The sequence below is a fragment of the Ruegeria sp. HKCCD7296 genome, assembly GCF_013110775.1.
Taxonomy (GTDB): Bacteria; Pseudomonadota; Alphaproteobacteria; order Rhodobacterales; family Rhodobacteraceae; genus Ruegeria.
Genome location: NZ_WVRF01000006.1, coordinates 57672 through 112152, shown reverse-complemented (window position 1 = coordinate 112152; position 54481 = coordinate 57672). Strand labels below are relative to the sequence as shown.

63 protein-coding genes and 1 pseudogene (2 of these 64 only partly in view) are annotated in these 54481 nt (G+C 58.0%); 30 read left to right on the top strand and 34 right to left on the bottom strand.

The annotated features are described in order from the left end of the window. From GS632_RS10565 to argH, 4 genes are all read right to left on the bottom strand, one after another. Positions 1-788 carry the 5' portion of a TIGR02302 family protein gene (locus GS632_RS10565; protein WP_171721828.1) on the bottom strand. 1705 nt of this gene lie to the left of the window's left edge, so the window shows 788 of its 2493 coding nt (coding positions 1-788); the start codon lies at positions 786-788; the stop codon falls past the left edge of the window. Positions 789-878: 90 nt separating this feature from the next. Then, positions 879-2144, bottom strand: a complete 1266-nt coding sequence (gene lysA, locus GS632_RS10560) for a diaminopimelate decarboxylase (RefSeq protein ID WP_171721780.1) — start codon at positions 2142-2144, stop codon at positions 879-881. Positions 2145-2448: 304 nt separating this feature from the next. Next, on the bottom strand, positions 2449-2646 hold the full coding sequence (locus GS632_RS10555; RefSeq protein ID WP_171093711.1) for an argininosuccinate lyase: 198 nt from the start codon (positions 2644-2646) through the stop codon (positions 2449-2451). Beyond that, on the bottom strand, positions 2646-4034 hold the full coding sequence (argH, locus tag GS632_RS10550) for an argininosuccinate lyase (RefSeq protein WP_171721781.1): 1389 nt from the start codon (positions 4032-4034) through the stop codon (positions 2646-2648). The genes GS632_RS10555 and argH overlap by 1 nt, the downstream gene beginning before the upstream one ends. A 21-nt stretch (positions 4035-4055) precedes the next feature. Between argH and GS632_RS10545 the strand changes: the two genes are divergently transcribed. The 10 genes and pseudogenes from GS632_RS10545 to GS632_RS10500 all read left to right on the top strand — a co-directional run. Continuing rightward, a complete protein-coding gene (locus GS632_RS10545) occupies positions 4056-4622 on the top strand; it encodes a TlpA disulfide reductase family protein (RefSeq protein WP_171179099.1) in 567 nt (188 codons plus the stop codon). Between the two features lie 91 nt (positions 4623-4713). Continuing rightward, the gene (locus tag GS632_RS10540) at positions 4714-5043 is read left to right on the top strand and encodes a hypothetical protein (RefSeq protein WP_171179097.1); all 330 of its coding nucleotides are present in this window, start codon (positions 4714-4716) and stop codon (positions 5041-5043) included. A 59-nt stretch (positions 5044-5102) separates the two neighbouring features. After that, positions 5103-5489, top strand: a complete 387-nt coding sequence (locus GS632_RS10535; protein ID WP_171179095.1) for a hypothetical protein — start codon at positions 5103-5105, stop codon at positions 5487-5489. Next, positions 5486-6457, top strand: coding sequence for a sterol desaturase family protein (locus tag GS632_RS10530; RefSeq protein ID WP_171721782.1), 972 nt, complete (start codon positions 5486-5488; stop codon positions 6455-6457). Before GS632_RS10535 ends, GS632_RS10530 begins: the two co-directional genes overlap by 4 nt. A 91-nt stretch (positions 6458-6548) precedes the next feature. Then, entirely contained in the window at positions 6549-6737 is a 189-nt protein-coding gene (locus GS632_RS10525; RefSeq protein ID WP_171721783.1) for a hypothetical protein, read from the top strand. Positions 6738-6848: 111 nt separating this feature from the next. Beyond that, the gene (locus tag GS632_RS10520; RefSeq protein WP_171721784.1) at positions 6849-7682 is read left to right on the top strand and encodes an EAL domain-containing protein; all 834 of its coding nucleotides are present in this window, start codon (positions 6849-6851) and stop codon (positions 7680-7682) included. 190 nt (positions 7683-7872) lie between these two features. Further along, positions 7873-9048, top strand: a complete 1176-nt coding sequence (locus tag GS632_RS10515; RefSeq protein WP_171093726.1) for an acetyl-CoA C-acetyltransferase — start codon at positions 7873-7875, stop codon at positions 9046-9048. A gap of 187 nt (positions 9049-9235) precedes the next feature. Next, positions 9236-9958, top strand: coding sequence for an acetoacetyl-CoA reductase (gene phbB, locus GS632_RS10510; protein ID WP_171093728.1), 723 nt, complete (start codon positions 9236-9238; stop codon positions 9956-9958). A 298-nt stretch (positions 9959-10256) separates the two neighbouring features. Beyond that, on the top strand, positions 10257-11204 hold the full coding sequence (locus GS632_RS10505) for a transcriptional regulator GcvA (RefSeq protein WP_171721785.1): 948 nt from the start codon (positions 10257-10259) through the stop codon (positions 11202-11204). Between the two features lie 140 nt (positions 11205-11344). Next, positions 11345-11611, top strand: a pseudogene (locus GS632_RS10500) (hypothetical protein); the annotation flags it as partial. On the opposite strand, the gene GS632_RS10495 reads toward GS632_RS10500, so the two are convergent. From GS632_RS10495 to GS632_RS10485, 3 genes are all read right to left on the bottom strand, one after another. Next, positions 11554-11718 (bottom strand): YdcH family protein, encoded by a 165-nt coding sequence (locus GS632_RS10495; RefSeq protein ID WP_083445267.1) that lies wholly within the window; start codon positions 11716-11718, stop codon positions 11554-11556. The pseudogene GS632_RS10500 and the gene GS632_RS10495 sit on opposite strands and share 58 nt — an antisense overlap. A gap of 132 nt (positions 11719-11850) precedes the next feature. Beyond that, positions 11851-12615, bottom strand: coding sequence for a tRNA1(Val) (adenine(37)-N6)-methyltransferase (locus tag GS632_RS10490; RefSeq protein WP_171721786.1), 765 nt, complete (start codon positions 12613-12615; stop codon positions 11851-11853). Then, positions 12612-12827, bottom strand: coding sequence for a DUF2007 domain-containing protein (locus tag GS632_RS10485; RefSeq protein ID WP_050604033.1), 216 nt, complete (start codon positions 12825-12827; stop codon positions 12612-12614). The genes GS632_RS10490 and GS632_RS10485 overlap by 4 nt, the downstream gene beginning before the upstream one ends. Before the next feature lie 56 nt (positions 12828-12883). Between GS632_RS10485 and GS632_RS10480 the strand changes: the two genes are divergently transcribed. Beyond that, a complete protein-coding gene (locus tag GS632_RS10480; protein WP_171721787.1) occupies positions 12884-13882 on the top strand; it encodes a polyprenyl synthetase family protein in 999 nt (332 codons plus the stop codon). Here the strand turns inward: GS632_RS10480 and GS632_RS10475 are convergent. The 4 genes from GS632_RS10475 to soxR all read right to left on the bottom strand — a co-directional run bounded on the left by GS632_RS10475 (position 13875) and on the right by soxR (position 18744). Next, entirely contained in the window at positions 13875-14696 is an 822-nt protein-coding gene (locus GS632_RS10475) for a 4-(cytidine 5'-diphospho)-2-C-methyl-D-erythritol kinase (RefSeq protein ID WP_171721788.1), read from the bottom strand. The genes GS632_RS10480 and GS632_RS10475 overlap by 8 nt on opposite strands. Next, positions 14686-16398 (bottom strand): tetratricopeptide repeat protein, encoded by a 1713-nt coding sequence (locus tag GS632_RS10470; protein ID WP_371810005.1) that lies wholly within the window; start codon positions 16396-16398, stop codon positions 14686-14688. The genes GS632_RS10475 and GS632_RS10470 overlap by 11 nt, the downstream gene beginning before the upstream one ends. A gap of 104 nt (positions 16399-16502) precedes the next feature. After that, positions 16503-18152: an electron transfer flavoprotein-ubiquinone oxidoreductase gene (locus GS632_RS10465; protein WP_171234973.1), complete on the bottom strand. Its 1650-nt coding sequence runs from the start codon at positions 18150-18152 to the stop codon at positions 16503-16505. Positions 18153-18288: 136 nt separating this feature from the next. Beyond that, a complete protein-coding gene (soxR, locus tag GS632_RS10460; protein ID WP_171179080.1) occupies positions 18289-18744 on the bottom strand; it encodes a redox-sensitive transcriptional activator SoxR in 456 nt (151 codons plus the stop codon). An 82-nt stretch (positions 18745-18826) separates the two neighbouring features. On the opposite strand from soxR, the gene GS632_RS10455 reads away from it, so the two are divergent. From GS632_RS10455 to GS632_RS10445, 3 genes are all read left to right on the top strand, one after another. Next, positions 18827-19207 (top strand): VOC family protein, encoded by a 381-nt coding sequence (locus GS632_RS10455; protein ID WP_171179077.1) that lies wholly within the window; start codon positions 18827-18829, stop codon positions 19205-19207. A gap of 234 nt (positions 19208-19441) precedes the next feature. Then, positions 19442-19912, top strand: a complete 471-nt coding sequence (gene greA / locus GS632_RS10450) for a transcription elongation factor GreA (RefSeq protein WP_171179075.1) — start codon at positions 19442-19444, stop codon at positions 19910-19912. Positions 19913-19926: 14 nt separating this feature from the next. Then, complete coding sequence (locus GS632_RS10445; RefSeq protein ID WP_171179073.1) at positions 19927-20922, top strand: hypothetical protein; 996 nt, start codon at positions 19927-19929, stop codon at positions 20920-20922. On the opposite strand, the gene GS632_RS10440 is transcribed toward GS632_RS10445, so the two are convergent. The 5 genes from GS632_RS10440 to GS632_RS10420 are packed head-to-tail and all read right to left on the bottom strand — an operon-like array spanning position 20919 to position 25653. Then, complete coding sequence (locus GS632_RS10440) at positions 20919-21512, bottom strand: GNAT family N-acetyltransferase (RefSeq protein WP_253282890.1); 594 nt, start codon at positions 21510-21512, stop codon at positions 20919-20921. The genes GS632_RS10445 and GS632_RS10440 overlap by 4 nt on opposite strands. After that, complete coding sequence (gene glp, locus GS632_RS10435) at positions 21509-23554, bottom strand: gephyrin-like molybdotransferase Glp (RefSeq protein ID WP_171721830.1); 2046 nt, start codon at positions 23552-23554, stop codon at positions 21509-21511. Before glp ends, GS632_RS10440 begins: the two co-directional genes overlap by 4 nt. A gap of 20 nt (positions 23555-23574) precedes the next feature. Continuing rightward, complete coding sequence (gene mobB / locus GS632_RS10430) at positions 23575-24066, bottom strand: molybdopterin-guanine dinucleotide biosynthesis protein B (RefSeq protein WP_171179071.1); 492 nt, start codon at positions 24064-24066, stop codon at positions 23575-23577. Beyond that, on the bottom strand, positions 24063-24719 hold the full coding sequence (gene mobA / locus GS632_RS10425; protein WP_171721789.1) for a molybdenum cofactor guanylyltransferase MobA: 657 nt from the start codon (positions 24717-24719) through the stop codon (positions 24063-24065). The genes mobB and mobA overlap by 4 nt, the downstream gene beginning before the upstream one ends. Beyond that, a complete protein-coding gene (locus GS632_RS10420) occupies positions 24712-25653 on the bottom strand; it encodes a formate dehydrogenase accessory sulfurtransferase FdhD (protein WP_245223238.1) in 942 nt (313 codons plus the stop codon). The genes mobA and GS632_RS10420 overlap by 8 nt, the downstream gene beginning before the upstream one ends. Here GS632_RS10420 and GS632_RS10415 point away from each other — a divergent pair. Further along, positions 25652-26365: an AzlC family ABC transporter permease gene (locus tag GS632_RS10415; RefSeq protein WP_171179069.1), complete on the top strand. Its 714-nt coding sequence runs from the start codon at positions 25652-25654 to the stop codon at positions 26363-26365. The genes GS632_RS10420 and GS632_RS10415 overlap by 2 nt on opposite strands. Next, positions 26362-26694 carry an AzlD domain-containing protein gene (locus GS632_RS10410; protein WP_171179068.1) on the top strand — a complete coding sequence of 111 codons (333 nt, stop codon included), beginning with the start codon at positions 26362-26364 and terminating at the stop codon, positions 26692-26694. The genes GS632_RS10415 and GS632_RS10410 overlap by 4 nt, the downstream gene beginning before the upstream one ends. Here GS632_RS10410 and GS632_RS10405 read toward each other — a convergent pair. From GS632_RS10405 to GS632_RS10375, 7 genes are all read right to left on the bottom strand, one after another. Then, a complete protein-coding gene (locus tag GS632_RS10405) occupies positions 26683-27315 on the bottom strand; it encodes a hypothetical protein (RefSeq protein WP_171179067.1) in 633 nt (210 codons plus the stop codon). The two genes, GS632_RS10410 and GS632_RS10405, sit on opposite strands and share 12 nt — an antisense overlap. 17 nt (positions 27316-27332) lie before the next feature. Next, positions 27333-27467: an aa3-type cytochrome c oxidase subunit IV gene (locus GS632_RS10400; protein ID WP_050604020.1), complete on the bottom strand. Its 135-nt coding sequence runs from the start codon at positions 27465-27467 to the stop codon at positions 27333-27335. Between the two features lie 89 nt (positions 27468-27556). Next, the gene (locus GS632_RS10395) at positions 27557-28096 is read right to left on the bottom strand and encodes a hypothetical protein (RefSeq protein ID WP_171721790.1); all 540 of its coding nucleotides are present in this window, start codon (positions 28094-28096) and stop codon (positions 27557-27559) included. After that, positions 28083-29924, bottom strand: a complete 1842-nt coding sequence (locus GS632_RS10390; RefSeq protein ID WP_371810007.1) for a glycerophosphodiester phosphodiesterase family protein — start codon at positions 29922-29924, stop codon at positions 28083-28085. Before GS632_RS10390 ends, GS632_RS10395 begins: the two co-directional genes overlap by 14 nt. Positions 29925-29980: 56 nt before the next feature. Then, the gene (locus tag GS632_RS10385) at positions 29981-30433 is read right to left on the bottom strand and encodes a DUF6173 family protein (protein ID WP_171179064.1); all 453 of its coding nucleotides are present in this window, start codon (positions 30431-30433) and stop codon (positions 29981-29983) included. A 6-nt stretch (positions 30434-30439) separates the two neighbouring features. Beyond that, positions 30440-31486, bottom strand: a complete 1047-nt coding sequence (locus GS632_RS10380) for an MBL fold metallo-hydrolase (RefSeq protein ID WP_171721792.1) — start codon at positions 31484-31486, stop codon at positions 30440-30442. Next, positions 31486-33189: an acyl-CoA dehydrogenase gene (locus GS632_RS10375; protein WP_171721793.1), complete on the bottom strand. Its 1704-nt coding sequence runs from the start codon at positions 33187-33189 to the stop codon at positions 31486-31488. The genes GS632_RS10380 and GS632_RS10375 overlap by 1 nt, the downstream gene beginning before the upstream one ends. Positions 33190-33328: 139 nt before the next feature. Between GS632_RS10375 and GS632_RS10370 the strand changes: the two genes are divergently transcribed. Next, on the top strand, positions 33329-34279 hold the full coding sequence (locus GS632_RS10370) for an L-threonylcarbamoyladenylate synthase (protein ID WP_171721831.1): 951 nt from the start codon (positions 33329-33331) through the stop codon (positions 34277-34279). Here the strand turns inward: GS632_RS10370 and GS632_RS10365 are convergent, their stop codons facing one another. Continuing rightward, positions 34280-34834, bottom strand: coding sequence for a YqgE/AlgH family protein (locus GS632_RS10365; RefSeq protein ID WP_171721794.1), 555 nt, complete (start codon positions 34832-34834; stop codon positions 34280-34282). Between the two features lie 144 nt (positions 34835-34978). On the opposite strand from GS632_RS10365, the gene GS632_RS10360 reads away from it, so the two are divergent. Next, positions 34979-35791 (top strand): protein-disulfide reductase DsbD domain-containing protein, encoded by an 813-nt coding sequence (locus GS632_RS10360; protein WP_171179060.1) that lies wholly within the window; start codon positions 34979-34981, stop codon positions 35789-35791. A 4-nt stretch (positions 35792-35795) separates the two neighbouring features. Further along, a complete protein-coding gene (locus GS632_RS10355; protein ID WP_171179059.1) occupies positions 35796-36215 on the top strand; it encodes an NUDIX hydrolase in 420 nt (139 codons plus the stop codon). Here the strand turns inward: GS632_RS10355 and GS632_RS10350 are convergent. The 7 genes from GS632_RS10350 to GS632_RS10320 all read right to left on the bottom strand — a co-directional run bounded on the left by GS632_RS10350 (position 36212) and on the right by GS632_RS10320 (position 44284). Then, entirely contained in the window at positions 36212-39613 is a 3402-nt protein-coding gene (locus GS632_RS10350) for an efflux RND transporter permease subunit (RefSeq protein ID WP_171721795.1), read from the bottom strand. The two genes, GS632_RS10355 and GS632_RS10350, sit on opposite strands and share 4 nt — an antisense overlap. Before the next feature lie 5 nt (positions 39614-39618). Beyond that, complete coding sequence (locus GS632_RS10345; RefSeq protein WP_171721796.1) at positions 39619-41067, bottom strand: efflux RND transporter periplasmic adaptor subunit; 1449 nt, start codon at positions 41065-41067, stop codon at positions 39619-39621. A 106-nt stretch (positions 41068-41173) separates the two neighbouring features. After that, positions 41174-41716 carry a molybdenum cofactor biosynthesis protein B gene (gene moaB / locus GS632_RS10340; protein WP_171721797.1) on the bottom strand — a complete coding sequence of 181 codons (543 nt, stop codon included), beginning with the start codon at positions 41714-41716 and terminating at the stop codon, positions 41174-41176. Positions 41717-41722: 6 nt separating this feature from the next. After that, positions 41723-42343, bottom strand: coding sequence for a LysE family translocator (locus tag GS632_RS10335; protein WP_171179056.1), 621 nt, complete (start codon positions 42341-42343; stop codon positions 41723-41725). Further along, on the bottom strand, positions 42340-42939 hold the full coding sequence (locus tag GS632_RS10330) for a metallophosphoesterase (protein ID WP_171721798.1): 600 nt from the start codon (positions 42937-42939) through the stop codon (positions 42340-42342). The genes GS632_RS10335 and GS632_RS10330 overlap by 4 nt, the downstream gene beginning before the upstream one ends. Then, positions 42936-43703: a uracil-DNA glycosylase family protein gene (locus tag GS632_RS10325; RefSeq protein ID WP_171179054.1), complete on the bottom strand. Its 768-nt coding sequence runs from the start codon at positions 43701-43703 to the stop codon at positions 42936-42938. The genes GS632_RS10330 and GS632_RS10325 overlap by 4 nt, the downstream gene beginning before the upstream one ends. Before the next feature lie 17 nt (positions 43704-43720). Further along, positions 43721-44284: a hypothetical protein gene (locus tag GS632_RS10320; RefSeq protein WP_171721799.1), complete on the bottom strand. Its 564-nt coding sequence runs from the start codon at positions 44282-44284 to the stop codon at positions 43721-43723. Positions 44285-44460: 176 nt separating this feature from the next. On the opposite strand from GS632_RS10320, the gene GS632_RS10315 reads away from it, so the two are divergent. From GS632_RS10315 to GS632_RS10280, 8 genes are all read left to right on the top strand, one after another. Next, positions 44461-45396, top strand: a complete 936-nt coding sequence (locus GS632_RS10315) for an aspartate carbamoyltransferase catalytic subunit (protein WP_171179051.1) — start codon at positions 44461-44463, stop codon at positions 45394-45396. Then, on the top strand, positions 45393-45911 hold the full coding sequence (locus GS632_RS10310) for a hypothetical protein (protein WP_171721800.1): 519 nt from the start codon (positions 45393-45395) through the stop codon (positions 45909-45911). The genes GS632_RS10315 and GS632_RS10310 overlap by 4 nt, the downstream gene beginning before the upstream one ends. Then, positions 45896-46282, top strand: a complete 387-nt coding sequence (locus tag GS632_RS10305) for a hypothetical protein (RefSeq protein ID WP_171234993.1) — start codon at positions 45896-45898, stop codon at positions 46280-46282. The genes GS632_RS10310 and GS632_RS10305 overlap by 16 nt, the downstream gene beginning before the upstream one ends. Further along, positions 46279-47559 carry a dihydroorotase gene (gene pyrC / locus GS632_RS10300; RefSeq protein ID WP_171721801.1) on the top strand — a complete coding sequence of 427 codons (1281 nt, stop codon included), beginning with the start codon at positions 46279-46281 and terminating at the stop codon, positions 47557-47559. The genes GS632_RS10305 and pyrC overlap by 4 nt, the downstream gene beginning before the upstream one ends. Then, positions 47559-48164, top strand: coding sequence for a glycerol-3-phosphate 1-O-acyltransferase PlsY (gene plsY, locus GS632_RS10295; protein WP_171721802.1), 606 nt, complete (start codon positions 47559-47561; stop codon positions 48162-48164). The genes pyrC and plsY overlap by 1 nt, the downstream gene beginning before the upstream one ends. Further along, on the top strand, positions 48161-48436 hold the full coding sequence (locus tag GS632_RS10290) for a hypothetical protein (RefSeq protein ID WP_171179039.1): 276 nt from the start codon (positions 48161-48163) through the stop codon (positions 48434-48436). The genes plsY and GS632_RS10290 overlap by 4 nt, the downstream gene beginning before the upstream one ends. 175 nt (positions 48437-48611) lie before the next feature. After that, complete coding sequence (locus tag GS632_RS10285) at positions 48612-49088, top strand: YHS domain-containing (seleno)protein (protein WP_171179037.1); 477 nt, start codon at positions 48612-48614, stop codon at positions 49086-49088. Positions 49089-49362: 274 nt separating this feature from the next. After that, positions 49363-49902, top strand: a complete 540-nt coding sequence (locus GS632_RS10280) for an outer membrane protein (RefSeq protein WP_171179036.1) — start codon at positions 49363-49365, stop codon at positions 49900-49902. Between the two features lie 51 nt (positions 49903-49953). Here GS632_RS10280 and GS632_RS10275 read toward each other — a convergent pair whose 3' ends face one another. After that, the gene (locus tag GS632_RS10275; protein ID WP_171179034.1) at positions 49954-50937 is read right to left on the bottom strand and encodes a quinone oxidoreductase; all 984 of its coding nucleotides are present in this window, start codon (positions 50935-50937) and stop codon (positions 49954-49956) included. Positions 50938-51130: 193 nt separating this feature from the next. On the opposite strand from GS632_RS10275, the gene GS632_RS10270 reads away from it, so the two are divergent. Then, positions 51131-51988: a DUF2189 domain-containing protein gene (locus GS632_RS10270; protein WP_171179032.1), complete on the top strand. Its 858-nt coding sequence runs from the start codon at positions 51131-51133 to the stop codon at positions 51986-51988. Between the two features lie 30 nt (positions 51989-52018). On the opposite strand, the gene GS632_RS10265 is transcribed toward GS632_RS10270, so the two are convergent. Both GS632_RS10265 and GS632_RS10260 read right to left on the bottom strand, forming a co-directional pair. Next, on the bottom strand, positions 52019-53005 hold the full coding sequence (locus GS632_RS10265; protein WP_171179030.1) for an NAD(P)H-quinone oxidoreductase: 987 nt from the start codon (positions 53003-53005) through the stop codon (positions 52019-52021). A gap of 61 nt (positions 53006-53066) precedes the next feature. Further along, positions 53067-53759, bottom strand: coding sequence for a COQ9 family protein (locus GS632_RS10260; protein WP_171179028.1), 693 nt, complete (start codon positions 53757-53759; stop codon positions 53067-53069). A 111-nt stretch (positions 53760-53870) separates the two neighbouring features. Between GS632_RS10260 and rpsU the strand changes: the two genes are divergently transcribed. Together rpsU and GS632_RS10250 are read left to right on the top strand one after the other, a co-directional pair. After that, positions 53871-54077, top strand: a complete 207-nt coding sequence (rpsU, locus tag GS632_RS10255; protein ID WP_005614280.1) for a 30S ribosomal protein S21 — start codon at positions 53871-53873, stop codon at positions 54075-54077. 293 nt (positions 54078-54370) lie between these two features. Next, positions 54371-54481, top strand: the start of a protein-coding gene (locus tag GS632_RS10250; RefSeq protein ID WP_171721803.1) for a CAP domain-containing protein. Its footprint extends 846 nt past the window's final position; 111 of the gene's 957 nt are visible here — the first part of the coding sequence; its start codon is at positions 54371-54373; its stop codon lies beyond the right edge, outside the window.

The following is a 54481-nucleotide window of genomic DNA, read 5'->3' as shown; positions in this document are numbered from 1 at the left end:
GCATCGTCAATGACCTGTACGGCCCATTCGCGACCTGCAGGGCCATCGATACGCATCTGGCCAGAACGTTCAGCCACAAATTCCTGTTCGGGATTGGTTGCGGCCTGAGTGCCCACGACCGAGCTGTTTTCGGTCAGGCTATGTGCGCCGACCTCACCATACATCCTCAAAGTTATGCGGCTGCCTTTTGGAACTGACAACTGGCCGTCTGCTTGATCGGCCAAGTAAAGCGTCGGTAAACCCGTATATCTTGGGGGTTCAACCCATCCTTCCCATGTCGGGCCTTGCCCCGCATTTGCGCTTCCGGGCGCCATATCGGCCACCGACCCCACGCGCCACAAAGAGCCGAAGAGAACCGCCACCACAAAAGCCAACAGCGCTGCATAGCGCAGCGCGTAAGGATCACGCGACGCCAGCCGCAGGTCAGGTTTGGCTGGAGCAGCAGCAGCGGCGCGCTGAGCCATCCGGTCTTTGTGGGCCTGCCACAGTGCGACCGAATCCTGATCTGTGGACCCAATCGCCTGATCGTCCAAAAGGGCCTGGATCGGACGACCGGGCAGCGTCTCATCCAACCGCATGAGCGCATCCGCACGAGACGGTAGGCTAACTCTTTTCAGCCCCCAAACACCCGCCACAACAATCGAAATCAACGAAAGCGCGCCCGCGCCCCAAACGACCTCAACGGCGAATTGGTCTTGCAGACCCAGCATCAGCGCTGCAAGCAGGACCATCAGGATCGAGAACAGCGGCCAGAACGCACGCAATACCTGTTCAGCCACCATACCCATGTGGGTCAACCACAAGGACAGGCGCGGGATGGGCAGGTTCGATCTGTTGGTCAAGACGGGCCTCCGGGTTGGGCCCGCACGGTTATCGCATCAGAGCCACGAAGGTATGGTATCGCGGTTTATGATTTCGTCAAAGCTTGGCCGTTCACGAATGACTGCAAATTGATCACCATTGACCAAAACTTCGGGGATCAGGGGGCGGGTGTTGTATTCGCTGGCCATAACCGCTCCGTACGCGCCTGCGCTGCGGAAGGCGATCAGATCCCCTGATTTCAAAGGCGGCATATTGCGCTGCTTGGCAAAGGTATCCCCCGATTCGCACACGGGGCCCACTATGTCATAGGGTTGCTGTTCAACCCCGGCAGCTGGTTCCTGCACCGCAACGATGTCGTGGTGTGCTTCATACATCGCCGGTCGGATCAGATCGTTCATGGCCCCGTCGAGGATCAGGAAATCGCGACCTTCGCCAGACTTTACATAAATCACCTTGCTGACCATCAACCCCGCATTGCCCGCGATCAGGCGACCCGGCTCAATCTCGATCTCGCAGTTCAGATGGCCGAGTGTTTTCTTGATCAGAGCACCGTACTCCACCGGCAACGGCGGCGCGTCATTCGAGCGGGTGTAGGGGATGCCCAACCCGCCCCCAAGATCGAGGCGGCGAATATTGTGACCTTCAGCCCGCAACTGTTCGGTCAGTTCAGCAACCTTGGTATAAGCAAGCTCGAACGGCTCAAGCTCGGTCAATTGCGAACCGATATGGACGTCGATCCCGATCACCTCCAGCCCCGGCAGGTTGGCAGCATGGGCATAAACCTCGGACGCGCGTGCAATCGGAATGCCGAACTTGTTTTCGGACTTGCCGGTTGCAATCTTGGCGTGGGTCTTGGCATCCACGTCCGGGTTCACCCGAACAGTGATCGGCGCCACAACGCCCAGCTCCAGTGCGACCGCGTTGATCACGTCCATCTCTGGCTCGGACTCAACGTTGAATTGGCGGATTCCACCTGTCAGCGCGGTACGAATCTCGTCCGCCGTTTTGCCAACCCCCGAAAAGACGATCTTGTCGCCTGGAACGCCTGCGGCTTTGGCCCGCAAATACTCCCCGCCCGAGACCACATCCATTCCTGCCCCCGCCTGCGCCAGAGTCTTCAAAATGGCCTGGTTGCTGGCCGCTTTCATCGCGTAGCAAACCAGATGATCAGTGCCGTCCAGCGCATCATCAAACAGCTTGAAATGTCGCAGCAGTGTCGCCGTCGAATAGACGTAAAAAGGGGTTCCGACCGCTGCAGCGATTTCGGAAACAGGGACATCCTCGGCGAAAAGCGCGCCGTCGCGGTAGAGAAAATGATCCATACCCGCGCGCTTAGACCAGAAGGCGACTGCGGATCAATGGATTCCGCACTCAGAAGTCCCGTTAATTTGTGGTGGAAACTCCAACCCGACCATAGCCGGAGATTGAAATACCGCTGCCAGGTTGCTTCGGCTCTGCCGCAGGCTCGGGGCGTCGCGCGGACGAGGGTTCACATGCCGCCAGCGCCGCAAATGCCAAAATCAGTCCAACTGTTCTCATGTCAGTGTCTTTTCGTTGAGAGGATCTACGCGTTGTTGCACGCGTCCTAAGTGGGGTAACGGGCCTAGGTGTGCAATATCAAAAGGTTCAGAACCCCAGATAGATACCCAGCGGCCCGCGGCTAAGACCAACGCCCCCTGCAACATAGGTCCCGCTGGTACCGACCCCAATCGTGGCGCTGGCCGTAGGCTGTACCGCAGTGGGCTGCGACGGTTCACCATCGGCCCCGCATCCGGCCAGTATCAGGCCGGACACCACGATCGCCACCACACGAACAGCTGTCATCACACCATTGCCTTCCATCGTTCGATCTGGGCACGCACCTGATCGGGGGCCGTGCCGCCGTAAGATTGGCGCGAGTTTACCGAGTTTTGCACGGTAAGAACAGAATAGACGTCATCGGTGATTTCCGCGTGAACCGATTGCATATCCTCCAGCGTCAGATCAGGCAGGTCGCAGCCTTTGCTTTCGGCCATGGCCACCAGCGACCCGGTAACATGGTGTGCATCGCGGAACGGCAGGCCCAAAACCCGCACCAACCAGTCAGCCAGATCGGTGGCGGTCGAAAAACCGGACCCCGCAGCAACAGCCAGGCTATCTTGATTGGCGGTCATATCCTTGACCATGCCCTCCATCGCCGCCAGCGCCAGCATCCAGTTATCGGCAGCGTCAAAGACCTGTTCTTTGTCTTCCTGCATGTCTTTGGAATAGGCCAGCGGCAGACCCTTCATCACCATCATCAGCGCCGTGTTGGCCCCATAGATACGCCCCACCTTGGCGCGGATCAGCTCGGCCGCGTCAGGGTTCTTCTTCTGCGGCATGATCGACGAGCCGGTCGAGAAGCGATCGGATAGGGTCACAAACCGGAACTGAGCCGAGGACCAAATCACAAGTTCCTCGGCAAAACGAGACAGGTGGACGGCGCAGATAGACGCGGTCGACAGGAATTCCAACGCAAAGTCGCGATCACTGACCGCATCCAGCGAGTTTGCAGCAGGACGGTCGAAGCCCAGTGCCTCGGCCGTCATGTGGCGGTCGATGGGGAACGATGTTCCGGCCAGTGCTGCAGCCCCCAGCGGAGATTCGTTCATGCGCGCGCGCGCATCACGAACGCGGGACAGGTCGCGGCCAAACATCTCGACATAGGCCATCATATGGTGGCCCCATGTCACCGGCTGCGCTGTTTGCAGGTGCGTGAAACCGGGCATGACCCAATCGGCCCCAGCCTGAGCCTGCGCCAAAAGCGCGCGGATGAGTGCCAGCAGGCCGGTTTCGGCTGCGTCCAACTGATCCCGGACCCAGAGTTTGAAATCAGTCGCCACCTGGTCATTGCGCGAACGACCTGTGTGCAGACGGCCTGCCGGCTCACCAATCACCTCTTTCAACCGCGCTTCCACATTCATGTGGATGTCTTCCAATGCGGTCGAGAATTGAAATTCCCCGTTCCGGATTTCTGACAAAACGGTGAGCAGCCCTTCCCGAATAGCTTCGGCGTCACTATCACTTATAACGCCTGTGGCAGCCAGCATGGCGGCATGGGCGCGCGAGCCTGCGATGTCCTGGGCTGCCATCCGCTGATCGAAACCGATCGAGGCGTTGATCGCCTCCATGATCGCGTCTGGACCGGCGGCAAAGCGGCCGCCCCACATCTGGTTCGAGGATTGATCGGTCATGTAAGAAAACCCGGAGTTGATATGCGCCTATTTCGTCTGATCCCCCTTTATATGGCCCTTGCGCTGGGTGCAAACGCCGCTTTGGCCACCGATGCCGAGACGCTGGCACCGCTGCGGGAAGACAGCCTGAAGCGCTTGATCCTGCATAAAGAGCCCAAGCCTGCCAAATCCATCGAATTCCAGCTGGAAGATGAGGGTGGCGTCGGTACGCTTGCAGATTACGAAGGCAAATACGTACTGCTGAATTTCTGGGCCACCTGGTGTGCGCCTTGCCGCAAGGAAATGCCTCAGATCGCGGAACTGCAGGAAGAGTTCGGAGGCGACAAGTTTCAGGTCCTGACTTTGGCGACCGGCCGAAACTCGCCCGCCGGGATCGAAAAGTTCTTTGAAGAGAACGGCATTGCCAATTTGCCCCGCCATCAGGACCCAAGCTCGGCGGCCGCGCGCGAGTTTGGCGTGATCGCGCTTCCGATCACGGTCATACTGGATCCCGAAGGCCAGGAAATCGCCCGCCTGATCGGGGATGCCGAATGGAACTCGGACAGCGCCAAAACGATCATCTCGACACTTGTAGAAGCAAATAGCTGACGAATAGCGCGGTTACCACCTGTTTGTGCTACACTCGAACCGGCCCAAATGGGCCGGTTTTCGTTTGTGCCCTTATGGGAAGGAGGCTGCGATGAAACCGGTGGTTCTTTTGATTGGGAAGCTGCCAAACGTGATCGGCGATGTGGCCAGACAACTGGATCACTTGCCGATTCAATGGCTGGGCGCGCATGACACCGACGAAGTTCGAAAGCAGTTGGATGCCGAACCTCGGATCACCTGCGCCATTTTGGGGGCAGGTCTGGATGACACGATTCGCGGAGAGATGGTTGGCATCATTGCCGCCCGTCGTCCGGATATCTGCATCCACCTCAAGGATCGGGCATCAGGTCCTGATGGGCTGGTGCCTTTTGTCCAACGTGTTGTTCAGTACGAAATTCTGGAACGTCTGGAACGTACCTGACGCAACGCCACCTTTGACAGCCCCAACGTGTCTTTGCAGGGTGTCCGCAGGAGGATGGGATGCCGTTGGAAATACTATTGGTTCTGGTGGTCGGAGGAATCGCCGGAATCACATTGCTTTTGCATCTGACGGGCCATTCGGAGCCTTTTGTGCTGACACCCGAAACCGCACGCGCACAATGGCTGCGGCATGCACCGGACGACACCATCATTGATGTCACGATCTCGAATGACCGTCACGCGGCACTGGTGCGTACCGAAACCGGCGCAGGACTGCTGTGGTCCTTCGGTGCCGACACTGTGGCCCGGCATTTGCTGGATTTCGATTGGATCGAACGCCCCGAAGGCTTTGAAATCCAGTTTCACGACTTCGACACCCCCGGCACTCTTATCCACCTGGACGAAATAGAGCGCGCCCACTGGCGTCACCTGATGGAGCCCGAATGACCGACCAGATCAGTTTCCCCGATGCCGTTCAGTGGGCGGTTCCCTTTTTTGTGGCCGCGATCTTGGCGGAATTTTTGTGGATCGCCGTCAAAGGCAAAGGCGGGAGATACGAAACGCGTGATGCCGTAACTTCGTTGATCATGGGCGCAGGCAATATCGCGTCCGGGTTTCTGCTGGGCTTCATTGCTTATGGCTTTTTCATGTGGCTGTGGCAGATCACACCGCTGGATCTCGGCACGTCGATCCCGGTGATCATTCTGTGCTTTGTGCTGGACGATTTCCGTTACTACTGGGTGCACCGTTTTGGCCACCGCATCCGCTGGGTTTGGGCAAACCACGTCAATCACCACAGCTCACAGCACTACAACCTGACCACCGCTTTGCGGCAGCCCTGGACCTATACCTTTACACTGATGATGGTCGTGCGCGCGCCATTGATCCTGATCGGGTTCCATCCGGCCATGGTCCTGTTTGTCGGTGGATTGAACCTGATCTATCAGTTCTGGATTCACACCGAGGCCATCGGAAAGATGCCCCGTTGGTTCGAAGCCATTATGAACACACCCAGCCATCACCGCGCCCATCACGGCCGGAATGCAAGGTATCTTGATTGCAATTATGCGGGCGTCTTCATCATCTGGGACAAGATGTTCGGAACCTTTGTCCCTGAGCAAGAGAACGACCGTGTCGATTTCGGACTGGTTCACAATATCGGTACTTTCAACCCGTTGCGCGTGGCCTTTCACGAATGGGTCGGCATCTGGCGTGACGCGACCCAGACCGGTCTGACACTGCGCCAACGGCTGGCTTATTGCTTTGCCCCGCCGGGATACAGCCACGATGGCAGCCGTGACAGCTCGGAACAGATCAAGGCCAAACATCTGGCCCGTCATCCAGAAGATTGCGGAACGCCCGGGTTTGAACATTTCGACAAAAAACTGCCCACTGGACAGGCAGAGCGGGTCTGACACCGGCGAACGCGCACCCGCCGCCCTTGAAATTCAGGCTTCGCAGGCCATATCGCTACTCATCTGTGGTCAAGAGTGAAGGAGGGTCGGCATGAACCGTTTGGCAGTCATTTCAACCTGTGTCGGGTTGTCCGGCCTTTTGCTCGCGATGATTACAGCGTTGAACAGCACTGCACCGGCATGGATCGCCTTGGGCTTTGCTTTGATGGTTACAGGCGTAGTAGGAGCGGTGCTGAGTGCGGCTTCGTCCCTTGCCCGCGCTTGGAGCATCTCTCGATAAATCCTGAATCTTCTGGCTCCTTAACCGCAGATTCATCTGTTTACCCCGAAACTGTGTCGAAACACCTGCCCCGGACATACCGTCTGTCACGGGCTGATGGGAATCGGCGCTATGGGAAACAAGAAACAACTTAATGTGCCCGATGGGTCAGAAAGCCCGCTGAACGCTGCGGTGTCGACTCGCGATCGTTCGATTGTGCAGATGGCAACCGATGCGGTGAAGCACAAACAGTGCAAGTTGGCTTTTCAACCGGTCATGCAGGCAAACGCTCCTAATGGCGTTGCGTTTTATGAAGGGTTCATTCGTGTGCTGGACGAAACAGGGAGGGTTATTCCTGCGCGCGAGTTCATGCCGCAACTCGAAAACAACCCGATTGGCCGGGATCTGGATTGCGTTGCGCTGGAGTTTGGGTTGCGAACACTGGTGAGAAACCCTGAGATTAGGCTATCGATCAATATGTCCGCCCGCTCAATCGGGTATTCTAGGTGGTCGGCAACCCTGGATCGGTTCCTCAAGCGTGACGCCGCACTGGGCGAGCGGCTGATCCTTGAAATTTCGGAAGGCTCGGCCATGCAAGTACCGGAATTGGTGATCGACTTTATGGACCGTTTACAGGATCGCGGCATTGCCTTTGCCCTGGATGACTTCGGTGCCAGTAATTTTTGCTTTCGCCACTTTCGTGAATTCTTGTTCGATGCCGCCAAAATTGATGGGCAGTTTGTCAGGGGTATCAGCAACAACCCCGACAATCAGACACTTGTGCGTGCTCTGATCGCAGTGGCTCGGGAGTTTGAAATTTTGGTCACCGCCGAATCGGTTGAAACACGCGAAGACGCTGCGTTTTTGACAGCCAGCGGCGTGGATTGCCTGCAAGGGTACTTGTTTGGCGCGCCAAGTGTCGCTGCCCCCTGGAAGCAGGAAAGCGTTTCAAAAACAATAAGTTGACCACGGGTCAATCAGAAAAATTCGTGCTTTTACAACGCTGAGACAAGCTGACCGTTGCTGCATGTGCAGCATTAGGCTATTGCATGAGTACTTGAGCGGGGATCACGGGGCGCTCTTGTTTCGAGGGGGGCTCCTCTCGGCCTGCGCCGTCAGAAATTCCGCTGGCCCATGACGGTAAAGGACTGATCATATGACCAACGTAGTAATCGCATCCGCCGCACGCACAGGTGTCGGCAGCTTCAGTGGTTCGTTTGCGAACACCCCTGCACATGATCTGGGCGCTGCCGTCCTGGAAGCAGTTGTCGAACGCGCCGGTGTGGACAAAGGCGAGGTTAGCGAAACAATCATGGGTCAGGTTCTGACTGCCGCCCAAGGCCAGAACCCTGCACGCCAGGCGCATATCAATGCCGGTTTGCCGCAGGAAAGCGCAGCCTGGGGCATCAACCAGGTGTGTGGTTCGGGCCTGCGCGCTGTCGCACTGGGTGCCCAGCACATCCAGCTGGGTGACGCCGAGATCGTTGCCGCCGGTGGTCAGGAAAACATGACACTGTCGCCCCATGCCGCTGCCCTGCGCGCCGGTCACAAGATGGGCGACATGAAGTATATCGACACGATGATCCGCGACGGTTTGTGGGATGCCTTCAACGGCTATCACATGGGTCAGACTGCCGAGAACGTTGCCGAGAAATGGCAGATCAGCCGCGACATGCAGGATGAATTTGCTGTTGCTTCGCAGAACAAGGCCGAAGCCGCCCAAAAGGCTGGCAAATTCGCAGATGAAATCGTGCCCTTCACCATCAAGACCCGCAAGGGCGATATCGTGATGGACAAGGACGAATACATCCGCCACGGCGCAACCATGGAAGCCATGGCAAAGCTGCGCCCGGCCTTCACAAAGGATGGCTCGGTTACTGCGGCGAACGCTTCCGGCCTGAATGACGGCGCGGCGGCGACCCTGCTGATGTCAGCAGAAAACGCCGAAAAGCGTGGGATCGAGCCCCTCGCCCGCATCGCCTCTTACGCAACCGCCGGTCTGGACCCGTCGATCATGGGTGTTGGCCCGATCTATGCCTCGCGCAAGGCGCTGGAAAAGGCAGGCTGGTCGGTTGACGATTTGGATCTGGTTGAAGCCAACGAAGCCTTTGCCGCGCAGGCCTGCGCCGTAAACAAGGACATGGGCTGGGATCCGTCGATCGTTAACGTCAACGGCGGCGCAATCGCCATCGGGCATCCGATCGGCGCGTCGGGCTGCCGTGTCCTGAACACGCTTCTGTTCGAAATGAAGCGCCGCGATGCCAAGAAGGGTCTGGCGACCCTTTGCATCGGTGGCGGCATGGGTGTCGCCCTGTGTGTGGAGCGCGACTAAGTGCGTTGACACCTGAATAACAAAGGGCGTCCCTTGGGCGCCCTTTTTTGTTACAACAGGGTCTTACCCGTTGGATGCGACGATATTGCTACCTAAAAAGGTCAAATCCACAACGAAACAATATTGCGCACGATCACCTCTCAGAGTAACAGCATTACCAAGACGACTAAAATTGAAGGAGTCATAAATGGCACGTACAGCACTCGTCACCGGCGGTTCCCGCGGCATTGGCGCAGCAATTTCCAAGGCGCTCAAAGCCGAAGGATACAATGTTGCTGCCACCTATGCAGGCAATGACGAAGCCGCCGCGAAATTCACCGAAGAAACCGGCATCAAGACCTACAAGTGGAACGTCGCCGATTATGACGAATCCAAAGCGGGTATCGAGAAAGTCGAAGCCGAGGTTGGCCCCATCGACATCGTTGTTGCCAACGCAGGCATTACGCGCGATGCGCCATTCCACAAAATGACGCCCGATCAGTGGAAAGACGTGATTGACACCAACCTGACCGGTGTCTTCAACACCGTACACCCCGTCTGGCCCGGCATGCGCGAGCGTAAATTTGGCCGCGTCATCGTCATCAGCTCGATCAACGGTCAGAAAGGTCAGTTTGCTCAGGTGAACTATGCCGCAACCAAAGCTGGCGACCTGGGCATCGTAAAGTCCCTGGCGCAGGAAGGTGCGCGCGCGGGTATCACAGCAAACGCGATCTGCCCCGGCTACATCGCAACCGAGATGGTTATGGCCGTACCGGAAAAGGTCCGCGAATCCATCATCGGTCAGATCCCGGCAGGTCGTTTGGGTGAACCTGAGGAAATCGCGCGCTGCGTGGCGTTCCTGGCCTCGGACGATTCCCAATTCATCAATGGCTCGACCATCTCGGCCAACGGTGCGCAGTTCTTCGTCTGATTCATTTGTCAGAAGACAAAACGGGCCGGTCCTTTTGGACCGGCCCTTTTCTATCCCGTAAGATCGCGCGCGCTGCGATCAGCGGGAACCGAAAATGCGCTTCCAGAATTGCCAAATGACACGGCTGCGCTCTTGATGGGCGCGCAGGATCGCCATCTGCGCGGCGGGATTTGTCGTCATCTCAATCATGGCTGTCTCCTATTCAAATCAGTTTTATTTGACCTAATGTGAATATGAAGGTTACGCTGGAAAGCTACAAACGAGCTTTCTTGGACTTTCAGTTAAGTTTTACTTCATTATGAGCGACTATCTTCCCCCGCTGACCGCGCTCCGTGCGTTTGACGCCGCAGCCCGGCATATGTCTTTCGCGAAGGCGGCGGCAGAGCTGCATGTGACGCCAGCGGCCCTGTCTTTTCAGATCAAATCGCTTGAAGAACATCTGGGCCGACCTCTGTTTCACCGACTGAACCGCGCCGTAGAGCTGACTGAGGCCGGTCGAACCCTGGCACCCGGTGCAGCGGAAGGCTTTGCCGCATTGCAAGCTGCGTGGCGCGCCGTGCGTAGGCAAGAGAACGACACCAGCTTGACCGTCACAGCCGGTCCTGCATTGACGGCCAAATGGCTGGCACCACGGCTCTACGAGTTTGCCCGCGCCCATCCTGAGATCGATCTGAAGTTCTCAGCCACGCTGCGCAACATGGACCTTGAGCGGGACGATGTGGATGTCGCCATCCGCTTTGGCAATTCTGCAGATGAAGGGCTTTATTCCGTACCGGTCAGAAAAGAATGGCTTACCCCGGTCATGACACCGGAACTGGCGGAACAATTCGACACCCCGGAAAGCCTGCGACACGCCCCATTGATCCATGACGATTCGATCAGTTTTCTGACCCCGCCCTGCGACTGGCCCGCTTGGTTCCGCGCCATGGGGGTCGATTTCACCCCGACTCATGGCGCGCATTTTTCAAATGCCGATCACGCAATTGACGCCGCTGTCGCCGGTGTCGGAGTGGCGCTTGGACGACGCGCCATGATTCTCAAAGATCTGACCGAAGGCCGCTTGGTCGCACCCTTCAAAGTGGCCTTGGAAACACAAGGCCGATTCCGGTTTTTATGCCTGCCTGGAGCCGAGAAAAAGCCTCAGATCGCGGCCTTCCGAGATTGGTTCCTGACCGAGATCGAAAAAACCGCGCATATTTCAGATGAGTTTGAAATCATACCGATTAAAGAGGTTTCCACCTCATAACTAAAATGCAGCGGAAATCGGATTTTTGGCCGCTTCACTATGGGCATTATTTGACAAGTTCACATTCGAATCCGAACCTGCGCCAACCCTACTATGGAACACGACCTGCTTCGCGATTGACGGAACGATTGGAGTGCGCTGGGCCTGTCGGGCTGGCGTTCTATGTGTGGGACGTCGTGGTCATGCAGGGCGACATTCAAATTCTTGGAGCCTCGTCTTACGCGGCCTCTTTGTTGTCAACGCTGGCTTTAGTTGTGGCCGGGATCGCCGCCTCATCCTGAGGGCTTGCGATCGCGGCCTTGTTGATCACCGGCGGGGCCTTGATCGCGGCCCGCGCCAGCCTGAAGTCTTACGCAGACAGGCGTTCGATCTCTTCCTTCAGCTTAAGTTTCTGTTTCTTCAACTGAGCAATATGAAGATCATCAATGCCCGGCGAGCGTTGGGCTTGTTCCACTTCGAGACCGAGAGATTCGTGCTTTTTCTTCAGTTCCGTCAGATGTGCGCTCACGCTCATTGCGATCCTCCTTGGTTTACGTGTCTGTAGTTCACGTAAGAAGTTGACCACATCGTTTCCACCCTGTCACGCTGCACAAGCACAGAATCTGTAATAAATCCGACAAAATCGGCTGGTCATTGCCGATCGCCGTCAGAACCGGGGCAACGGCGCGGCGTGTCTCAGGACTGCCACGATCTGGTCTGTATAGCTTTCGCCGTCCATTTCATGGCGCTCGCCCGCGTGCAGAATCAATGGCGCATGGAGGCGAAATGCCGCACGCCCCCCTTTGCGGGCCCGCAAAATGACCAATTCCGCCTGTCGACCTGCGCGCGCGCAGAGCGGCAACACTTCAACTGAGCCCAGTTTATCCGCGCAGGCCACTATCATATCCGGCAAGCGGTCTGCCTTTTGAATCATGTGCAGATACCCTTGCGGGGCCAGACGCTTGGCCGCCACAGAAATCCAGTCACTCAAAGGGGTGTCCTCGCCCAAAGCGATGCTTCGTCCTGCATCGCTGGCCCGGCTATGCGCTCCGGCGCGGTAATATGGGGGGTTGGCAATGACGTGGTCAAACTGACTCTGTCGAACCTCGACAGGCAAAGCGGTCAGATCAGCCTCAACCAAATCCAGCTTCACGCTGTTCATTTCCGCATTCCGGCGCGCCAAATCGGCATACGCAGGCTGCAATTCAATTCCTGTCAGGTGCAGGCCCGGCACCCGCGCAGACAGGCACAGAATGGCAGCACCCGCGCCACAGCCCAGCTCCAAAACCGACTGATCGGCATTGGCCGGCACTGATGCCGCCAGTAAAACCGGGTCTATTCCGGCGCGATAACCTGAGGCGGGTTGCAGCAGTCGAATCCGGCCACCCAGGAAATCGTTGCAGGTCAAATCATTGTCATCAAAGCGGGTCATCGGCCCAGCGGAATCTCATTATCGCGCATAACACGTTCAGCGCGGGTCAGATCCTCGGCCCGCACCATGAGGCGCCGGGGAAAGATTCCGATACCGCCTTCGAGGATGCTCATATTTACGTCCATCTGAAAGCAGTCTATATCCTCGCCTTCAAGGAGAGCGGATGCAAAGGCCAGGATTGTCGGATCGGTACTGCGCAGTAGTTCTTTCATGGGGATGGATGTAAGGGCAAGGCGAGGCGGAAGTCGAGCCTTGTATCAGGAGTTTGATGACCGTCGACGTGATCTCAAAACCGCATGAGCGCCTCGCTGAACTTTTGGCGGGTGAGATGGAGGCCGTGAATGGCTTGATCCGTACGCGAATGGCGTCGGACCACGCGCCGCGTATTCCGGAAGTTACCCGGCATCTGGTGGAAGCAGGTGGGAAGCGTCTGCGCCCAATGCTGACATTGGCCGCCGCGCAGTTGTTTGGCTATACCGGCGACCACCACGTGCGCCTTGCCGCCACGGTCGAGTTTATTCACACCGCGACACTGCTGCATGACGACGTTGTTGACGAAAGCGCCCAGCGGCGCGGTCGCCCGACCGCAAATCTGCTGTGGGACAACAAATCCAGCGTTCTGGTCGGCGATTACCTATTTTCTCGCAGCTTCCAGCTGATGGTCGAGACTGGGTCGCTGCGCGTTTTGGACATTCTTGCCAACGCTTCGGCCACGATTGCCGAAGGTGAAGTGCTGCAAATGACCGCTGCAACTGATCTGCGTACGGACGAAGATGTTTATCTGCAGGTCGTACGTGGCAAGACAGCCGCACTGTTTTCCGCCGCGACTGAGGTCGGTGGTGTGATCGCTAGCGCGTCGGAAGAACAGGTCAAAGCATTGTTCGACTATGGCGACTCACTGGGCATTGCATTCCAGATTGCGGATGATCTGCTGGACTATCAGGGCGACAGCAAGGCAACCGGCAAGAACGTGGGTGATGATTTCCGCGAGCGTAAGCTGACTCTTCCGGTGATCAAAGCCGTGGCCCAAGCGACGCCCGAAGAACGCGCGTTCTGGGAGCGCACGATTGGAAAAGGCCGCCAACAGGACGGCGATCTTGATCACGCGCTGGGGCTAATGGGCAAATATGCCACGCTGGAAGAAACGCGGCAAGACGCCTTGGGCTGGGCCAACAAAGCCAAGGCATCGCTTGAGGTTCTGCCGGATCATGAGATTCGCAGCCTGCTGCGTGAACTGGCAGATTACGTGGTTTCACGCCTCAATTAAGCTGAGTGGCGCGGCACCACCAATCAGGGTGGGCTGCGCCAATCTCATAAGCAGCGAAATGCGCGTCTTTCATCGTCGGATACAGCGCAAAGCAGGTTGACCCTGACCCCGACATACGCGCGATGAGGGCGCGATTTGTCGTTTGCAGTGTGTCCAGAACCTGTTCAATCTCATGCGCAGCGCCCATGGCGGGCACTTCCAAATCGTTACGCTGATCGCTTAGCCACAAGGCACAGTCGTTGGCGTTTTGAAACTCGGGGATGTTCTCAGGCATCGCCGGATTGTCTCTGCTCGCCAGAGCGTTGAACACGGCCCCCGTTGGCACATGCACATTCGGGTTGACCAACAACGCAGGCAAGTGCGGAAGGTTTACAGCAACCAGTTGATCACCAATGCCTTGCATTCTGATCGCTCGGCCCTTTTGACAGACGGGCACATCTGCCCCCAGTGACAAGGGTAAATCCGGTGGAACGGCATGGCCTTGCTGCGCCAAAGCACAAAGCGTTGCGGCGGCGTCCGACGAACCGCCACCGATCCCCGCCCCGTGGGGCAGAGATTTGCGCAGCTCGATTTGCCCGGTCCACCCGACGCCCTCGGCTGCTTTCCACACCAGATTGCGTTTGTCCGTGGGTACCCCATCGGCGAATTCTCCGCCCACCTCCAGGGAAAGCACAGGGCCGGAGTTAAATGTCAGCTGATCACCCAAATCCGCAAAAACTACCAGAGAATCCAACAGGTGATAGCCGTCATCTCGACGGCCAGTGACATGCAGGGTCAAATTGATCTTGGCGGGCGCAAACGCCTTAGTTGCCATTGGCGACCTTCAAAGGTTCCGAACCTTCTTCGGCCAGAACGGCATCCAGCCCAACCTCGATCTTGCGGCGAATGCGCTCAGGGTCGGCTTCACCATCCGTATCTTCGGGATCAATGAAAGACAGGGCCCGCTTCCATTGGAATTCGGCCTCACGCGACCGTCCCACGGCCCAGTAGACATCGCCCAGATGATCATTCACGACCGGATCGACCGGCATCAGCTCAACGGCGCGTTCCATCTGTTCAACAGCCTCGTCATAACGACCCAAACGGAACAAGACCCAGCCCAAGCTGTCGACGATGTAGCCACTGTCCGGGCGGGCTGCCACAGCGCGTTGAATCATGTCCAGCGCTTCATCCAGCTTCTCTTTGCGCTCAACAAGGGAGTAGCCCAGATAATTCAACACCTGCGGCTGATCCGGGTTCAGCTCAAGCGCGCGCCGGAAATCAGCTTCGGCCTGGTCCCACCGCTTCAACCGCTCATGGCTGATGCCACGGGCATAATGCAGGAACCAGTTACCGCCCGCCGCGTTATCGGTCAGCGCAATCGCCGTATCATAGGACGTCACTGCCGCCTGATAGTTTTCCTGACGCCGCTGCAGGTCAGCCAAGGCCACATGCACACCCGGAAGGTCAGGATCCTGCGCCGCCAGATTTTGCAGCACTTCTACGGCAGCATCGGTTTGACCTGAGCGGTCCAGAACCTCGGCCCGGCCCAGCTCGGCCGCGTGGTGATCATTGCTGTCTGCCGGAACCATGCGATAGGCGGCAACTGCCAGATCATATTGCTCCAGTTGATCCAGAAGATCTGCACTCAGCAAAATGGCGTCCACATGATCGGGGCGCAGAAAACTGGCCAACCGTGTGTAAAGAAGAACGTAGTCCGGCGACGCCTCAGCGTTCAACGCGGCCCCAACGGAAAAGAAAATTTCGGCCATACCGTCCTGCGCAGAACGGACATGCGTGAAGGGCAGCGTTTCACCTGCCTCAAGTTGGCTGGTATAGGTTTCTATTGTCGGGTCGCTACCCGCCACAAAGACGTCTTCGAGGAACTGTAAGGCGTCTTCGTTCCGATCCAGCTGAGACAGCACCTCGGTTCGCGCCAAAGCCGCACGACGCGTGAAACGCGCCACCGCACCTTCATTGTCCGCAAAGATCACCTCGGCGCCCTCAAAGTCGCCGATCGAGGCCAATGCCATTGCCTTGTGGTACAACGCAAACTCTTTCAGTCCGTCTTGCGTGGCAACGGTTTCGAACTGTTCCATCGCCTTTGTCATTTCGCCCTGCGCCAAATGAGCCCAGGCGGTCATCAACCCATCCACCAACGGCCCGACACCCTGAGTTTCGGGGTTCCGCGCTAAAAGGACGTCGTATTTGCCATCTACAATCAGATTTGCCGCAATTGCCATACGCGCGGCCTGACTGGGCAGATTTGCCTGTTCGATCTGCTCGGCAACCGGCAAGGCACGATCAACTTCGCCCAACGCCAAACGCGCCACGACAACGCTTTCCAACAGCAGCGGATTTTGGGAATCGAACTTCAGGGCTTGGGCATAATAGCGCTCGGCTGCGGCATAATCACTTTCGTAGATCGCCTGTCGCCCGGCCAGATACGACCCTGCGCCCGAGTCAGAGAACGCCGGAACTGCGACCGACGACATGAGAAGCACGGACAGCGCCGCGCGACGAACCAGGGAAACCACCGAAATCCTGCCTTGCTATCATTGACTGACCATCAAGCTAGGGCTTCGGCTGGCAAGAGGCAATGGCAGAGCCTTCACGACCCTGCCAGTGCCCGCTTTTTTGCTTACATGTTGGGGTAGTTCGGGCCATCCCCACCCTGCGGCGTTGTCCAGGTGATGTTCTGGCTGGGATCCTTGATGTCGCAGGTTTTGCAGTGCACGCAGTTCTGAAAGTTGATGACGAATCGCGGGCCCGCAGTTTCGTCCTCGACAACCTCATATACGCCAGCGGGGCAATAGCGCTGCGCTGGTTCGTCAAACTTGGGCAGGTTGACTTTGACCGGCACCTCGGGGTCGGCCAAACGCAGGTGGCAGGGCTGGCTTTCCTCGTGATTGGTCGCCGCGAAAGACACGTTGGTCAGGCGATCAAATGACAGCACACCATCGGGTTTGGGATAGTCGATGGGCGCGTGCTTACTGGCATCTTCGGTCGAGTCTGCGTCGTTCTTTCCGTGTCCGACCGTCCCGAACATCGAGAAGCCCATGGTATTGGTCCACATGTCCAGACCACCCAACATCAGCGATGCGGTCAGACCCCATTTCGACCAGATCGGCTTGACGTTGCGCACTTTTTTCAGATCGCTGCCGATCGGACCGTCGCGCACATCTGTCTCGTATGCGGTCAACTCGTCACCCGAACGGTCAGCCTTGATCGCGTCATAGGCAGCCTCTGCCGCTGCCTTGCCCGACAGCATCGCATTGTGGTTGCCCTTGATGCGAGGCACGTTGACCATCCCAGCTGAACAGCCCAGCAGTGCCACACCGGGTGCGACCAGCTTCGGCATCGACTGATATCCGCCCTCGGTAATCGCACGCGCACCGTAGGCCACGCGCTTGCCGCCCTTCAGCAGATCGGCAACCATCGGATGGTGCTTGAAGCGCTGGAATTCCATGTAGGGATACAGATGCGGGTTCTTGTAGTTCAGGTGAACCACGAAACCGACATAGACCTGATTGTTTTCAAGATGATAGATGAACGATCCGCCACCCGCGTTGCTGCCCAGCGGCCAGCCCATCGTGTGCGTGACAGAACCTTCTTTGTGCTTGGCCGGGTCGATCTCCCAGATCTCTTTCATGCCAACGCCGTATTTCTGCACGTCCTTACCGGCTTGCAGGTCATATTTGGCGATAACTTCTTTGGACAGCGAGCCGCGCACGCCTTCCGACAGGAAGACATATTTACCATGCAGCTCCATCCCCGGCTCAGTGTTAGGCCCGTACGAGCCGTCAGCTTCCAGGCCAAAGACACCGGCGACAACGCCTTTGACTTCGCCGTTTTCGCCATAGACCAGTTCCGAACACGCCATTCCCGGGAAGATTTCAACGCCAAGCTCTTCGGCCTGCTCTGCCATCCAGCGACAGACATTGCCCATCGAAACGATGTAGTTGCCGTGGTTATTCATCAGCGGCGGCATCGGGAAGTTGGGGATGCGCAGTTTGCCCGCTTCACCCAACATGAAGAAGTTGTCTTCGTGCACGGGCACGTTCAGCGGAGCGCCTTTTTCCTTCCAGTCCGGGATCAGCGCGTCCAGACCACAGGGGTCAAGCACCGCACCCGACAGGATATGCGCGCCAACTTCCGAGCCCTTTTCCAGAACCACGACGTTCAGGTCGGCATCCAGCTGTTTCAGACGGATGGCCGCCGACAGGCCCGCGGGGCCTGCACCCACGATCACCACATCGTATTCCATCGCTTCGCGTTCAATCTCGGCCATCGCGGGCTCCTTAGCTAACTTTCCGAATTGGCGCTTTCTACATGTGGTCGGCGCAATTTTGTTTCACGGCTGATTACATGGTTGCAAAGACCTTGGTCAATCGAAACACGGCGTAACAATGCCGCTATTCGACACTTCAAGCTTCTGGTGTGTCCCCCATCAGATACCTGGGACCGCTACCATTGGATTTTACCCGGTCATCGGGGTTGTAAAGCGCACATTTCGGCAGGCTAAGACACCCGCATCCGATGCACCCATCCAGATTGTCGCGCAACCGCGTCAACGTATCGATTCGTTGATCCAGATGGGCACGAAGCTGAACGCCGATGGCTTTCCAATCCTGCGGTGTCGGCGTACGGTTTCCCGGCAGGACCGACAACACTTCGCGGATTTCCGGCAGGGTCAAACCGAACTGCTGCGCAATCATCACAAAGCTCAACCGCCGAATGTCGGCTCGCTGATAGCGCCGCTGCCCGCCCGAGTTGCGCCAGGGCGATATCAAACCCTGCGCCTCATAATACCGGATAGCCGATACTGCCAACCCGGTACGCTGGGCCAATGCGCCGATTGCCAGCCCTTCTGAAACAGCCATCACATCCTCAAAAAATACCTTGACCTAAAGTTAGGTTTAGAAATTAGCTTGAGTCGGGACAAGCCTAAAAACAGGAGATCCCATGATGGCAACGCTTGAGCATACAAATTTCACAGTCCGCGATCCGCAGGCTTCAGCCGCTTGGATGGAGCAGGTCTTTGATTGGAAAACCCGATGGGAAGGCCCCGCAATTGCAGGTGGTTACACGGTTCATGTCGGATCGGCCCATACTTACCTGGCGCTGTACAAACCGGATGAACCGAAACCTTCGGGCGAAAGCAGCTATGATGTCATTGGCGGCCTCAATCATGTGGGCGTTCTGGTTGAAGATATCGATGCGACCGAAGCCAAGGTTCGAACTGCTGGGTTCGAGCCGCACAACCACGCGGATTATGAACCAGGGCGTCGGTTCTATTTCCGCGACGACAACGGCATCGAATTCGAGGTTGTGCAATATGATTGAGATGATGTGGCTTTACGCCCCTTCCCAGCGATGGCACAGGTCTCGGCACCCTGATCATCGCCACAGACCGCACCCAAAATCCGCACGACGGCGCGAAGTCGCGAATTGATCGCTGTAACCACTGTCACCTCTTGCAATTCACGTGGTATTTGGGTCAGGTAATTGCCAACCTAATATTCGCCCCGACGCTTCTGTGCGGCGGGGCGACTCAATTTATGCGTGGACGTAGAGAGTATGGAAAAGATCCCGATGACGCCTGCGGGCAATGCCGCGCTTGCGGCTGAGCTGAAGAACCTCAAATCCGTTGAACGCCCGGCGATCATCGAGGCGATTGCCTCGGCACGCGAGCTGGGCGACCTGAAGGAAAACGCTGAATATCACTCGGCACGTGAAAAGCAGGGTTTCATCGAAGGCCGCATCAAGGAATTGGAAGGTATCCTGTCGCTGGCCGATGTCATTGACCCGGCAAAGCTGTCCGGTTCTGTTAAGTTTGGCGCAAAGGTGACTCTGGTCGACGAAGACACCGATGAGGAAAAGACCTGGCAGATCGTTGGCGAATACGAAGCCAATATCGAAGCTGGCCTGCTGAACATCAAATCCCCCATCGCTCGTGCCCTGATTGGTAAAGAGGAAGGGGACAGTGTCGAAGTGCGTACCCCCGGTGGCGTGCGTTCTTATGAAATCCTGAGTATCGAGTACACCTAACCGGAGCGCATGAAATGTCCGCGCCCAATCCTGACCCGGAAACCGAAAAACCGACCTCGCTGGGCATTTATGATCGCCCGAAAGCGTCGGCCGTCACTGAAATTGAGATTGCCGCACTGGTGCTCAGCCTGATCTGGCTGGTGGTGTCGGTCGTTTTTCTGGTGCTTCCGGAACAGGGCCAAAACGGTGGCTTTATTGTTACCTTCCTGGCGGTGTTCATGCCCGTGGCCATGATCTGGGTTGCGGCCACGGCAATGCGTGCCAGCCGGGTCATGCGTGAAGAAAGCGCACGGCTGCAAACAGCGATTGATGCCATTCGGCAGGCGTATGTCGCGCAGCAACAGCGGGCCTCTAGTACCTATGAGCCAGCGGTGACGAAAAAGCTGGACGAGATCGCGGCGACCACCCGGAAAACCGAAAATGCGCTGGCGACGTTCTCGACCAAGCGCGCTGCTCCGACTGCAAGATCGGGGCAAGCGCCCGTTCCGGGCGATCAGACCTCACTGGAACTGGGAACGCCTGCGGAAGAGATCGCACCGCCGCTCAGCACCCCGGTCTTTCTACGCGCACTGAACTTTCCAGAAACACAGGATGACACCGAAGGGTTCAATGCACTGCGTGTGGCGCTAAAAGATCGAAAGACAGCGCAAATTGTACAAGCCTCACAGGATGTTCTGACGCTGCTCAGCCAGGAAGGCATCTATATGGATGACCTGCGCCCCGATATGGCCCGGCCAGAAGTCTGGCGCCAATTTGCCCAAGGTACACGTGGTCGCGCGGTTGCCGCGTTGGGGGGCGTGCGCGACAGATCCTCGCTGGCGCTGACCGCAGCACGGATGAAACAGGACCCGATTTTCCGCGATGCAGCCCATCACTTCTTGCGTCGCTTCGACAAGATGATGGCCGAGTTCGAACCCACCGCAAGCGATGCAGAACTGAGCGCGCTGGGTGAAACGCGTACTGCAAGGGCCTTTATGTTGCTGGGCCGTGTGGCCGGAACCTTCGACTAGGACGTTTCCACAGGCCAGGACATCTTTGTCGCGCTGCTAAAGCCGAAGAGGTATTTGAGCGGCCCGGTTTTTTCCTCACCCACTGGCCGGAATCCTTCGCGCTCGTACAAAGCGCGTGCACGCGGGTTTGTATCGATCACATCCAGCTGAACCTCTGACATGCCCTGGCCTCTGGCCTCTTGTTTAATAGCATTCAAAAGGGCCGTACCCACACCTTTGCCACGGGCATCAGCGGCGACAAATATGCCATCCATCTGAAATACCCCCGGTTTCAGTTCACGTTCCAGCAGGCTTAATATGCAGGCGCGCCACACTGCCCCGAACCAGCCATAGGTTCCCGCAAGATCAGACATACTGCCACCGGCCAAACCGCCATCGCGCGTTTTGAACCCTGCCAGCCCCAACATACGGCCTGTTTCATCTCGCGCGACGAGCGCGAAATTCGGGTTCAAAGCGATTTCAAAGAAAGCCAAACCTTTTTCATCTGGCCCCATGACCTTGTACAGCTTGGGCGAGAACGCCTGCCAGAACAGCGCCGCTGCATGCAAGCGTTCGTGATCAGCAAAGCCTGATGAAATCGCAATGGTCAAATACCAAAGCTCCCATACGGAATGAAACGCACTGTATCGCCCGGTTTGATGTGCCGCGCACCATCTTCGATTTCAACCAGTCCTTCGGCCCAGCTGAGCCCGCTGATCCGGCCCGAGCCTTCCGAATGAAACACTTCGACCCTCCCATTTCGCACCCTTGCACGCAGGTATTCACGGCGGCCAGGTTTTTTGCTTTTCTCAAAGGCGGCCGGAACCTCAAACCCTTGCGGTTCCGCCCAGCCTTCGCCCGACATCAGGCCCAGAGCGGGGCGTGCAAAGATCAGGGTGCAGACCATGGCAGCCACCGGGTTGCCCGGAAGGCCAAACACCGGCACGCCTGCCCACAAACCCAAAGCCAGCGGGCGCCCCGGCTTTAACGCGATCCGCCAGTGCTGCATCGCCCCCGCCTCTTGCAACAGGGCGGACACATGATCTTCATCGCCTGCTGATGCGCCTCCGCTGGTCAGGATCACATCAGCCTGTGCTGAGGCTTGGTCCAACCGGTCCCGCAAAGCATTCCGATCATCTGCAACACGCCCCATGTCAACAGGCACAAATCCCATGCGTTCGATCAACGAAAGCAGCATCGGGCGGTTGGCATCGAAAATCTGTCCCGGACCTGCGCTTTCTCCGGGTTCGATCAACTCATCACCGGTCGAGACCACCGCCACACACAACGGCTGACGCACATTCACCTGCGCGATACCCACAGCAGACAGCAACGCGAGATCGGCAGGAGTCAACCGACGCCCGGCGGGCAAAGCCACATCACCTGCCATCACATCTTCACCCCCGCGCCGCGTGTTCGCGCCTTTTTTCAGCGGACCGCGGAAGGCAATATGCCCGTCTTTGACCGTGACATCCTCTTCCAGAATAACCGTATCCACACCATCAGGCAGTGCTGCGCCCGTCAGGACACGCAAAGCCCGACCTTCGGGGACTGAACCGTCAAACGGTATTCCCGCCGCCGCGCGCCCATCAATCAACGGCATGACCTGCGTGCCATCCGGGACGGGACCCGCAAACCCGAACCCGTCCACTGCCGTGTTAGGCTGGGGCGGATTTGAGCGTTGGGCGATCACATCCTCGGCCAGAATGCGGCCACTTGCCTTGGACAGCTCAAGCGTTTCCACTGACGTGATCGAATGCAATCTGTCGCGCAGATAGGCCAATGCCTCGTCTACAGGTGTCCACTCCACCCCGGCAGGCAACGCGAAACAATCGTTTCGCAATGGCGGCGGGGCTATGTTCGGCTTGTCCTGAGCTACACCCAATATCCAACCTTCCTCTGCCGCTGAGACATTCAATTGCGCATCCAACTCCTGCTCTGTCAAACGTGACAGAGTCAAGGCGACCTGTTCGACCTGCCAGGCATCCTTGATCTGCCCCGCTGGCGACGCTCCAAGGGTCAGAGACGGCCAGATCTCTACAAAGGCAACCGGTTTGTCCAACGGCTCAAACGGCCAGACCGCGATCTTCCCCGCAAACCGACGGCGGAGGCGGTTCAGAACCGGCAGCCCCATCATCACCTGCCCGCCAACAGCCCCCGCACCTGCCATCTGCCAGCAGGTGAAGCTGCCCTTGGCCAGGGTTTCTACAACGCGACGGTCCGGGAAAGGGTTGGAATAGTCGGTTTTCCTGCGCGGCAGACCATTGATGTCACGACGCAAACCGTTCATCCAGAACGGGCCTTTTCCGCCAAACTTCAGGTTAATCCGGCCTGCCAGATCAAAACGGTTGTTCGCCTTGGGTGTGTCCTCGACATGCCCTTCGAACCAATCCCACAAAGCCAGTGGATCGTCTGCACTCGTCATCGCCCGGGCAAACCCTGCCGGATAGCCAAACGGGAAATCAAACCCCAAAAACAGGCGACGACCGACCTCAAGCTCGGTACGGATCAGAGCCTCAAGCCACTTTTCGGCGACCATCCTGTTGCGCTGGTATTCAGGCTGCAAAACGTGCCCTTCGCGCGCAGTACAGGCCCAAATTGCATCTTTGCGCGGGGTCGGCCCGGTGTCGTTTCCACCAGACCAATCCACCATGGCAAAGGTCTGGAACAAGCTCACAAACCGACCTCTTTCAGAATGAAGTCCGCGATCGCTGCCGTGTCATTCAGATCAAGAACCGGGCGATCCAAGTCCAGCGGAATGTCACTGGCCACTGCCCTAATGGTCGCGTTCTCGGGGGCCATAAGCGCATGGCCCGCCACAGCGCGGAAAGCTTCGACCTTTGGGTGATCTTCGCGCTTGAAACCTTCAATAAGCACCAGATCAACCGGTGAAAGCCGGGCCAAAAGATCGGCCAAAGGTGGCTCTGGCGTGCCGCGCAGCTCTTGCATCACGGCAATTCGCTGACCTGAGGCAAGCAGCACTTCGCTGGCCCCAGCCATGCGGTGGCGATGACTGTCGGTGCCGGGTTGATCCACATCGACACTGTGATGCGCATGTTTGACAGTCGACACCGTAAAGCCCCGGCCTGTGATCTCGGCCACCAGCCGTTCCATCAGTCCGGTTTTGCCAGCATTCTTCCAGCCAGTGACGCCAAAGACCCTCATGCCTGCTCCAACAATGTTCGGGCGCGATCCAGATCTTCGGGCGTATTGACGTTGAAGAACGGGTCAAACGGGTCGGCATCGAACAAAGCCTCTCGCCCATCATGTTTATCGGTCCACAGCACCACCTTGCGCAGCCCATCCGTCAGCGCCTCTCGCAGATCATCGCGCAGCGCGACTGGCCAGAGGCCAAAGGTCGGATGCCGGTTGACCCGTTTGCCGCCGCCAGATTTCAGCGCCTCGTCGCCGTTGCGCGGAGTCGTCGCCAAAACCAGAGGGTGCACCTGCCCCTCTGCCGCATCTTGCAATCGCACCACTAAATCGCGTGGGAAGAACGGCGTGTCAGCAGCAGCGGTCACAATGCTGCCCGCGCCTTGTTCTGCCGCCCAATCGAGCCCGGCCAGCACCCCGGCCAAAGGCCCCGCGAACCCTTCGATTGTGTCAGGAAGCACAGTCAGGTTCAGGTCGGAAAACCGCTCGGGGTCGCCATTGGCATTCAGAGCCAGCCCACTGACCTGTGGGGACAGGCGTTCGATCACATGAGAGATCAAGCTTTGCCCATCGATCTGCAACAGGCCCTTGTCACCGCCGCCCATCCGGGTCGCCTGTCCTCCTGCGAGGATGATGCCCAGAGGTTTTTTTATCTTATCACTCATTGGCACTCTTCCGACGATGTTTTTTTTCCTCGACCGCTACGGTTGACGGGTCCACGTCGCGCAGCAGGCGGTCCTCGCCCGACAGGCAGACAAAGCGCTGTCCGCGCATCCGGCCGATTAGGGTCAGGCCAACCTCGCGCGCGATCTCGACGCCCCAAGCGGTGAAACCCGAACGAGACGCTAATACAGGGATACCCATCATAGCCGTTTTGATCACCATCTCGGATGTCAGGCGACCGGTGGTGTAAAGGATCTTGTCCGCCGCACCTTCGCCTTCGGACAACATCCAACCTGCGATCTTGTCAACGGCGTTGTGGCGGCCCACGTCCTCCATATAGACCAGCGGGCGGTTTTCGCGGCACAGGACCGTGCCGTGAATTGCGCCCGCCTCAAGATACAGCGACGGCGTGCGATTGATCTTGGATGCCAGATCGTAGAGCCATGAGGTCCGCACCTGAACCTGCGGCAATTGCACGTCCTCAAGCCCCTCCATCATGTCGCCGAACACCGTTCCAACGGCGCACCCACTGGTGCGTGTCTTTTTCTTCAGCTTGTCCTCATACGATGTCTCACGCGCTGTTCGCACAACAACGGTCTCAAGATCGTCGTCGTAGTCCACGCGGGTAATCTCATCATCCGCCAACAGCATCCCCTGGTTGCGCAGAAAGCCCAGCGCCAGATATTCGGGATAGTCGCCGATTGTCATCGCCGTCACGATTTCCTGGGAATTGAGGAAAATCGTCAACGGGCGTTCTTCGACCACCGAGATCTGGCTGGCCTCGCCGTTCTGGTCTGTGCCCTCGACCGCTCGGGTCAGGCGAGCAGCGCCCGGATCAGGGGCGATAAGATAGTCCGACAGGTCGAATTTCGTGGCCAATTGCAACCCCTTCCCAAGACAGTTACTGCTGCTGGCGTCACCATAGGATTTAGCCATGGCCGCTGCCACATCCAAGTCATACTTCTGGAAAGGTTTTCGGGACGGGACGCCTTTTGTCTTTGTCGCTGTCCCTTTTGGCCTGTTGTTCGGCGTTTTCGCGACCGAAGCCGGGTTGGATATTGTTCAAACCATCGCCTTTTCGGCCACCGTTTTTGCCGGAGCCGCCCAGTTCACGGCGCTGCAACTTTTACAGGATCAAACTCCAACAATAATCGTGTTGATCTCGGCACTGGCCGTGAACCTGAGGGTGGCGATGTATTCCGCGTCGCTCACGCCCTATCTGGGTGCGGCCCCACTTTGGCAGCGCGCCTGTGCCGCCTACCTGATCGTCGATCAGTCTTATGCCTGTTCGATTGTGCGGTTCGAGAAAGAACCTGACCTGACGATCCCACAGCGCATGGCATATTTTTTCGGCTCGGTTACACCGATCACGCCGCTTTGGATCTTGGCGACCATCATCGGCGCTGTCCTAGGGGCACAAATCCCGGAAAGCTGGGCGTTGGATTTTGCTCTGCCGATTACTTTTCTGGCCATGGTCGGTCCGATGATGCGCACCCTGGCACATGTAATTGCGGCCCTGGTCGCCATAGTCGTCGCGCTTCTGACGGTGGGTGTGCCGTACAATCTGGGTCTGTTGATTGCCGGGATGGCCGGGATGATGGCCGGTGCACAAGCCGAACTGATGCTGGAACGGAGGTCGCCGTCATGACCCAGATCGACCCGACCACCATGTGGATCATTATTGTGGGCCTGGCAGTGGGCAGTTACGCACTGCGCTTTACCTTTATCGGGCTTGTGGGCGATCGCCCTATGCCGCCCTGGCTGCTGCGGCATCTGCGTTATACGGCTGTTGCGATTATACCCGCACTGATCACACCATTGGTGGTGTGGCCTTCTGCGACCGGCGGGCAACCGGATATCCCCCGAATGTCGGCGGCGGCGGTTGCGTTGCTTGTGGGTCTGATCAGCAAGAACGTCCTGGCGGCTATCTTTTCAGGGGCCGCCACGCTTTACGGACTGCTCTATCTACTGACTTGAACCTGCGTCCAACTGATTGAGAAGCGCGTTGTTTGCAGCCAACCCTTTTTGCAGATCGGCATCGTCATTTTCGCGATATTCCTGCGTTACGACACCTGGAATCTGCCCAAATTGATCGGAAAGTTTTACCGGGCTGAAAGTGACATCGATCTGTTCAAATCCGGGAACTTGCTGCAACAGACGGGCCGTTGAATTCGCGCAAAACGCGCTGGAAACCGGACCGCTCTGCTTGGCAAGTTGATACGCTATCTCTGCCTGCTGCGGCGTGACAATCAGCGTCTGGATGCGTGCATAATGGCTCTCGCGAGCATGTGAACTTCGATACGCGCGTTCAACAGCCGGTGTTATTCCGTAAAGAACATCGTTCCTCAAAGGGACGACATCAGCTCGAAACGACCCCGCCGGATCAAAGATCACACGTTCGCTTGCGCCAATCATCAAAGAGGTGTGCGCGCCAGAACCGGTGCGCGTATTGATCATTGTGTACAGCGTCAGCGTGGACGGCCCGGGATCGCTATAAGACCTCGAGACAATCTCCGCCTGGTCGGCTTGCGGACGATTAGAGCCCGCACAGCCCGCAACGGTTGCCACCAAAAGGCAGGCGATCAAAATCCTGAGCAAAGTTGCCCCCGATTTGTTTAGGAGGCGAAGACCGCCAGGAACAGGCACAAAAAGGCAATCGCAACCACGCACCATGTGGTGGCTTTGATGAAACCGTTGAAAGTTTTGGTTTGGACGGTGATGTCCATTTCGCCGTGCTTATGTTCAGCCATGAGTCTCAGAATCCCAGTTCGCGTGTTTGATCTGTTGGATAATAGAAAACCAGACGCCTGTCACCACGTCATTCGCGCGCAGGGTATACTTACCTGAGGATCGAGCACCCCGGATACCCAAACCCCCACCGCCACGGCAAGCCGCTGCATGGCCCACCGCCGAATCGAACGGCACCATACATCGCATCCGCAGTGATCGCGTGCACGTCACGGATTTGCTTGGGTGTCATCTCGTAACGCTCGCCATAATGTTCAGCGTAACGATTTCCGTGTTCCACCACACAAGCATGCAGGGCATCATCCGCTGCAAGACGCGCGTCATAGCTTTCCTCTGCCGTCACCGCGCCGCCCGCGTTGTGATAGGCTTGGTCATGGGTCACGCAACAATATTCCCATGGCGGGTGCTCTTCATACAGCTCACCGACTTGGGGGAACTGCTCGGCGACCCAGCGCCAACTGGCCGACAGTCCGCCCGAACAGCCGTCGGTTTCGAACGCGGTCAACTCGGCGCTTAGACTTTGGTCCACAAGGGCACGGTGCGACGGCAGCTCAAAACTGCGCATCAGATCCTGAGACAAGGCAGGCAGCGGCAGCAATGATACGAATAATGCTAAATTAAGGGCTTTCATCACGCATTGCCTCGGTATCGACCTGCAATCCAAACGTTGTTGCCAGCCACAGCAACAATCGCTCACCTGGCCCCATTTCAGCACGCACGCGCAGAACTTCGTTAGACATGGCCGGGCGGTCGGTGATCAACCCGTCTACACCCATCGAGGCCATTTTGGACATCTGCAACGGATCATTCACCGTCCAGACATAGATATCCTTGTCTGCGTCCTGCACCTTTCGGATCAGCCCCGGTGTCACCATCCCTGCATTGACCGCGACGAATTCACCTTCCAGGCCCGACAGGTCCCCAACGGCAGTGGCCGCCAACACGCCAGACCGCCAGTCGGGGCGCAGCTTCTTCATCTTTTGCACGGCTGGGTATTTCAGCGACATTGTGGCAATGTCGTCCTGCATCCCCAGCTCTTCCACCAGGTTGATCACCCGATTTTCCAGATCGACATCGTGACCATAATATTTCAGTTCAATCAGAACCTTGGATTTGCCCTTGGCCGCTTCCAGCACCTCGCGCAGGGTCGGTGTGCGTTCCGAGGCATATTCCGGTCCAAACCAGCTGCCAATATCGATGTCGGCTACGTCCTCCATGGTGGCGTCCCAGACCTTCAGGTTGACGCCCGCCAGCTTCATGAAATCGCTGTCATGGGCCACGATGACTTCATCATCGGCCGTTTCCTGCACGTCGATCTCGACCCAATCCGCGCCATCCTCAATGGCTTTCAGAACTGCGGCCATGGTGTTTTCAGGCCGTATGGCCGCAGCGCCCCGGTGGCCTATCACCTCGGCATGATCCGGCGCCTGCACACGTTCCAGCAGGCCCTGCCCGAACCAAAGGCCAATACCCAATGCGGCCAGAGCCGCTGCGACAGTTACAAACACGGGCGCGCGGATTTTCCTGGGTTCAGGGTGAGCAACTTCCTTGGCGTCTGAATCAAAAAACCCATCCAGCAAAACGGCAAGTGCGCCCAACGCAGTCGCCGCCAGAACCAACCCCGCCAAAGACCAAAGCCCTGCGATGATTAGGCTAAAGATCAAGGCAAGCTTTAGGCTGCCGCCTTCCTGTATCGGTACCAGCGCAAACAAAAGACTGGCCACCCCTGCGATCAAAGCCGCAATAACAAGCCGCGTCGCCAGCCACAGGGCAAGTTCGACCTTCAATCGCCCACGCTGACCTTCCATCCTCTGCTCGCTTTGCGAGAAAGCCACTTGAGGCGACGCACCTTCAAACAGCACCAGATGCAGCGCCAGCGCCCAACCGGACAGACGCCGGATCAAAACCCAAGCCAACGCCAGAACCACCAATCCGATGAGGACCACCGCCACCTGAAAGGCGGGCGGATGGAAGGTCAGGTAGTAGTTGATGTCATATTCCGTCAACGTCCACCAAGCGATCAGCCCTGCAACGGCCACAAATGGCAGGGCAAGCAGCAAGACGCGTAGAATAAAACGCACCGCAAACCCAAACAGCGCCGGAAAGCGGGACAGGTTCAATGCGAGCGCCGCGCTTCCAGCGCGCCAAGGGTCGCTTTCGCCCATGCGCAAGGACCCGGCCATAACCGAGAACACAAAGACCTCAGCCAGCAAAAACAGGCTGAGCACTGCGATACCCGCGATGAACCCGGCCGGAGACAGCAGGAACATTGCAATGTCCTGATCCGTCAGCGCCGTCTGATCCGACAAAGACACAGCCAGGTTGACCGCCACTGCGACACCCGGCGCAATCAACGCCATCAGCAGCAGGCGCACCGCAATATAGATCGGGACAAAGACTGTACGCCGGGCCCATGCCCCGGCATAGGCATGTGAAACGGCTTGAAAAAATCTGCTCACGCTGTGGCCTCCGAAATGATGCATTCATTCAAAGGCGCGCAAGCGTGAATTGCAAGTCAGCTGTCTTCCAGATCGGCCGCCAAACGGAACCCGATACGGTTGGCGGGTTTGTCTTCAACCGATTTGGGCAATGCGCGCAGCATCACGTTCAACTGGCTGACATGTTGCACCAATTGCGTGCGGGCCCCTGCCCCGTCCGAACCATAGAACGTGATCATATCGGGGTCGAAATATCCCATGCCTTCGATCCGCATCACGCCGGCATCCCCACCGGTAAAGCCCATTGCGACCTCGTGGTCGCCATCCAGCGTCTTTTCAAAGTTCTGGATGTACATGATCAGTCGCTCATAAGCCCATTGGGCGGGGCTTTTGGTTTCAACCGGCTTGTTCAATGGCTCAGGCAGGGTTTTAGTGCCGGATTCAGCATTTGGATCGGCATGAACCTCATGGCATCGTGGCAAGGCGGCGGCTTCGGCGGCCTCGGCCGAGGTTTCAATCTGGTCCTGCATTCTTTTCTACCTTTTGCGCTGATACAGCCAAGCCCCGTCCGCGCGTTGCGTCCGGATCACAGCGTCAATGTGGTAGAGATGATTCATATGTGCAACCGCCTCGACCAGTGCGAGGCCGTATTCGCCCTCGCGGATCGTGCGCTTGAACAGTGGAAGGAAACAGTCGGCCGCAGCTTTGGGTTCGTCCAGATGGTCCAGCAGACGCTCCAACGCGCTATGGTGATTCTCGATCAACTGCTTCATGCGCAGCGGCAGCCCCGTAAAGGGCAGCTTATGCCCACCCAGTACCAGATGATCAGGCCGGGCCAGTATCTGAAGTCGCTCGCACGCCTCCATCCAGGCCGAAACCGGATCGGCCATGGGCTCGGTTGCATAGACACCCAGATTGGGGCTGATCGAGCTGAGGATCTGATCACCGCTGAGGACCAGATTGTCGTCGCGGCTCCAGAAAGTGGCGTGTTCCGGGGCGTGGCCATTGCCCATATGCACATCCCAGTCCCGCCCGCCCATGCGGATCACGTCGCCCTGCTGTATGCGCGTAAAGCCCAGCGGCATGGGATAGACCGTATCGGCAAAATTGAAGGGGCGATCGTTCATCCGTGCGGTCAGCACCTCGGGCGCCATACCCGCGCTGAGATAGAAATCCAAGGTCTCCTGCGGCCAGGTTTCCTGAACATCCAGCGTAAGCATCCGGGCAAACAGCCACGAAGTGCGACTTGTGACCAGCTCCGCCCCGTGTTCCGACTGAAACCATCCGGCATTGCCGACATGATCGGGATGGTGGTGGGTCACGATCACCCGTCTGATTGGCTTGCCTGCCAAAGGGCCACTCATCAGGGTTTCCCAGATGCGCCGCGTCTTGTTCGAAGACAAGCCGGTGTCGATCACCGTCCAACTGTCGCCGTCATCCAGAGCGTAGATATTGACGTGATCCAGAGCCATCGGCAGGGGTAGACGCATCCACAAAACCCCCTCGGCAATCTGGATGGCTTCGCCTGTCGCGGGAGGTTCGTCCCACGGATATCTGATTCCCAAAACGCGATCCCCGTCCATCAGGCGGCCAACTCATCCAGGCTGAGCGCGAACAGACTATCCGCCCCGCTTTGCACCCGCGCCAGAAGACCCGAATGTTCCGGCAACAAGGCGTAGATATAGTATCGCGCCAACTTGGCCCGTGGTCCATCCGGATCGGCCAGAGCTGCGGTCAGGTGGTAATGCCCGCCCAACACCCGGGCAAACGCCTGCAAATAAGCTGTTGCGCCTGCAAAGCGGTCATTCATATCACTCTGCGCCACCAGCCACTCGGTCGCTTCGCGCAGGGTCTCGCTGGCTTCCCAGACCGGACCGGCCAAATCGGGCATTGTTGCCCGGGCGCGCTCGGCCTGATCTTCGATCTCGTCCAGAAGGTTCGATGCGGCCTCGCCCCCGTCCATCATCTTGCGTGCAACAAGGTCCATGGCCTGAATGCCGTCGGTGCCTTCATAAATCGCCGTGACGCGTACATCGCGCGAATACTGGGCCGCGCCGGTTTCTTCAATGAACCCCATGCCGCCATGCACCTGCACCCCGGTTTCTGCCACACGAATACCGGTGCGCGCGCCGAAGGACTTGGCGATTGGCGTCAGCAACGCCGCACGCGCAGCCCAATCGGCGTCGTCAGTTGCTTTCGCCATATCAATTGCGGTTGCGTTGGCCAGCAATATCGCGCGCGCCGCAAATATGTCAGCCCGCATATCCATGATCATGCGGCGCACGTCGGCGTGATCTATGATCGTACCCGAGGGCGTCCTGCCCTGTTTGCGGTCCATCGCATAGGCCAATGCGTGCTGATAAGCGCCTTCCGCAACGCCAACACCCTGACCGCCAACACCCAGACGCGCATTGTTCATCATGGTAAACATCGCAGCCATGCCACCGTGTTCCGCGCCGACGAGCCAGCCTTTGGCCCCGTCATATTGCATCACACAGGTGGGTGAGCCGTGCAGCCCCATTTTATGCTCAACCGAAACCACTTTCAGATCATTGGCCACGCCCGGTTTGCCATCCGCATCAGGGATGTATTTCGGCACCAGGAACAACGAAATACCCTTTGTGCCCGGCACGCCATCCGGCAGGCGGGCCAGAACCAGATGGCAGATGTTATCGGCAAAATCGTTGTCGCCCCAGGAAATGAAAATCTTCTGCCCGGTTACCGAATATGTGCCGTCACCATTTGGTTCCGCTTTCGAGGTCAACGCACCCACATCCGATCCGGCCTGTGCCTCGGTCAGGTTCATGGTGGCCGACCATTCGCCAGAGATCATCTTAGGCAGATACAGGGCCTTCAATTCGTCGCTGGCGTGATGCTCCAACGCTTCAATCTGGCCCTGTGCCATCAGCGGTGCCAGTTGCAACGACAGGCACGAGGCGCTCATCATCTCGTTCACAGCAGTGGTGACAGTCATCGGCAGGCCCATACCGCCATATTGAGGGTCGGCGCTGATCCCGACCCAGCCACCTTCGGCAATCGCTTTCCAACCGCCCGCGTACCCCGGAGAGCTGCGCAGCACACCATTCTCAAGCCGCGCAGGCTCCAAATCACCGGCGCGTTGCAACGGGGCCAGAACCTCTTCGCACATCTTGCCCGCCTCGGACAGGATGGCGCTGACGACATCGGCGCTGGCATCCGCGAATGCTTCGGTGGCGGAGACCTGGTCGAACCCGACCACATGGTCCAGCAGAAATTGGAAATCTGAGATTGGGGCGCGGTAGGGCATGACAACTCTCGAACGTCTAGAGGATCAGAATACATCGGCGGGCTTGGAATCAAACGCAAGCGCCGGTAAGCGTGTTGGTCTGAACCGATTACGTACTCTCCCAAATATTTCAGGCAACCAAAACGCGGCGTCACCAGATATGATCTCATCCGGCACTCAGGAATTGACGGCGAATCCCGACGGAATCGAACGGGCGGCGGACTTGCTGCGTCAGGGCCTTCTGGTCGCCCTGCCGACCGAGACAGTCTATGGACTGGGCGGCGATGCGCGCAATGGCCAGGCGGTCGCGTCGATTTACGAGGCCAAGGGGCGACCCAGCTTCAACCCGCTGATCGCCCATGTCGCCTCGGTCAGCGCAGCGCAAAGGTTTGTGCAATGGTTAGATCAGGCCGAGCAATTGGCTCAAGCTTTCTGGCCCGGTCCACTAACACTTGTTCTGCCATTACGCGAAGGGCACGGAATATCCGCGCTTGTAACGGCGGGGTTGGACACGTTGGCGGTTCGCGTACCCGCGCATCCCACCGCACGAGCTTTGTTGGCTGCGTTTGATGGGCCGGTCGCTGCGCCTTCGGCAAATCCGTCAGGTCTGATCAGCCCCACAACAGCCGATCATGTATGGGCGGGCCTGGGTGGCAAGATCGCTGCAGTATTAGATGCCGGACCGTGCGGCGTTGGGCTGGAATCCACCATCGTCGGACTGGCCGGAGAACCTACCTTGCTGCGTCCCGGCGGGGTCGCTCTGGAACAGATCGAACAGGAACTGGGGGTGCATCTGCACGTGCATCAGTCCGGTGATCTTCTGACTGCTCCGGGTCAGCTTCAATCGCATTACGCGCCGGACGCGCCAGTCCGCCTGAATGCCGTGTCGCGTCACGGCGAGGAGGTCTTGCTGGGCTTTGGACCGGTGGATTGTGATCTGAATCTGTCGGTGAACGCCAACCTGACCGAGGCCGCTGCGAACCTCTTTGCATCCCTGCATGAGCTGAACAAGTCCGGGCGACCGATTGCGGTTTCTCCGATTCCAGATGCCGGGCTTGGTGCGGCCATCAACGACCGATTGCGCCGCGCTGCAGCGCCACGCAATAGCTGATCAGGCGCGACCAGCGCTGGCGGACAAAGTCAAAGGGTCCACGCCCAAAGTGGCCAAAGCGGCTTCCCATTTCTCATCATCGGGCACATCAAAAACCAGCTTTGATGTTGCTTCAGTGGTCAGCCAGCCATTCATGGCGATTTCATCTTCCAGCTGCCCCGGACCCCAGCCGGAATAGCCCAGCGCCAACATCGAATTCAGTGGCCCTGCCCCCGAAGCAAGGTCTTCCAGAACATCCAGTGTAGCAGTCATGCTGAATTCTTCCGAAATCTGCATCGAATGAAGGTTAGCTTCATAGTCGGCGCTGTGCAGAACAAAGCCGCGCGACATTTCAACGGGACCCCCAAAATGTACCAATCGCTCGCCAACAACCGGAATACGACACGCGATGTCCAATTGGCTAAGCAAAGTCTTTATTCGCAGATCCGAGGGTTTGTTGATGATCAGCCCCATCGCGCCGTCATCGCCATAGCTGCACATATAAACCACCGAATGGTCGAATCGCGGATCGCCCATACCGGGCATCGCAATCAACAGTTTTCCGGTCAGATCCATGGGCCGCCATCTCTTTCTCAATTACGTCAACAATGGCCCCGCCACCCCTGTGTTTGCAAGAGAACAACGGGTAATTCGACAGATTTCATTGCAGTGACCGGATCGTGACTTGGAATCCGGCCCCAGCCCGCGCATGTATGGTGTATGAAGATGTCGATCAAATCCACAGCCGCCGTTGCGTTTGCTTGCCTGACCCTATCCTCTCCTGCCACCGCGCAGAGTTTGGATGGAGTGGTGCAACTGGATGTTCTGGATGGCGGTCGAACCGCAAACGGCACCTATCTGAGCGCGTTGAAGCTGACCCTGAAGGACGGCTGGAAAACCTATTGGCGGGCGCCCGGTGATGCGGGCATCCCACCCCAGTTCGATTGGAAACGCTCAAGCAACGTTGGACATGTGGACATCACCTGGCCCGCGCCCGAGATTTTTGACCAGAATGGCTTGCAGTCGATCGGCTATGAAAACCAGCTGATCCTGCCGATTGAAATTACACCGCGAAACCCTGCGAAACCCGTCCGCCTGCAAGGTGAGATGGACCTGGGCGTTTGCAAGGACGTGTGCATCCCCGAACGTCTGGATTTTGACCACACGCTGGACGGTGATGCCGGTCGCAACCCCGCAATTGCTGCGGCTATGGCGCAACGCCCCTACTCAGCACAAGAAGCCCGGGTGAGCAAAGCCACCTGTAACCTAACTCCGACGCAGGACGGAATACAGATCGAGGCTCGGGTGACGATGCCCTCTGCAGGGGGGCGCGAAGTCGCTGTGATCGAGCCGGGAAATCCTGTTCTCTGGGCCTCGCAGCCGGTCTCACAGCGCGAAGGCGATACGTTGGTGGCACAATCCGAAATCGTAAACGCATCAGGCGCGCCGTTTGCGTTGGACCGGTCCGAGATTAGGATCACCGTTCTGGGTGCCAATCACGCGGTCGATATTCTGGGCTGCAGCGCGGGCTGAGCTTGTGACCCGAACTCCTAAGATCGGTGCCTTGGCAGTTGTTCTGCATCAGGATCAGGTTCTTCTGGTGCAACGCAGCAAACAGCCAGATGCCGGTTTGTGGGGCTTTCCGGGCGGCCATGTGGAATGGGGTGAAACCGTTCTGAAAGCCGCGCAACGTGAGTTGCAGGAGGAAACCTCGGTGATCGCAGAGCCGTTGCACTACCTGAAAAATCTGGACTTGCTGCGAAGCGATCCACAAGGTCAGGTCTTGTCTCATTATCTTCTGGTCGGTGTTGCCTGCCAGTATCTCTCAGGCACGCCCAAGGCCGGTGATGATGCGCTGGATGCACGTTGGTTTCCGATTGACCAGATACGCAAGGGCGACCTGCCGACGAGCGCACGGGTTGTCGATCTTATGGAATATGCTTTGTGCGCGGGTTAAACACCTGCTGACCGGCTGAGCCGCCCGTAGAGCAATCCGGACAACAATACGCTTAGTCCCAGAATCGGCACGGCCCCGGCCAGAAATGCGCCCAGCCCCAATTGCAAAGCTGCAATTCCTTCTGCACCGGGGTAAAGACCCTGCAACACTCCAAGCGGCGCGCCGGTGACAGCGGGCCAGACCATCGTCAAACCAAACCAAATCGCCAATACAGCGCCTGTGCTTATCAATGCCACCCGAACCACCCGATCTGGCGCGCGCGCGGCGCGGCGCATGGCGGTCATTGGACGCGCAAAATCGTTTAGAATGGCCAGCAGGGCAGGCACGAGGATCAGGACCAGCAACATCCCAAATCCTAGCCCATAGACCAGAGTGATCACGGTCGGCTTAAGGAACTGCGCCTGCTGCGATCCCTCATAAAGCAGCGGCGCAAGTCCAAGAACCGTGGTCAGCGTGGTCAGCATAACGGGCCGCAACCTGTCGGCTGTGCCCTCGACAATTGACGGCACCAGACCCCGGTCCTGCTGATACCCATCTATCGTTGTCACCAGAACAATCGAGTCGTTGATTATGATACCGGTCATTCCAAGCAATCCAACCACCGTGAACATGCTAAGCGGCACATCCCAGATGTAATGACCCCAGATCGCCCCAACGAGGCCAAAGGGGATGATCGCCATGACCACCAAGGGCCTCGACCAACTTGCAAACACCCAGGCCAGCACAAGGTAGATTCCGGTCAGACACAGGATCAGCCCGGTGCGCGCTTCGGCCAAGAATTCGTTCTCCTGCTCGCTCAGACCCGACATACGCCATTCGACCTGACGTTCGGCAGCAAGGTTGGGTAGAATCTCGTCCTGCATCACACGTTCGATTTCAGCTGCACGCGCCGGGTTGTCCTCGGAAATATCACCTGTGACCGAAACCACCCTGAGGCCATTCTCGCGCCGGACGATGGAAAACCCGGTTTTGCGTTCGACGGAAACGATGTCGGCCAGCGGCACATAAACCCCATCCGGTGAACGCATCAGAGTACGTTCAAGGAAATCTGCCGTCAGCTCGCCCTCGGGCAATTCAACCCGAATTTCAGTGCTGCGCGGGCCATCGGGGAAGGTGGCTGCCTCGATCCCGTTCAGGCGGTTGCGCAACGCGCGGCCCAGCGTTTCGATCCGAAAGCCCAGGGCCTGCCCCTGTGCCGTAAGATCCAGAATGAACTCTTCCTTGTCATAGGCCAGAGTGTCTTCCAGCGCCGAAACCTCGGGGAATTTCGACAATGCGGTCTTCAGATCTTCTGACGCCGCCTTCAGGACATTCACGTCAGAACCATAGAATTGTACGTCAATGGCGTCGCCGCCGGGGCCGGACCGCCAGCCCCGGAAAGTCAACACTTCGACATTCGGGTGCCGTGGAACGAAGTCCTGCAATTCGCCCACAAACTCAAAACTGGAATAGGGCCGCAGGTCGGCATCAATCAATTCGATCGAAATCCCGCCCAGCACGCTGCCGTCTTTGCCGTCTGCCGCCGCCAATCCACGGCCCGCGGTGCCCCCGACCTCGGCCAGAACAAATTCAATCGGATTCTGGCCATAGCGTTCTTCATAAATCTGGCCCAGCTCGTCGGTGGCGTCCTGCAAAATGCGCATCATTTCCAGCGTATCCGACCGAGTCGAGCCTTCGCGCATGATGAACCCGCCACTGACTGAGCTACGTTCAGGCGCGTTGAAAAATCGCCAGTTCACATCGCCACGGATGAACAACGCAACCTGACTGGCCAGAATAGCGATCATCAAAGCCACAACAACGTATCGCGCCCAGATTACCCAGGCGATCAACGGACGGAACAAGTGGTCCCGCACCCAGCGGAAGCCCCGGTTTACGACACGGTTCGGTAGATCGTACCAGTGTTCCTTGGCGGAATGCGCAATCGCGTGCGCCATATGGTTGGGCAGAATAAGAAAGCATTCAACCAGCGACGCAATAAGAACCGCAATCACCGTGAAAGGAATATCGCGGATAAGCTCTCCGAACCGACCACCCACCAGAGTCAGACCAAAGAACGCAATCACTGTCGTGACGGTCGCTGCAAGAACCGGCATCGCCATGCGCCTGGCCGCACGTTCAGCCGCCACCACAGGCGGCTCGCCCAGACGACGGGCGCGGAAATCGGCGTGTTCGCCCACCACAATGGCGTCATCCACCACGATACCGAGGGTAATGATCAGGCCAAACAGCGAGACCATGTTCAACGACAACCCACCAAGATACATCAGCGCAATGGCAGCCGACATGGCCACGGGAATACCCGCAGCAACCCAGAAGGCAATGCGGGCATTCAGGAACAGGAACAGCAGGCAGACCACGAGGCCCAATCCCATCAGCCCATTGTCGACAAGAATGTTCAGCCGGTCGGTGATGGCCTGGGCCCGGGTACGGATCAACTCGATCTTCACACCTTCGGGTACGCTGGCCTGCATCTCGCGGGCGACATCTTCAACCGTGTGCTGGATTTCGATAGCATCGCCCTGGTTTGACCGGTCAACTTGGATCGACATAGCTGGATCATCGCCAACAAAATAGCTTCGTTGCCGTGTAACCCCTTCGACCCGAATCGTCGCGATATCGCCGACCTTCAGTTTCGATCCATCTGTATTTGTCCTTAGCGCAATACCTTCGATTTGCTCGGGTGTGCGTTTTTCTGTTCCCGCCCGTATACGCGCACCGGCGCCCTCCACTGCTCCGGCAGGATCGGTATTTACTTCGGACTCAATCGCCGCGGCGATATCTGCCATGGAGATGTCATTGATAATCAACTGCGCGGTCGTGACTTCAACGATGATCTGTGGTGCCGCAATGCCCCGGATGGTCGTACGGGTCACACCTGCAGCGAAAAGACGATTGATCAACTCGTCCGTCATCTTCGCCAATTGATTGGTATCAATGGGACCGCTGACGACAAGATCCGTTACGCGGTCACGCCAGGCACCGCGTTTGATTTCGGGCTCTTCTGACCCTTCCGGCAGGTCCGACACACCGTCTACGGCGGTTCTGACTTCCTCGACCGCGCGGGACATGTCCCAGTTTGGCTCGAACTCCAGCCTGACACGGGTCCAACCCGGATGGGAGCTAGCCTCGGTACTGGTCACCCCTTCAACGGCCAGCAGTGCAGGCTCCAGCAACTGTACAATGCCGGCATCCATGTCCTCCGGCCCGGCACCGTCCCACGAAACGGTGACATCCACGCGCTCCAAGACCACATCGGGAAAGAACTGCGCCCGCATGTTGGGAATGGCCGCCGCGCCCAGAACCAGCATGACCAACAACAGTAGATTGGCAACGGTCCGATGGCGCGTGAAGTAACTGAGAATGCCGCCCGCCGCGCCGGGTATCTCGCGCATCATGGCGCCTAGCCCCCGGCCTTGGTTTCAAGGCGACGCACCAACGAGGCCGGCACGCGCGCTTCCTGCAATTGGCCCAGAAGCTGTGATTTCTCGTCCTGCGGCATTGTCTCGCTGGCCTCGATCTGGGCCACCAGTGCGGCCCGCTTCGATGGGCTTAACTCAACCATGTCTGGATCCGCCCCGGCTTCTACGCGCAACGGTCTTACGCGCACGCCGGACCCCAGCAGAGGCGTGCGTCCAATGACAACTTCGCGCCCCTCAAGCCCGTCACCCCGCAGCAAAACTTCATCCCCTTGCCTGCGGACCAACTGCACCGGCAGGCTTTCCAGCCGGTCATCCGCGCCCAAGATCAGAACCGTGCCCGACGCATCCAGTGCAGACGATGGCAGGCGATAGACGTTTTCAACCGGCTGCTCTTGCACCGAAACAGTAACAAAATCGCCCGGCTTGAAGCCCGAAGCCGCTTGCAGGCGGGCATAGATCAACCGCCCGGTTTGCCCTTCTCCGGCAGAGCCGCTGTCGCGACTGATTTGACCGGCTGCGCTCAGATCAGCGCCGGTGACTTCCAACGACACTGTCACGGGTGCGTTGATCAGAAGATCATTTTCACCCAACAGTCGAACATATTGCGCCGTCGATACCCTGAAAGCCACCTCAAGCGCGTTGGGGTCGACCAGTTCGGCCAGCTTTTCATTGGCAGATACCAAACGCCCTTCCACCAAGGTAACATCGGTCAAAGTGCCGCTAAACCCAGCCCGAATTGTCATATCTTCAAGATCGCGTTCCGCCGCTTCCAATGTGATGACCGCACGAGCCTGCAAAGTCGTAGCCTGATCAACACGCGATTCCGCTTGCGCCAGCGCGATGCGGCGGGCCAGAACTGCCTGCTGCGCTGAAGTCGCTGCCAGCTCAGCTTCTTCCACGCTGGCAGCGGCACCAACCCCGCGGGATTGCAAGTCACGTTGGCGTTGCAACGCCCGTTCACGCAGGTCCGCCTGCGCCTCGGCTGATTTCAACTCGTCTTGCGCCAGTAGCAACGAGCGTTCGGCATCGCGTTCTTCAAACTGAGCATCCAAAAGATCGGATTTAGCCCGATCCAACGCGGATTGCGCATCCGCCGGGTCCAGTTCAACCAGCACCTCACCCACCGAGACGGTACCGCCATCCTCAAAGTCTTCGGCCAGCGCAACCACGCGCCCGCCCAGCGCCGCACGCAATTCCAATCTGCGACGACTTTGGACTTCTCCAAACGCTTCAAGATAGGGGGTGACGGTTTCCGCTTCAGCCTGAATAACCGACACTGCAAAAACCCTTTCGCGCGCGGGTGGCGCTGCGTCGTCACGCGTCAGAGCGTCCTGCACCGCGCCCACGATGATTTGCGTCGCAATAAACAGCAAAGCCAGCGTTAGAAACGCCAGAAAAATACCGACAAGACTTTGCCGCAGAAATCGCATCAATCAGTTACCCCGGTTGCACCAAGCTGCCGTTCCTAACATGTAGCTGGATCACGAATTATGCCAAGCCACAAAGCGGTTACACGGATTTGAACGTACGACCAGTCTACTTCCGTCGCAGGTGTTCGTCCAATCTGGGCATTATTTCCACAAAATTGCAGGGGCGATGGCGATAATCGAACTGTTTTTCGAGTATCCCGTCCCACGCATCCTTGCAGGCGCCCGGGCTGCCGGGCAGTGCGAACAGGTATGTACCACCGGCAACACCCCCCGTCGCACGTGACTGCACCGCCGAGGTGCCGATTTTCTCCATCGAGATAAGTGTAAACACGGTGCCGAAAGCGTCGATCTCTTTTTCATAGACGTCCCGATGGGCCTCGACGGTCACATCGCGCCCAGTCAGACCTGTGCCCCCGGTCGAGATCACGACATCAATCTGATCGTCCGCCACCCAAGCACGCAGTTGATCGGCAATCTGATCGCGTTCGTCGCGAATGATCTTGCGATCAGCGACCACATGCCCCGCCTTTTCAATCCGGTCCACCAGAGTCTGGCCCGAGCGATCTTCGTCCAGTGATCTGGTATCCGAGACTGTCAGCACGGCAATTTTAACCGCGATGAACTTTTTGCTTTCGTCAATGCGTGACATCTTGCGTCAGGCCCTTTCCATGATGACAAGCCGAACCGCGAGGGCGGTAAAAATCCCACCCGTGATCCAGCCGATAATACCTGAGGCGCGCGGGTTGCCGATCAGAACTCTGCCAGCGCTTCCGGCGAAGACACCCGCCAAACCATTCACCAAAAACCCGCCAAACGCGATGATCAACCCAAAGATCAGGAACTGCAGCAGGACCGAGCCTGCAGTCGGGTCGACGAATTGAGGGATAAAGGCCAGGACAAACAGAATGACCTTGGGGTTGGTCAAGTTGACCAACATTCCGTCTCGAAACGCCATGCGGGTGGATCGCACAGGCGTGTCACCCACATATGCGCCGTTTCTAACAGCCCCCCACGCCAAATAAAGCAGATATGCCGCGCCGATCCAGCGGATCACTTCAAACAGCCAGGGCAGCGCCGATACCGCAGCCCCAAGTCCCAGACCAGCAAACAGGACATGAATCATGGTTCCTACAGACACCCCGGCACTTGCCGAGACTGAAGGCCATGCGCCCGACCGAAGACCCTGGCCGAAGCAGAACATCATATCGGCACCGGGCGTCAGGTTCAGTGCCAAGGCGGCTGGAATGAAAACCAGTAAAGTCTGAAGTTCGATCACGCAGACACCTCAAACCAATTCGGCTTTGGCCCAAGATTGGCCAATTGCGTTCGGCCCAGCGTTCCGCGATAGCCCCAACTTTCGTGTACGTGTCCAAAGACAGCATGACCTGGCTGAAGCCTCTCTATTGCGTCGCGCACAGCGGTCGACCCTACCGACAGACCTTGCGAGGTCTGATCCCCGTAGCCTTTGGGCGGAGAATGCACGATCAGGACGTCAGCCGCGTCGCATCGGTCGAGCATCTCGGTCGCCGCGCCTTCGGTCAGGTCACAGGACCAGTCGCCAAACGGCGTGGGCGGCACGCCGTAACCCAATCCAAACAGGCGAAGCCCGTCGAGTGTCATACCGGACCCGTGCAGGACATGGACACCTTCTGGGGCAGCGTCACTCAGTTCTTCTGCGCTTTCGGCATTTCCGGGGATCAGGACCAAGGGCGCTGCGATCCCCGAAAGCATCTGCATCGCCGAATTCAGACCCTGCCTCATGTTGCAATAGTCGCCTGCGCCAATGACCAGATCAGCCTCCGCACTGGCGGCCACCAAATCTGCGGCGCGGTTGCGCGCCATGTGAAGATCGGAAAAAGCCAGAACCTTCATGCGCCACCTCCAAGCCGCGCCTTGAGGTCCAGCAGATCAGCCCAAGCCTGCCGTTTCATCTGCGGCTGACGCAACAGGAAGGCCGGGTGGAACATTGGGATCACAGGCAGATCCATCGCCTGATCCCAATTGCCGCGCAAACGGGTGATACCTCGTTTTCCCAGCACCGCCTGACAGCTAATATTGCCCATCACCACCAGAACTTCGGGCTTGGCCAACGCCACATGGCGCTCAAGGAAAGGCTTCATCATCCCGATTTCCTCGGGCTTGGGATCGCGGTTCTGCGGAGGCCGCCATGGCAGTACGTTGGTGATGTAGACGTTCTCGCGACGGTCCAGATCGATCGCTGCCAGCATCCGATCCAGCAATTGACCGGCGCGACCGACAAAGGGCTTGCCTTCACGATCTTCATCGCGGCCAGGGGCTTCGCCGATGATCATCACCTTTGCGCCGGGGGTACCGTCGGCAAAAACCAATTGTCGTGCCCCGCGTTTAAGTTCGCAGTGATCAAAAGCCTCCATCACTATCCGCAACTGATCCAGAGACCCTGCCCCTTGCGCGGCAGCCTGCGCAACAGCAACCGGATCAACCTGTTTAGGTTTTGCCGGGGCCACAGAAGCTGCTTCTGCTTTCTTGGGTTTGGGCGTGGTGTCGGGCAAGGCATACCGATCCACGGGCGCATCCCCGATTGCCTCGGTCGCGCCCATTTCGATCTGCCATTCCAGCAGCGCCCGTGCAGAGTAATAGTCCAAGCCCGATTCCATACAGATAATTTACCTGCCTAAACGCTGAGGGAAAGCGAATAGGGCTTGATCGGTCGCTCTGTCGCGCCGACCATCAGCGCGCGATGCTCAGAATTCTGCGATTCCTCCTGCTCGGGTTTGTGGTGGCCCTTACCGGCGATCCGGCTTTGGCGACGTTTCACGACACACATGGGCAGTGCCGTGCCGGTCAGTTCAAATGCGGCAGCACCTGCTGTTCGGGCGGGCAAAGATGCAGCTTTGATGGTCACTGCATTCCACTGGGCGGAACCTATTGCGGTGGTGGGCGCAGCTGTGGCCCGTTCGAGCGCTGCGTGGCGGGCGGAACCAGATGCGCGCCCGCTGGTGCAGACAAATGCACATCTCGTCTGGATTGCCCCGGCAACAGCTTTTGCAACGGGCGCGGCGAATGCGAGCGGATCAAACCCGACCTGGACACAACACCGCCTAAAACTTGCGACGATGGCCGCACCTGCGCGCGTGGCTCGTCCTGCCTGCCCGGCGGGGGCTGTTCCCGCCCGGGGTGGTTCTTGTGCGAAGAAACCGGGTCGCAATGCCGCCCCGGCTTCAAATGTTCGGCCCATCAGGGCTGCGTGCCGATCAAGGCCATCGACTGCGGTTATGGCAAATGGTGCAAGCCGGGTGAACAATGCCTGCCCGAGGGCGGCTGCGAAAAACTGCCAGAGGGCACGGAACCTTAGGTTGCCTTGGGCCGCACAGCTTCCTATAAGCGGCCCGATTGTCAGACAGGAGCCCGCCCATGCGTTTCGCCCATCGTCACCTTCTTGGCATCGAGCATCTGTCCCAATCCGATATCACCGAAATTCTGGATCTGGCCGAGACCTATGTCGACATGAACCGCCAGTCGACCAAGCATTCGGACGTTCTGTCGGGGCTGACCCAGATCAACATGTTCTTTGAAAACTCGACCCGCACGCAAGCCAGTTTCGAACTGGCAGGCAAGCGCCTGGGTGCGGATGTGATGAACATGGCAATGCAGGCCAGCTCGATCAAAAAGGGTGAAACCCTGATCGACACGGCGATGACATTGAACGCAATGCATCCTGATTTGCTGGTGGTACGGCATCCGCATTCCGGCGCGGTCGATCTGCTGGCGCAAAAGGTCAATTGCGCTGTTCTGAACGCGGGCGACGGCAAGCATGAGCATCCCACACAGGCCCTGTTGGATGCCTTGACCATCCGACGCGCCAAGGGACGCCTGCACCGGCTGAATATTGCGATTTGCGGCGACGTGGCCCATTCCCGCGTCGCGCGATCAAACCTGATCCTGCTGGGCAAAATGGAAAACCGTATTCGCCTGATTGGCCCGCCGACACTGGTGCCCAACCAGTTTGCCGAGTTCGGGGCCGAGATCTATGGCGACATGAACGAGGGTCTAAAGGACGTCGATGTCGTCATGATGCTGCGTCTTCAGAAAGAGCGGATGGATGGCGGGTTCATCCCCTCGGAACGCGAATATTATCACCGCTATGGTCTGGATGCCGCAAAGCTGGCGCAAGCCAAGCCTGATGCCATTGTCATGCACCCCGGCCCGATGAACCGAGGCGTTGAGATCGACGGCACGCTGGCCGATGACATCAACCGGTCCGTCATTCAGGAACAGGTGGAAATGGGCGTCGCCGTTCGTATGGCCGCGATGGATCTGCTGGCACGCAACCTGCGCGAGGCCGCATGAGCGATCTGACCGTCGCCCCCCACGAACGCGGCGTCTTGCGCCTGTTCAGGCTGGACATGCGCCCGGAAGAGGCAAAGTTCCTGCGCGAACCGGGTGCCGCCGATCAGGTGCTTGGGGTGGACGGGCTGGACCCCGCACAGATCGATATATTCCCGGTCTCCGATCTGGAAGACCTAGGGCTGTATGGCTATCTGACCGAAGGCTGCGGCGTGTCCGCAGATCAGTTGGATAAGGATGCTCTGTCCGCGATAGACGGCTGGGTTATGGTCTTGCGCAGCGCTGCGTTCCAAGGACGCCCGGCGATGTTGAAGCCGGACCCTCGTCTGCGGCTGATCGGCCTGTTCACAGAAGAGACCACAAACTGGACCGGAGGGGTCATCGAAACCGAAAGCGCCAAGCCTTTTTCGGCACCGCAAGCCGCTCCAACGGATGACCAGCCCCGCCGTATCGGGTCAGCTATCCTGGCATTGGCCGCGCTTGTGGCCATCGGAGGCATCTTATGGCTGATTCTGTGATCTTCGCCCCGGATAAAGGGGCCTATTTCCGTACCAACGCATGGCTGGCCGCTTTTGGCATGGCCGGTGCCATGCTCGTTCTGTGGCTGATCGGAAATCCTTATATCTGGACCGGAGTACCCGCAGGTCTGGCCGCCATTGGCATCCGCGCCTGGTATCTGGCCTCGGAAGAGCTGGTCGCCAATTGGGAAATGTCGGACACGACCCTGACCGGACCTGGTCCACGCAAGGTGCCTCTGAATCAGATCCAAGCGGTCAACACCATGGGCAGCTTTGTTCAGGTCGTCACCAAAAGCGGCGATAAGCACCTGATCAAATATCAGGCCGACCCTGCCGCCACCAAAGCCGCCATCGAAAGGGCCATACCATGAGCACCGTTCTCTTCACCAACGCTCGCCTGATCGACCCTGAGGCCGGTACGACCTCGACGGGCTGGCTTCAAGTGGCCGATGGCCGGATTGTTGCCCGAGGGGAAGGAAACGCGCCGGGTTCAGACGGGCAGATCATCGATTGCAACGGCAAGTGTCTGGCGCCGGGCCTCATAGATATCGGTGTGAAAGTCTGCGAACCCGGTGAACGCCATAAGGAAAGCTATAAATCCGCTGGCCTGGCCGCTGCGGCCGGAGGGGTGACCACCATTGTCACCCGGCCAGACACCAGCCCTGCGATAGATACGCCGGAAACGCTGGAATTCATCACCCGCCGGGCGCAAGCCGATACTCCGGTCAATATGCTGCCCATGGCCGCCCTGACCAAGGGGCGCGAGGGGCGCGAGATGACCGAGATCGGGTTCCTTCAGGATGCGGGCGCCGTGGCCTTTACCGATTGCGATCACGTCATCACCAATACCAAGGTGTTTTCTCGCGCGCTGACTTATGCGAAGTCCTGCGGCGCGTTGGTTATTGCCCACCCGCAGGAACCGGGGCTCAGCGCAGGGGCGGCTGCGACCAGCGGCAAGTTCGCGGCCCTCCGCGGCTTGCCCGCCGTGTCGCCAATGGCCGAACGTATGGGTCTGGATCGCGACATCGCCCTGCTGGAAATGACCGGGGCCGCTTACCATGCTGATCAGATCACCACCGCACGCGCCCTGCCTGCGCTGGAACGGGCCAAGCGCAATGGGCTGGACATTACTGCCGGCACGTCCATCCACCATCTGACCCTGAACGAATTGGACGTGGCAGACTATCGCACCTTCTTCAAGGTCAAGCCGCCGCTGCGCTCCGAGGACGACAGGCAAGCGGTAATCGAGGCAGTGCGAACAGGGCTGATCGACATCATCAGTTCGATGCACACCCCACAGGACGAAGAAAGCAAGCGCCTGCCATTTGAAGAAGCGGCCTCGGGCGCAGTGGCATTGGAAACGCTGCTGCCCGCAGCACTTCGCTTGTATCACGCAGATCAACTGGACTTGCCGACACTGTTTAAGGCCTTGGCGCTCAACCCTGCAAAGCGGTTGGGATTGGACAGTGGTCGCCTGTCCAATGGCACCCCGGCAGATTTGGTTCTGTTCGACCCGGATGTGCCTTTTGTGCTTGATCGGTTCGCCCTAAAATCCAAATCGCAAAACACGCCATTTGACGGCCAGCGGATGCAAGGTAAGGTCCTTGCGACTTATGTAGCTGGCCAAGCAGTGTTTCGGAGACCCTGATGCCCATTATCGTAAATACGGCAGAAGACTTGTTCTTTTGGGCAGTGATTGGATACCTGTTTGGGTCCATTCCGTTTGGGCTGATCCTGGCCAAAGTCATGGGGCTGGGCAACCTGCGCGAAATTGGGTCGGGCAATATTGGGGCCACAAATGTTCTGCGCACCGGCAACAAGGCCGCTGCGGCCCTGACGCTGCTATTTGATGCTGCCAAGGGGACGGCTGCCGTTCTGATCGCACGCGCCTATGCCGGAGAAGACGCGGCCCAGATCGCGGCGCTGATGGCGTTTTTGGGGCATTGCTTCCCGATGTGGCTGGGCTTCAAGGGCGGCAAAGGTGTGGCTACCTTTCTGGGGCTTTGGCTGGCGCTGGATTGGCGCGTTGGCGTGGCCTGCTGCCTGAGCTGGCTGGTTGCGGCGGCAATCTGGCGGATTTCTTCCGTCGGCGCACTTGCGGCAGCGGCGCTGTCGACCACCTGGGTGTTGGTGCTTACAAACGGTTCGACCTTTATACTGGGGATCATCCTGACGCTTATGATCTACTGGCGGCACAGTTCGAACGTGGCGCGGATCAAGGCCGGAACGGAACCGAAAATCGGGAAACCGTGACCGTCACCGACGCATTTTTGTCTGCGTTTCATGCTCTGCCAGAGGGCAGTTTCACCGGCACGTCGCACGGTCGAAGCTATGGTGTCGTGCGTCAACGCATGGCAGGCGGCAGATCACACAAGCTGGTGGCCCATGAACGTGGCGGTTCCGATTACATCAGCCTGAACCTGTACCAGACCCGCAACAGCGGCGCTTTGTTGCGGCCCTGCGAAATGCCCGCCAGCAAAGTCATCGCTTTTGTTCTGGATCTTGTGCCCGACGCAAACAGCTAACCCTGCAATTTTGAACAGAACATCTTTGCTGCTGCACATTCACAATTCATTGTTTTGAACGTGATCGCCCCGCTTCCCAGATCGCTGTCGTGACGGTCAATTACGGTCCGCACAGGACAACAACCGGGGCCCTCGCTCTCGCTTTGACGAGGCTCCATTCACGAAAGGTGAAGCAATGAACACTTTTAAATCTCTGATCGGCGGCGTCGCACTGTCCGTCGCGCTGGCAACTTCGACTCTGGCCGCGGGTGTGGAAATCAACGCAAGCTCGACTGGTCTGGCGATGCAGGGCTATGACCCGGTTGCCTACTTTACCGCCGGTGAAGCAACCAAAGGCGACTACCGCATCACCACCTTGCACAACGACGCGATGTACCGCTTCTCTTCGGAAGAAAACAAAGCTGCCTTTGAAGCCAACCCCGAAGCCTACCTGCCCGCATACGGCGGCTACTGTGCCTTCGGCGCAGCCATGGGCTTCAAGTTCGACGGCGACCCGAACCACTGGAAAATCGTCGACAACAAACTGTACCTGAACCTGTCGCAAGACATCCAGGAACGCTGGGAAGGCGACATCCCGGGTTTCATTGAAAGCGCAAGCGCGAACTGGGAAAACATCTCAGACAAGACCCCCGCGGAACTGCAAGAGCAATAATCCGCTGAAAATGTCAGGCGTGTCGGCGGCGGAGCGTTCCGCCGCCGCATGTCGTTTGAAGATCCCTCATCTCTTCCTATCTTTTTAGCATCAAACGCGCTCGGTCTTTTAAGAGCGTCAACGTTTCACCCAAGTTGAGACGTTGGGATACAAATTTGTATTCCACTTTCCGAATGTATATATATGAATGATCCGGCTTCCCGTCCGGATCGTATCCACCCTCATAAGTGGGCAATGCCTCACTGGAGCAGAGTGACAAGCGAAAGGAAATGAGATGACATTGAAGAAACTGGCTCTCATCACTACCGCAGCGACCGTTGTTGCAGGATCAGCCATGGCGCAATCCTCGGGCAACTGGACAGGGTTCTACGGCGGTCTGCAACTGGGCTATGTCGATGTGGACACCAGCGTGTCCGGGGTCGACGGAGATGGCGTGATCGGCGGTATTATCCTAGGTTACGACTATGATTTGGGCGACTGGGTCGTCGGTGGCGGGTTTGACTATGACTGGACGGACGTGGATTTGTCCAACGTTCCAGTCACAGTGGAAGATGTATGGCGTTTGAAAGCGCGGGCGGGCTATAAAGTGAACCCGCAGGGCCTGCTCTACGGAATTGCGGGCTACGCCGAAGCGGGAACAGACAACCTCGGAAGCGATGATGGTTGGTTTATTGGTGCTGGCTACGAACAGATCGTGGCGCCCAATGTGAGCATCGGTGGAGAACTGCTTTACCACGAGTTCAGCAACTTCAACGGAAGCGGCGTCGATGTTGATGCAACGACTCTGCAAATCCGGGCTTCCTATCGGTTCTGACGCATATCAAATAAGCAAGTTGGACCCGGCTTTTTTAAGCCGGGTCGCTCTTTAGATGTCCAATATCGTGCTGCCGGTTGTCTGTCGCGCTTCAAGCGCACGATGCGCGTCTGCCACCTGATCCAACCCAAAGCGTTGATCCACGTGGATTTTGACCTCTCCGCCTTCGACCTTTCCGAATAGCCTGCGGGCCATTGCCTGACACACCGTATGATCCGCGATATGCGTGAACAAGGTGGGGCGCGTGATCTTCAGTGATCCTTTCTGGCCCAGAACACCGATATTAAAGGGGGGCACAGGGCCTGAAGCATTGCCGAACGAAATCATCATGCCAAGCGGTTTCAAACAATCCAGCGAGCCTTCGAATGTGTCCGCCCCGACCGAGTCCATGACCACATCCACACCCTGGCCCTTGGTAATCTCGGCTACCCGCTCAGCAAAATTCTCGGTTCGGTAGTTGATGCAATGCGCAGCCCCGTTGAACCGGGCCAGACTGCATTTTTCATCCGTTCCTGCCGTCCCGATCAGTGTGATCCCTTCGGATTTCGCCCATTGGCAGGCGATCAACCCTACCCCACCGGCTGCTGCGTGAAACAGCACCGTATCCCCCCGTTTCAGCGGAGTGGTTCGGTGAAAAAGATATTCTACCGTCAATCCCTTCAACATCATCGCCGCGGCGGCGTCAAAGGAAATGCCATCCGGCAGTGGACAAACCTGTGCTGCCGGCATCACTCGGGCCTCGCAATACGCACCGGACGGGGCTGAAGCATACGCAGCCCGTTGTCCGGGCTGCAGGTGCGTTACACCTTCGCCAATAGCTTCAACGACACCTGCCGCCTCCATGCCCAGTGCATGAGGAAGCTCAAGGGGGTACAGGCCAGTACGTTGATAAACATCGATAAAGTTCAAACCACAGGCTTCGTGGCGAATGCGGATTTCCCCCGGTCCAGGCTCACCTACTGCCCTGTCTTCGATCCGCAAAACTTCGGGGCCGCCAAACTCGTGAATCATGACCGTCTTTGCTGTTTGCTGCATACTGACCTCCTCTTGCCGGATTTCAAGCTAACATGACTTCGAAGCAGGGCAATCCGTCCGATGCCAGACTATTGATCGGGAATTGGAAAATCTGTGCTATACTAGGGTCAGGCGTTGCCGGCTGGTCCGGCCACGGGCAACGTGATGCCGGATCCGCCCCGCGGCGCAGTTTTCGCCAGGGAAGGGGAGGAAAATGGCCAAAACAATCGGAAACCCGATCAGCTGGACCGCCCGAAATCTCGGGGCGGCAGGTGATCATGTCTCGGAAAGCGTCTCGCGCCTGGGCAGCGCGGACACCAAAGAGCTGCCAATGGTGCAAACCTTGACGCTGCAAGACCTGCGCGCCTGTCTGCGCGCGGGCTATGACGACTTTCTCGAAACACGGGCGGATGCCGTGTTCATCGTGTTGATCTACCCGATCGCAGGGCTCTTGATGTTCGGCTTTGCTTTGAACATGAATCTGGTGCCGCTTCTGGCTCCACTTGTCGCCGGCTTTGCCTTGATCGGGCCAGTCGCCGCCGTGGGGCTTTATGAGATTAGCCGCAAGCGTGAACAGGGCAGCGCAGTGCATTGGTTGGATGCGTTCGGTGTCTTCAGATCACCGTCCTTCGGTGCAATTCTGGTACTTGGCTTCTACCTCGTCATGCTGCTTTTGGTCTGGCTGATGGTCGCACAAGCCATTCATACTAATACAATGGGCCCTGAAGTACCCGCATCCCTTAGTGCATTTGCCACACAGGTTCTCACCACTTCTGCGGGATGGACGATGATTGTCGCGGGAACCGCTGTTGGTTTTGTGTTCGCCTTGTGCGCATTGGCAGTCAGCGTTGTCAGCTTTCCATTGCTGCTGGACCGCAAGGTGGGGCTGCCAGTGGCGGTTGTGACATCGTTTCGTGTCTTGCGTGAGAACCCCGGCGTCATCCTGACATGGGGCTTCACCGTGGCGGCGCTGCTGTTTCTGGGCGCCTTGCCGATGCTATTGGGTCTGATCGTGGTAGTACCCGTTCTGGGCCACGCCACATGGCATCTATACCGCCGCGCGGTTGCGTGAAGGCGCGGGACAAGCCCGCGCATTTGACACTTAGTCCGCAACCTTGAGGACGATCTTGCCGATGTGGCCAGAGCTTTCCATGCGCGCATGGGCTGCCGCCGCCTCGGCCAGTTCAAATTCACTGTCCATAACTGGGGCAACTTTGCCAGCGTCGAGCAGAGGCCAAACGGCTTCGCGCAGATCCTGCGCAATTTGTGCCTTGGCCAAATCGCTCTGCGGGCGCAGGGTACTGCCAGTCAGGGTCAAACGTTTGACCATCATCATCGCAAAGTTCAGCTCGACCTTCGGACCTTGCAGGAAAGCGATCTGTACCAGACGTCCATCCTCGGCCAATGCTTTGACGTTGCGTGGGATGTAATCCCCACCCACCATATCAAGGATCAGGTTCGCCCCGCCCTCGGCCCGCATGGTGGCCACAAAATCTTCATCGCGATAGTTGATTGCCTTTTCCGCACCCAGCTTGACGCAAGCCTCACATTTCTCATCGGACCCAGCGGTCGCAAAGACACGTGCACCAAAAGCATTGGCCAGTTGGATTGCCGTTGTCCCGATCCCGCTGGAGCCGCCATGGACCAGAAACCGCTCACCCGCTTTCAGACCACCACGTGTGAACACGTTGGACCAGACGGTGAAAAAGGTTTCCGGCAGGCAAGCAGCCTCTTTCATTCCCATCCCTGCAGGGATCGGTAGGCAATGCGCGGCGGGCGTTGCCACGTATTCGGCATAACCCCCACCCGGCAACAACGCGCAAACCTTGTCGCCGACCGACAACCCCTCGACCCCCGCACCGACCGAGACCACTTCGCCCGACGCCTCAAGCCCTGGCAGGTCGCTGGCACCCGGAGGCGGATCATAGGCCCCTGCGCGCTGCAACGCATCAGGACGGTTCACACCGGCATAAGCTACTTTCAGCACAACTTGTCCGTTACCCGGCTCGGGAACAGGACGTTCAGTCAGTTGCAAAACATCAGGACCACCCGGTTTGGTGATCTCAACAGCGCGCATCATCTGGGTCATAGGCACCTCCTTTGCGCAATGCCTAGCAGGCATACGGGCCAGGGCCTAGCGCCAAGATGCGCTACTTTCGAGGGTTCAGCATCCCCGGAAGGTCAGCCCGCATTTTCATGGGTGCCTTCACTTGACCGGCCAACCAGTTTGGAACCGCCAAGAACGGTTTCAACACCGGATTGTCGCGTACCTGCGCCTTGAGCTTTTCAAACTCCATGACATTTGCGATCCGACGGTCCAGGAATTCCCACGTGCGCTGATGGTCTGGGCTGTCATCGCCCAACCAGAACAACAGCGTAGAGGAATAGACCCCCGACAAAGTGGCCCGTTTGGTATACCAGTTCACATCGTCCGAGGTATCGCCCAGCGCATCCCAGATCAGGTCGCAGGTTTGCCAAACCGCCTTGGCCCCATCCGCCGCATGGGTCGGCAGGGAAAACAGGGTCATGCCACGGCGCACTAACTCTTTGTCTTCGACAGCCTGCAACCGGAACCGAACCGCCGCAGCAATCTTGTCGCGGAATTTCAAGTCGCTCAGATCTTCGGATTTGATGCGATTCAGCATCGCCTGATCGCCGCGTGCATGATAGGCCAGCGCCAGATCAACCGCCCCGCGTGGACAAATCGCACGGGCCAGACCATCATCCAGGTCACAATCGGAAATAGTGGCTCGAAAACTGGTTTCCGACCAGCCGTCGAAGGGAACATGGATCAGCATCGCATCCAAAAGCTGCTGTTTTGCATCTTCATAAGTGGTCGTCATGGCAGTTCTCCGGTTGTCGGGACCAGTACTAGACAAGTTAGGGCGGCTTTGCTATACGGCCACTTCCTGCAATTTCCTTGCAACTCTATCTAGAAAGGTGGTGACAACCACATGCAGGTTAGTGTTCGCGACAATAACGTCGATCAGGCGCTTCGTGCCCTGAAGAAAAAGCTGCAGCGCGAAGGCGTGTTCCGTGAAATGAAGCTGAAGCAACATTTCGAGAAACCGTCCGAGAAAAAAGCGCGTGAGAAAGCTGAAGCGATTCGTCGTGCCCGTAAACTGGCACGCAAGAAAGCCCAGCGCGAAGGTCTGCTCTAAGACTTTCCTCATCCAGTTTTGGATGACACTATTTGACGACCCCCGAGGCCCCGCCCGGGGGTTTGTCGTTTCAGGGGCGGGTTTTTTCGCCGACTCGTGGTACTAGGTGTGCGACAAGCCGCCATTTCCCCACCAGCAACATTTTGCCCGGCATTTTGCAGCGCAGCGAATCCCGCTCTGGTAGCATTGCCCCGCCAGAATTCGCCTAATATTTCTGCGCCTCTATCTGACCTCAGCAAGCCGCTTGTAACTGGCGACGTCCAACCGGACGATACTTACAAACGGAGGCTACCATGTCGACTGCAAGTCAAATCGAGCAAGAAATGCTGGCGCTGATCAACGCCGAACGCACATCACGCGGGCTTACCCCGCTGCAACTTGAAACACAGCTGAACGACTCATCC

What these genes read in the sequence shown, in the direction of transcription:
- GS632_RS10520 (WP_171721784.1), top strand. Translation starts at nt 6,849, where the DNA reads ATGGGAAACAAGAAACAACTTAATGTGCCCGATGGGTCAGAAAGCCCG.
- GS632_RS10315 (WP_171179051.1), top strand. Translation starts at nt 44,461, where the DNA reads ATGCGTTTCGCCCATCGTCACCTTCTTGGCATCGAGCATCTGTCCCAA.
- GS632_RS10270 (WP_171179032.1), top strand. Translation starts at nt 51,131, where the DNA reads ATGGCCAAAACAATCGGAAACCCGATCAGCTGGACCGCCCGAAATCTC.
- GS632_RS10260 (WP_171179028.1), bottom strand. Translation starts at nt 53,759, where the DNA reads ATGACGACCACTTATGAAGATGCAAAACAGCAGCTTTTGGATGCGATG.
- argH (WP_171721781.1), bottom strand. Translation starts at nt 4,034, where the DNA reads ATGACCGATCAATCCTCGAACCAGATGTGGGGCGGCCGCTTTGCCGCC.
- GS632_RS10480 (WP_171721787.1), top strand. Translation starts at nt 12,884, where the DNA reads ATGACCGTCGACGTGATCTCAAAACCGCATGAGCGCCTCGCTGAACTT.
- GS632_RS10375 (WP_171721793.1), bottom strand. Translation starts at nt 33,189, where the DNA reads ATGCCCTACCGCGCCCCAATCTCAGATTTCCAATTTCTGCTGGACCAT.
- GS632_RS10310 (WP_171721800.1), top strand. Translation starts at nt 45,393, where the DNA reads ATGAGCGATCTGACCGTCGCCCCCCACGAACGCGGCGTCTTGCGCCTG.
- GS632_RS10525 (WP_171721783.1), top strand. Translation starts at nt 6,549, where the DNA reads ATGAACCGTTTGGCAGTCATTTCAACCTGTGTCGGGTTGTCCGGCCTT.
- GS632_RS10325 (WP_171179054.1), bottom strand. Translation starts at nt 43,703, where the DNA reads ATGGAATCGGGCTTGGACTATTACTCTGCACGGGCGCTGCTGGAATGG.
- GS632_RS10280 (WP_171179036.1), top strand. Translation starts at nt 49,363, where the DNA reads ATGACATTGAAGAAACTGGCTCTCATCACTACCGCAGCGACCGTTGTT.
- GS632_RS10535 (WP_171179095.1), top strand. Translation starts at nt 5,103, where the DNA reads ATGCCGTTGGAAATACTATTGGTTCTGGTGGTCGGAGGAATCGCCGGA.
- GS632_RS10490 (WP_171721786.1), bottom strand. Translation starts at nt 12,615, where the DNA reads ATGACCCGCTTTGATGACAATGATTTGACCTGCAACGATTTCCTGGGT.
- GS632_RS10380 (WP_171721792.1), bottom strand. Translation starts at nt 31,486, where the DNA reads ATGGACGGGGATCGCGTTTTGGGAATCAGATATCCGTGGGACGAACCT.
- GS632_RS10495 (WP_083445267.1), bottom strand. Translation starts at nt 11,718, where the DNA reads ATGAGCGTGAGCGCACATCTGACGGAACTGAAGAAAAAGCACGAATCT.
- GS632_RS10420 (WP_245223238.1), bottom strand. Translation starts at nt 25,653, where the DNA reads ATGGCTAAATCCTATGGTGACGCCAGCAGCAGTAACTGTCTTGGGAAG.
- greA (WP_171179075.1), top strand. Translation starts at nt 19,442, where the DNA reads ATGGAAAAGATCCCGATGACGCCTGCGGGCAATGCCGCGCTTGCGGCT.
- lysA (WP_171721780.1), bottom strand. Translation starts at nt 2,144, where the DNA reads ATGGATCATTTTCTCTACCGCGACGGCGCGCTTTTCGCCGAGGATGTC.
- mobA (WP_171721789.1), bottom strand. Translation starts at nt 24,719, where the DNA reads ATGAGTGATAAGATAAAAAAACCTCTGGGCATCATCCTCGCAGGAGGA.
- GS632_RS10410 (WP_171179068.1), top strand. Translation starts at nt 26,362, where the DNA reads ATGACCCAGATCGACCCGACCACCATGTGGATCATTATTGTGGGCCTG.
- GS632_RS10350 (WP_171721795.1), bottom strand. Translation starts at nt 39,613, where the DNA reads ATGATGCGCGAGATACCCGGCGCGGCGGGCGGCATTCTCAGTTACTTC.
- GS632_RS10530 (WP_171721782.1), top strand. Translation starts at nt 5,486, where the DNA reads ATGACCGACCAGATCAGTTTCCCCGATGCCGTTCAGTGGGCGGTTCCC.
- GS632_RS10360 (WP_171179060.1), top strand. Translation starts at nt 34,979, where the DNA reads ATGAAGATGTCGATCAAATCCACAGCCGCCGTTGCGTTTGCTTGCCTG.
- GS632_RS10365 (WP_171721794.1), bottom strand. Translation starts at nt 34,834, where the DNA reads ATGGATCTGACCGGAAAACTGTTGATTGCGATGCCCGGTATGGGCGAT.
- GS632_RS10305 (WP_171234993.1), top strand. Translation starts at nt 45,896, where the DNA reads ATGGCTGATTCTGTGATCTTCGCCCCGGATAAAGGGGCCTATTTCCGT.
- pyrC (WP_171721801.1), top strand. Translation starts at nt 46,279, where the DNA reads ATGAGCACCGTTCTCTTCACCAACGCTCGCCTGATCGACCCTGAGGCC.
- glp (WP_171721830.1), bottom strand. Translation starts at nt 23,554, where the DNA reads ATGGTGGATTGGTCTGGTGGAAACGACACCGGGCCGACCCCGCGCAAA.
- GS632_RS10465 (WP_171234973.1), bottom strand. Translation starts at nt 18,152, where the DNA reads ATGGCCGAGATTGAACGCGAAGCGATGGAATACGATGTGGTGATCGTG.
- GS632_RS10545 (WP_171179099.1), top strand. Translation starts at nt 4,056, where the DNA reads ATGCGCCTATTTCGTCTGATCCCCCTTTATATGGCCCTTGCGCTGGGT.
- GS632_RS10555 (WP_171093711.1), bottom strand. Translation starts at nt 2,646, where the DNA reads ATGACAGCTGTTCGTGTGGTGGCGATCGTGGTGTCCGGCCTGATACTG.
- GS632_RS10445 (WP_171179073.1), top strand. Translation starts at nt 19,927, where the DNA reads ATGTCCGCGCCCAATCCTGACCCGGAAACCGAAAAACCGACCTCGCTG.
- GS632_RS10395 (WP_171721790.1), bottom strand. Translation starts at nt 28,096, where the DNA reads ATGAAAGCCCTTAATTTAGCATTATTCGTATCATTGCTGCCGCTGCCT.
- GS632_RS10275 (WP_171179034.1), bottom strand. Translation starts at nt 50,937, where the DNA reads ATGCAGCAAACAGCAAAGACGGTCATGATTCACGAGTTTGGCGGCCCC.
- GS632_RS10385 (WP_171179064.1), bottom strand. Translation starts at nt 30,433, where the DNA reads ATGCAGGACCAGATTGAAACCTCGGCCGAGGCCGCCGAAGCCGCCGCC.
- GS632_RS10330 (WP_171721798.1), bottom strand. Translation starts at nt 42,939, where the DNA reads ATGAAGGTTCTGGCTTTTTCCGATCTTCACATGGCGCGCAACCGCGCC.
- GS632_RS10370 (WP_171721831.1), top strand. Translation starts at nt 33,329, where the DNA reads ATGATCTCATCCGGCACTCAGGAATTGACGGCGAATCCCGACGGAATC.
- GS632_RS10345 (WP_171721796.1), bottom strand. Translation starts at nt 41,067, where the DNA reads ATGCGATTTCTGCGGCAAAGTCTTGTCGGTATTTTTCTGGCGTTTCTA.
- GS632_RS10540 (WP_171179097.1), top strand. Translation starts at nt 4,714, where the DNA reads ATGAAACCGGTGGTTCTTTTGATTGGGAAGCTGCCAAACGTGATCGGC.
- GS632_RS10285 (WP_171179037.1), top strand. Translation starts at nt 48,612, where the DNA reads ATGAACACTTTTAAATCTCTGATCGGCGGCGTCGCACTGTCCGTCGCG.
- GS632_RS10505 (WP_171721785.1), top strand. Translation starts at nt 10,257, where the DNA reads ATGAGCGACTATCTTCCCCCGCTGACCGCGCTCCGTGCGTTTGACGCC.
- rpsU (WP_005614280.1), top strand. Translation starts at nt 53,871, where the DNA reads ATGCAGGTTAGTGTTCGCGACAATAACGTCGATCAGGCGCTTCGTGCC.
- GS632_RS10485 (WP_050604033.1), bottom strand. Translation starts at nt 12,827, where the DNA reads ATGAAAGAACTACTGCGCAGTACCGATCCGACAATCCTGGCCTTTGCA.
- GS632_RS10515 (WP_171093726.1), top strand. Translation starts at nt 7,873, where the DNA reads ATGACCAACGTAGTAATCGCATCCGCCGCACGCACAGGTGTCGGCAGC.
- soxR (WP_171179080.1), bottom strand. Translation starts at nt 18,744, where the DNA reads ATGGCTGTTTCAGAAGGGCTGGCAATCGGCGCATTGGCCCAGCGTACC.
- GS632_RS10415 (WP_171179069.1), top strand. Translation starts at nt 25,652, where the DNA reads ATGGCCGCTGCCACATCCAAGTCATACTTCTGGAAAGGTTTTCGGGAC.
- mobB (WP_171179071.1), bottom strand. Translation starts at nt 24,066, where the DNA reads ATGAGGGTCTTTGGCGTCACTGGCTGGAAGAATGCTGGCAAAACCGGA.
- moaB (WP_171721797.1), bottom strand. Translation starts at nt 41,716, where the DNA reads ATGTCACGCATTGACGAAAGCAAAAAGTTCATCGCGGTTAAAATTGCC.
- GS632_RS10265 (WP_171179030.1), bottom strand. Translation starts at nt 53,005, where the DNA reads ATGACCCAGATGATGCGCGCTGTTGAGATCACCAAACCGGGTGGTCCT.
- GS632_RS10400 (WP_050604020.1), bottom strand. Translation starts at nt 27,467, where the DNA reads ATGGCTGAACATAAGCACGGCGAAATGGACATCACCGTCCAAACCAAA.
- phbB (WP_171093728.1), top strand. Translation starts at nt 9,236, where the DNA reads ATGGCACGTACAGCACTCGTCACCGGCGGTTCCCGCGGCATTGGCGCA.
- GS632_RS10475 (WP_171721788.1), bottom strand. Translation starts at nt 14,696, where the DNA reads ATGGCAACTAAGGCGTTTGCGCCCGCCAAGATCAATTTGACCCTGCAT.
- GS632_RS10455 (WP_171179077.1), top strand. Translation starts at nt 18,827, where the DNA reads ATGATGGCAACGCTTGAGCATACAAATTTCACAGTCCGCGATCCGCAG.
- plsY (WP_171721802.1), top strand. Translation starts at nt 47,559, where the DNA reads ATGCCCATTATCGTAAATACGGCAGAAGACTTGTTCTTTTGGGCAGTG.
- GS632_RS10320 (WP_171721799.1), bottom strand. Translation starts at nt 44,284, where the DNA reads ATGGGCCGAACATTTGAAGCCGGGGCGGCATTGCGACCCGGTTTCTTC.